We start from the raw sequence: 57,002 nt of genomic DNA on the forward strand, positions 1-57,002 counted from the left end.
CGAATTTGCGCCGTCGGGCAAAACAGCGGCATGATGCGATCTTCGAAAAGCCGCTGTCGAGGGCGCTAACCCAGGAAGGGCCGCCCTAGGGTGGGCAAAGGCGCGAAGCGCGGTGCCCACGATCTTTCCGATCCGGCGAAAGACACGTGGGCACGCTTTGCTTTGCCCACCCTGCAGCAGCCCCCGTGTGCGCCTCTGCTCTTCGCTCCGCCCCCCCGTAATCGGCCCGGGGGCGACGGGCGCGGGCGCTAACGTGGAATTAATCCAAAATGCTCACAATTTTAGGCAGTTGTGTAAGGGTGCTGCGTACAAGGACTCGTCGCGAGGACGTTCCAGGGGCGGCTGCCTGTTGCTCGCTCATTGGGGTTCATGCACGTGACCACGACATTGGAAACGGCAAACTTCGCCGAAGAACTCGACGCAGTCGCACTGGCCGACGCCGCGTCAGCGCATGAATCCGACACGCTCGAGGCTCCGGAGCCGGTCAAGCGGTCCAGCCGCAAATCGATCCTGGCCTTTTCGGTTTGTGCTCTCGCCATTAACGGCGCGGCGGCCATCTATACGTCGCCAACCGATTTTTCGTCGCTGAACGTTAGCCGATTGGCCGAGATGCTTCCGCGTCTGGAGGCGTCCGAGCCAAAGCCGGATCCCGTCGTCGCTGCGTTGAAGGACATTCAGGCAGCCCAGCAGCAACACACCGCGATGCTGCAGCAGAACAATCAGGCGTCGGATCAGAACTCGGTCTTGCTGCAGCAGGATTCAATGCTGCTGCTGTCGCTGCGGCAGAGCATCACCGACGAGCGGGTCGACGTGAAGAAGATCTCATCGCAACTGTCGACGCTGATGGCCAAGATCGATGCGCTGCAAAGCACGATGACGATGTCGGATGTCACGTCCTCAGTTCGAAAAGCGCATGCGCGCTACGGGCTATCCGTCGCGATGCGCAAGCGAATGGTCCGGGAGTCCAAACCTCTGGGACCGGTGGGACCGCTGGGGCCTGTTTCGGTCGGCGGCGCTCCGCTGAGCGTGCCGGCTGCGACGTCCGCTCCTGAGAGCTGAGGCGTGAGCCCGACTGCCTCTCGACAGTGAGGCAGGTCATCACATTTGAACGTCACCTGAGATCGTGATGTTCGGGCTCGTCCCGCTCGCGCGGCCGAAGCCGCTTCGGCGCGGCGAAGGCCCGGGCATTCACGTTGCCTGTGCCGCATGCACGCGCATCTTCGTCAGCGACGAACGGCTTAATCGCACGCTGCGATGACCTGCGATCAATCCATTCGCGATCGCCAATCGGCGTCGGATCGTGTGACCTCCGCGGGTCCCCGCGGCTGCGGACTGCGCCGCTTTTTGTACATCAATCGCCGTTGATCGTTGCCGGCGATGTCCCTGTATTGCGGCAAATAGGAATGGCGTAAGGGAACTGGCGAAGGATCTCGCTCAGTCTCCAGAGGCATGGCCGCGATCGGACACGATCTGCCGCATGGTTCTGCCTGTACGAGCCCTTCACGTTTAGCACGTTGCACGCGCATTCACGCGCTGCGACGGGCGCCATCTATTGCCGGTCGCCAGGCAGGAGGGGTCCCCCCACTCCTGCCTGGTAACCCCCGGGATATTTTCGATCACGCAGTGATGGAACGTTGAACAGTGCCTCGCCAAATTAGGAATGACTTTCGATGGTGAAGAAGATTAGCCGGCACGATGCCCCGCGCTGGCGCACCGCATTGCCCGCCGCCGCATTGACGCTTTTCCCCGCCGTGGCGACGACGCCCGCCGCCGCGCAATCGGCGGCGTCATTTCAGACGCCGGAATATTTCGCCTCGGGTGCTCTCAGCCAGATCAACGCGGCTGCGGCCTATGCCGCGGGCTTTACCGGCAAGGGCGTGACGGTGGGGGTCGTCGATTCCGGCATCGATCTCCGGAACGCCGAATTTACGACGGCGGGTAAGTTCGCGGGCGGCGTGCGCTTCACCACCGCATTCAATCCGTCCGCGACCGACGCGAGTGCATATACGATGATGCCAGCGGGCCAGAACAGCGATTCCGACACGACCGGCAGCCACGGCAGCATCGTTTCCAGCCTGATCGCCGGCGCGCGCAACGGCTCCGGCATGCATGGCTCGGCCTTCGACGCGAGCCTCTATGTCGCGGCGATCAACACCAACGGCGGCCCTCCCGGCACCTTCGATGAGCAGCTCGGCATAGCGGTGACCGGTCTCGTCGACGAGGGCGTCAAGATCATCAATCTCAGCCTCGGCAACAACAATTGCGCGACGGGCACCAACTCGGCGCAGAACGGCGGCGCCAAGTGCAACGTCGACGACTACACGCCGGCGGCTGCCGTGGCCGAGCTTCCGAAGTTTGCAGCCGCGGCACAAACGGCTGTGGCCAACGGCGCGCTCCTGATTTTCGCCACGGGCAATGAAAAGCAGCCGTCGCCGGATATCCTCGCCGGCATGCCGAAAGTCGTCAGCGGGATCCAGAACGGCTGGCTCGCCGTCGGCGCGGTCGATGCCAACAACGTCACGACGTCGTACAGCAACAATTGCGGATCGGCGGCGGCCTGGTGTCTCGTTGCTCCCGGCGATCTCACCGGCGCGACGACGGTCGGCACCGGCAATCTCGCCGGAAGCACGCTCGCCAGCGCCAATGGCGCGAACTACAGCTCGGGTTCCGGCACGTCCTATGCCGCACCGACGGTTGCCGGCGTTGCCGCGCTGGTCAAGCAGGCCTATTCCTGGTTCACCAATTACGACCTGCAGCAAACACTGCTGACGACGGCGACGCCGCTCGGCACCCGCACCGCCGGCAGCATCACGCCGGACACGACCTATGGCTGGGGTCTCGTCAACGCGGGCGCGGCGGTGAAGGGCTACGGCGCCTTCGTCACCACCGCGACGCTCGATACGCGCGGCTACAGCTCGACCTTTGGCAACGACATCTTCGGGCCGGGCGGTCTCACCAAGACCGGCGCCGGCACGCTGACCCTGTCGGGCAACAGTACCTACACCGGTGCGACGACGGTTCTGGGCGGTGCGCTTGCCGTCACCGGCTCGATCGTCTCCCAGGTCACGGTGGAGCAGGGCGGCATCTTCGGCGGTTCGGGCCAGGTCGGCACGACGATCGTCAACGGCAGGCTCGGTCTCGGCACGCCGCAGACGCTGACCATCAACGGCGATCTCACCTTCGGCGCCACCGGCATGTACCTTGCCAGCGTTCATGGCGCGACCTCGGATCTCGTCAGGGTCACCGGCACGGCCGATCTCGCCGGTACGTTGAAGGCGCAGACGCTCGGCGGCTCCTATTCGTTCAGCACGCCCTATACGCTGCTGTCCGCGACCGGCGGCGTCAACGGCACCTTCGGCACCTTCGACCGCGCGCTGGTCGGTGCGGGCCTCGTGACCACCGTCACCTATACGGGCTCGCAAGTGCAGATGACGCTGACGCCGGGCCGGCTCGCCACGCTGTCGGAGAATCCGACCAAGGCGGTGACGCCAACCTCAACCACGACGACGTCGGGCGGCACGACGACGGTGACGACGGCCGTCACCACGACGACACCGGCCAACTCGGTGGCACGGACCGACAGGGACAAGGTGGCGGTGGCGATCGACAACGCAGCCGCCGCGGGCGCCAACATGAATCCGCTGTTCGCGCTCTATAACTCGACCGACGAGATGCTGGATTCCGAGCTCAACCAGCTGACCGGCGAAGTGCATTCGTCCGTCCAGAGGATGGGCGTTCAGGTCTCCGGCCAGTTCCTCGGCGCGATGACGGACATTCACGGCGAGGGACGCGATCCCTCCGCCAATCCGCAGCTCGCCTATGCCTCGATGTCGCGGCCGGCCGGCGTCGGCGCCATCGACAAGGCGATGGGTCCGGCGCGCGGCTTTGGCCCGACCTACAGCGTCTGGGGCGGCCCGGTCACCTCCTACCGGACGACCAGCGGCGATGCCGAAGTCGGCTCGGCCCGCTCCTCGACGCGCGCCACGCAATTCGTCAGCGGTGTCGACATCCGCTTCAGCCCGGCGACGATGATCGGCATTGCCGCGGCCGGCGGTTCGGCTTCGACCTCGCTCGGCAGCGGTCTCGGCTCGTCTTCCGCTAACGTGGCGCAGTTCGGCACCTATGGCACGACGCGGAGCGGCGCCCTGACGCTGACGGCGGCGACCGCCTTCTCCTGGATGGACGTGACGACGCATCGCGCGATCCCCGTTCTCGGGCTCACCGACGTGACCGGCCGCTACCGGCCGACGGTGTGGAGCGGACGCATCGAGGCGGCCTTCGAGGTGGCCCGTCTGGCCCGCGTCGCCTTCTCGCCCTATGCCGCCTTCGACGCGCACAGCATGCGCACGCCAGGCTTCAGTGAACAGGACGCCATCGCTGGCGGTGCTGCGGTCGGGGGCCTCACGGTCCAGGGCCAGACCGGCACGACCACGCGCTCGACCCTCGGCCTCGACGCCCGCGGCACCACGGAGTTCGGCGGGCTCGCTATGCAGGGTTTCGCGAGAGCGGGCTGGGCGCATTACTACACGCAGGCGACCCAGACCACGGCCTTCCTGACCGGCATCCCCGGTTCGGACTTCACCACCACGGGCGCCAAGTCCAAGCCCAACGCGGCCGCCGTCTCGCTCGGCCTCACGACCTGGTTCACTCCGAGCCTGACCTTGACGACGACCTTCGACGGCGAGTTCGCCGCAAACAGCCAGGCCTATACCGGCGCGGCGCGGGTGAAGCTGACGTTCTGACCGCAACCGTCACAGCGGCGCAGGATCGCGCCCGGGCCGCCTCTGCGGGGCTGTCCGGGCGTTGCCGCGTTGAGCAGGTTGGCTGAAGGGTGGCGGAGCTAGGCCGCTTGCTCCTCGAACGAGGTGTAGACGCGGCCTGCGGGGTCCACGACCTGCACGTCCCAGCAGCCGTCCTCGACCAGTTCCCTGGCCTTCTTGAGGGCTGCCGCCAGTGAAGGCCGCTTGAGGCTGACGACGCCAGCCGTGTCGAAACCGTTGATTTCAAACATGCCGCTCCTCCGATTTGGGGGAATCCTACACGTTTCAGGCGGGTTGTCAGCCGGGATTTTGGGGTGGGGCGGGGCGAGGGGGCTAGCCAGAACGCCTCGCTTATCGACAGGTACGCCCCGGCAGGTGCGATGGAATTAACCGGCCGCCGCGCGACGGAGGTGCGGGGGAACGGGGATCGGACGATCATCTTCCTCGGCCGCTTCGATCCAACATGCGATTGCATCCTGCACATTCTGCACCGCTTCGAACTCGGTCGCTCCGTCGGACATGCAGCCGGGAAGGTCGGGCACGGTCGCAACGAAGCCGCCGCCGTCTTCCTCCGACAACGGTTCGATGATGATCTTGTAGTGCGGACGCTCGCCCATACGGTCTCAATCTCGCAGGAAGGCTACCAGCTTCTTGATATATATCGGCTTAATCGGCCGTTTAAAAGGCACGGTCAGGATTTCAACCTTTCCGGGCTTCGAAATCTTGTAGTGCGAGCCTCCACCGCGTGGCGGGACGCATTTGGCGCCGTGAAGGGCGCAGATCGTCTCCACATCTTGGATGCGCCATCCAGACGGGTTGCGCTCCATATCGTCTAGAGTGGTACGGCCCACCGCATACCTCAGACCTTGAAAGAAGCGAGGCGGCCTGACTGCCCTTTCGCGAGTGAGGATCATCGCCGAGCTTTGCCGGGGTAGCAAGGCCGACGCTTGATCCCAGCTCACATCGCAGGCTGTGTGAGGGCGCTCCGACGATCAAGCGATTGAGCGCGCGATCACGGCCGATCCAGCCTCACCCCAGCGGGATGGTGTCCACCCGCAGACAGGGACGGCACTGGTAGGCATGCGCGCCGGGCAGCGTGAAGATGGCCGGCAGCGTGGCCAGGAAAGTCATCGGTCGTCTGCACGCGGTGCAGATCAAAACGGGCGGACTGTCCTTCGATACGCAAACCATCGCCAAAATGCCCAGGAGAGGTCAGGCACAATAGGAGCGCGCTGCGGGGAGTTCATCTCGGGGCGACTACTGGAGTCTATCGGAATCTGGCGGGCTCACTTGCGAGGAAGGGGCCGTTGCATGCGCGTTGACGAAGTCGGCGTCGCATGAACGGCACTTCGGATTTATTGAGCTCTAAATCCATGGCGCGCAAACGCACCGCCGAATAATACCAAGTCTGCGTAACGCGATTTGTTAGCGCTGCCCGGAAAAGCCGTTCAAGTCCTCAGCCGACGGCGGCTTGGAGTGAGCTTCCAGCTCCGGGAACGGCTCATGGAAGCGCATCCAGCATTGGCTGGACTAGACGCCTGCCATCTCGGGGAAGACCGCCTCGATCTTGGTTTTCAGCGTGGCGGCGTTGAACGGCTTGACGATATAGTTGTTCACGCCCGCCTTCTTGGCGGCAATGACGTTCTCGGTCTTCGATTCCGCCGTGATCATGATGAACGGCGTGGTGGCGAGATTGGTGTCGGCGCGGACCTCCCGCAGCAGGTCATAGCCGGTCATCGGCTCCATGTTCCAGTCCGAGATGACGAGGCCGTATTTCTTGGCGCGCATCTTGTTGAGTGCGGCCGATCCATCGCTGGCGTCGTCGACATTCTCGAAACCGAGCTGCTTGAGGAGATTTCGGATGATTCGGATCATGGTGCTGTAGTCGTCTACCACCAAGACAGGCATCGACAGATCAACTGCCATCTTGCTCTCCTACGCAACGAAAACGCACATTCGGGACAGATTGTTCAGGCCCCGGTCAGGCCGCTCCGAGGACTAGCATCGGCCCTTAAACAGGGCGTTAACTGCTGTATCGGGTCGCAATGCCAAGGGGTTAGGGCGCACCAGGCGCGCGGCGCTCCGCCGTGACCGTTTTGCCGCGATCGACAACGGTCTCGATTTCCAGCTCGCTCCTGGCCCCTCGTGCTCGAAAGGCGCATTGATCCGGAAACGGCTCTCTTTCGCAGAGGGGGGCGGCTTTACCGCTTATTTAACGCTCGCTTGCTTTGGTGGTCCACGAAAGTTGAACGCGCGAAAATGCGTCCACTCATTCGAAGCTTCCTTTCGAAGCCGCCATAGATTGCTGTGGCACACGAAGGGCAAGTCGCCACCGCCGGGGGATTTCTGATGATTACGTCGCAAGAAGAGACGGTGCTGAAAACGCATTTGGTCGAGATGTTCGGCCACATCAGCAGCATGCGGCGGGAATTCGCCGCTCTTCAAGGCAACAGCAAAGGCAGTTTCGCGACGATGGCAGACACCCTCGACGCGATCGTCGAGAATACGGAGGCAGCCGGGAACGCGATCCTCGAAAGCATGGAGGCGATCAGCGCCAGCGTGGCGAAGTTGCAGGGCGTCGACGAGCCGACTGTCGCAGCGGTATGCGGCGAGATCGTCGATAGCACGAACAACGTGTTCGAGGCCTGCGCGTTTCAGGATCTCACAGGTCAGCGGATCACGCGAGTCGTCAAGTCGCTGCAGTTCATTGAAGAGCACATCAACAGGCTGGTCCGGATGTGGGGAAAAGAGGAGCTGGCGCGGATGGCCGCGGAGCTTGCTGTTCCGAGCGCACCGAACTTGATGGAGGGTCCGAAGCGGCCGGGCGTGGCGATTTCCCAGGACGACATCGACAAGCTGTTCGCGTGAGCTGCAGCATCCTTCGAGCTGCGGCACTTTAACCCGGGCTACGCGAGCTCGTACGTCCTTTTTGTTCGTCTTCGCTCTTCGTACGGAAGCTCAACCCCGAAGATACTGTCAGTATTTGGTGAGCGCGCTGGGGCTCGAACCCAGGACCCCGTGATTAAAAGTCACGTGCTCTACCGGCTGAGCTACGCGCTCCCATGGCCGCTGATGGCTTCGAAGAGATCGCCATCGTGTTCGGACATTCGAGAAGCATGTCTTGCCGCTGCGCTTAGACTTGCGTCGCGGGGAAAACCGGCTGTTTCCGGATCATGCTTTCGGCTCGGGCTGTGTAGGGGGATGGGGCGCTGAGGTCAATAGCGGGCATAGCTGCCGAAAGTCGTGGCACGGGCGGGGATTTGCTCGCGTAATCCGCGGCTTAAACCGGGATTTTCAATTCGATTGGCGGGACGTCATCCACCTCGAAGACCGCGTGACTTCTGGTCACGAGGTCCGCAAGGTTCGATTACTTCGTCTCGCGCCGCACCTCGTTCGGCACGGGCTGCGGTGCGCCCACCGGCGGCAGGGCCACCGGGCGCAGGCCGATCAGCTCGGCGGTGCGGATCGCGCTGTCGTGCCAGAACTGGAACGAGTTGATCCGGCTCAGCTCGAGGATGGCGATCGCGACGGCAGCGAGGAACGGCAGGCTCTGCAGCACCAGCACGCCGGCGAAGATGTAGATCTCGGTGATCTGGCGGAAGCTGTTGGAGGCGATCAGGACGCCGGCGCCGACCAGGAGGAGGGTGCCGATCACGGCCTCCCAGAACGCCTGGAACTCGATCGACATGCGGCTGAGGCCGCCCTTGGAGGTACGGGCGAAGGCGATGTGCTCGGTGATGAGACCCTGCGCCACCGCGCGCGATACCGTCCACTGCACGCTCATCGCCGCGATCATGGCGCCCAGCATCTGGCCGGGCTTGATGGCGACACGGGCACGGTACATCGACAGGAAGTGCGCGAGCGAGACGACGAAGGCGCCGATGATCGGCAGCGTCAGGATCTTGTCGGGAATGGCGATGTCGGCGAAGGCGACGATCGGCACCCAGACGAGGTTGAGCAGCGCCACCACCACGCCGAGGCTTTCGGCACCCAGCCAGTTCAGCCAGCCGAGACCATATTCGCGCTTCTGGTCGGAGGTCAGCCGGCTCGCGCCGGGCAGGAAGCGGCGCCAGTGCTTCTTGACGATCTGCAGGCCGCCATAGGCCCAGCGGTGCCGCTGCTTCTTGAAGGCCTCGTAGGTGTCGGGCAGCAGGCCCGCGCCGTAGCGGGTGTTGGTGTAGTGGGTGGTCCAGCCGAGCTCCTGGATCGCGAGGCCGAGATCGGAATCCTCGCAAATCGTGTCGCTTGACCAGCCGCCGGCCATGTCCATCGCCGCGCGGCGGATCAGGCACATCGTGCCGTGCACGATGACGGCGTTGAGCTCGTTGCGCTGGACCATGCCGATGTCGAAGAAGCCGGCATATTCGCCGTTCATGATGTAGTGCATGATCGACAGATCGCCGTCGCGGTGCTCCTGCGGCGCCTGCACGAGGCCGACACGCGGATCGGCGAAAGCGGGCACGAGGTCCTTCAGCCAGTCGGGCTCGACGACATAGTCGGCATCGAGGATGCCGATGATCTCGGCATCGACAGCGGTGCGGTCCATCGCGATGCGCAGCGCGCCGGCCTTGAAGCCCTGCACCTTCTCGGCGTTGATGAACTTGAAGCGTTCACCGAGCGCGCGGCAATGGTCCTGGATCGGCTGCCAGAATGCGGGATCCGGCGTGTTGTTGATGATGACCACGCATTCGTAGTTCGGATAGTTCAGCCGCGACAGCGCATCCAGCGTCTGCTTGAGCATGTCGACCGGCTCGAAATAAGCGGGGATGTGGATCGATACCTTGGGGCAGTAAGCCTCGGGCACGTTCTCGACCGGCTTGTCCTTGGTGATCAGCCGCTGCGGCGGCCGGCCGAAGGCAACCGCCGCGATCTCGTCGATGCGCGCCATCGCGATGAGCACGAGGGGAACGAGCAGGATCATGCCGAGCGTCAACGCAAAGGCCGAGCCGAATATGAAATAGTGGCTGTTCCAGAACGCGAACACGGTCGCGGCCCAGGCGCCGACGCCGTTGGCGGTCGCCGACAACAGGAACGCCTGCTTCGCGGTGGCCTTTTCAATCCGCAGGATCGGCAACGACAGCAGCACGCCGACCAGGAGCGCGATGGCCATCAGCTTCCAATATTCGGGATTCTCGACCGGACCGGTCCAGGCGAATTTCGGCTCGCGGCTGGCGTTGAGGATGCCCCAATATGGACCGACGCCGCCTTCGAAGAACTTCCAGGGCTGATCGATGGCTTCGACGATGTTGTATTCCATGCCGATGGCTTCGGCGCGGCTGACGAAGTTGCGCAGGATCAGCGCCTGCTGGAACGGGCCCGGATCGGCGTTCCGCAAATTGTAGCCCTGGCTCGGCCAGCCGAACTCGGCGATCACGATGCGCTTGCCGGGGAACAGGTTGCGCAAGAGGTTGTAGCGGTCCACGGCCTGGTCCACGGCCTGGTCCGAGCGGAAGTTTTCCCAATAGGGCAGCACGTGGGCGGCGATGAAATCGACGCTGGAGCCGAGGTCGGGATTGTCGCGCCAGATGTTCCAGATCTCGCCGGTCGTGACGGGCACGCGGACGGAGCCCTTCACCTTCTTGATCATGTCGATGAGGTCTTCGACCTTCTGCTCGCCGCGGTAGATCACCTCGTTGCCGACGACGACGCCGACGACGTTGCTGTTCTTGCGGGCCAGCTCGATGGCGGCCTTGATCTCGCGCTCGTTGCGATCCTTGTCCTTGTCGATCCAGGCGCCGACCGTGACCTTGAGGCCGAACTCGGCTGCGATCGGCGGCACCAGTTCCACACCGCCCGTTGACGAATAGAGGCGGATGGCGCGCGTCATGGTCGACAGCGTCTTCAGGTCGGCGCGGATTTTCTCGACCGTGGGGATGTTGTCGATGTCGGGGTGAGCCGAGCCCTCGAACGGCGCGTAGGAAACGCTGGGCAGCAGACCTTTGAAGTCGGGCGCGGGTTCCTTGTCGCGCAAGACTCCCCACAGTCCTGCGTGGAGCGCGGACACGAGCAACAGAACGGCGGCGACAACGCGCATCGCGGCTAAACCAAAAGGGGCTGAGGTGGCAGGGAAGCGGATCCGACCCCGAGATCCGACCAAGTCCGCGGCAAAGGGAGCATATCTCTGCCGCGCGGTTTCTCAACTGTCATGGCCTCATGTCCTTATCAGGGCATGGGCCTTTTCTGCAGGACGCGCGGCAGTGCCAACCGCGTCTATGGCCGATCGTTCCTGAACGACAGCTGAAACGATCTGGGCTGTTCGACCCCGCCTATTTCTGGGGGGCCGGCGTCGGGCTGGCCGCCGGCGAGGGGCTGGCGGCGGGCTGCGGCTGGCCATTGTTGGCCGCCGGGGCGGCGGGCTGAGACGCCGCGGCGGCCGCCTGCTGCGGCTGTGCGGCCGGGTTGATCCAGCAGGCGTGCACGCGGCTGTCCAGGGTCTCGGCGACCTTGGGGTCGATCTGGCCGCCGAACCGGGTCAGGCAGCGGAACGCCGCCTGGATATGGCCGCCGGGGCAACCGAAGCGGTCATAGAGGTCGAGATGGCGGAACGCGGTATCGAGGTCATCCCGCCACATCAGCCGGACCACGCGCCGGCCGAGCCAGACGCATTCCGGGTTGCCGGCCGGGCCGTTGATGACCTGGGCGGCTTCGGCGAACTCGTCGGTGCGGCGCTGGTTCTGGGCGGCGTCCTTGGCGGCATCGGCGGGCTGGGCGGCGGCCTTGCCCTGGTCCGGGGCCGGCGTGCCGCTCTGGGCGGAGGCGCCACTGAAGCCGGCGAAAACGAGAAGGCAGGAAACCGCCAAGGTGGCGGCGAACTGCCGCAGGACCGCATTTCGTGACTCGAACACCCGTTGCCGCATGAATTCCCCAATGTATCCGCTGCCCGTCCGCGTCAGGATCCCGCGGACGCGCCGGTGATGGCGTCCAAATGGGTCTCCATTGCGGCGGAAAAGTCTTTCGGAGTCCATGGCCTGTATTTGGAATTTTGTCCAGCAAAGTCACGATGCTACGTCCCGGTCGAACCGCCGCAGCCCGATTCCTTTGGGGGAGGAGCGTCTCCTCACCAGAGCACCCCCTTGGCAGATGGCGTGCAAGCAGGTAATCGACGGACCCTTCGCGGAGGACGGAACCGATTTCTCTTCGTACGCCACTGGCGCTCTTGCTCGTTTCACTGGGTGCGATTGCTGCCGTGTGGTGGTGGTTGGCGACGCCGATCACGCTCGCGCGCGCCCCGATCGATCCCGCCGACAAGGTCCAATGCGTCTCCTACGCGCCGTTCCGCGGCGAGCAGACGCCGCTGGAGGCGTGGACCCATATCGAGGCCGAGCAGATCGAGCAGGACCTGCGCCAGCTCAAGGAGATCACCGACTGCGTCCGGACCTATTCGATGGAGAACGGGCTCGACCAAGTGCCGGCGATCGCCGCCAAGGTCGGCGGGCTGAAGGTGCTGCAGGGCATCTGGCTCTCCAGCAACCGCACCAAGAACTACGAGCAGGCCGGGCTTGCCATCCGCCTCGCCAAGCAATTTCCCGGAATCATCACCACGCTCATCGTCGGCAACGAGGTGCTGCTGCGCGGCGAGATGACGACGGCGGACCTCGTCTCCATCATCCGCCTGGTGAAGACCCAGGTCAGCGTGCCCGTCACCTATGCCGATGTCTGGGAGTACTGGCTCAAGAACCGCGAGGTCGCCGACGCCGTCGACTTCGTCACCATCCACATCCTGCCCTATTGGGAGGATTTTCCGGTCAAGGCGAAATTCGCGTCCTCTCATGTCGAGACGATCCGCGAGCGCATGGTGGTGGCGTTTCCCGGCAAGGAAATCCTGATCGGCGAGACCGGCTGGCCGAGCGAGGGGCGGATGCGCGACGGCGCGCTGCCGTCACGCACCAACCAGGCGCGGGTGGTCTCGGAAATCCTGGGCCTCGCCAAGTCGCAGAAGTTCCGCGTCAATCTGATCGAGTCCTACGACCAGCCCTGGAAGCGCAAGCTGGAGGGCACCGTCGGCGGCTATTGGGGCCTCTATGACTCGGTGCGCCGGAGCCTGAAATATCCGCCCGGCGAGCCGATCAGCAATTTTCCGTACTGGAAATGGTACATGGGCGCCGGCATGGCCCTGTCCGTGCTGGTGTTCGCGGTTGCCATCATCACGCTGCGCCGCCGGCCGTGGACGCCGCGCTTCTCGGCCTGGCTCGGTGTCGGAATCTCGGCGACGACGGCGGGGAGCCTGCTCGGGATCGGCGCCGACAAGATGTATTACGAGAGCTACGGCGTCGCCGGCTGGCTGCTCTGGGGCGCGCTGCTCCTGGCCGGCATCCTGTCGCCGATCTTCTGCGCGCAGGCCATGGTGATCGGCCGCAGCCTTCCGACCTTCCTCGATCTGCTCGGCCCGCGCGAGGGCCGCAAATGGTCGAAGCTCACCGCCGTGCTCGGCCTGACGCTGGCGGTGGCGGCGGTGATCGCGGCCGCGACCGCGCTCGGCTTCGTGTTCGACCCGCGCTACAAGGATTTCCCCTACGCCTCGCTGACGATGGCGGTGGTGCCGTTCGCAGCTCTGATGCTGAACCGGCCGCAGATCGGCCAGCGTCCGATCGCCGAATCCGTGTTCGCGGGCGTGCTGGCCCTGTCGGCGGTCTTTGTGCTGTTCAACGAAGGCCGCGACAATTGGCAGTCGCTGTGGACCTGCACGATCTATCTCTTGTTCGCGCTCACGCTGTGGCGGGCGCGGGCCGAGCAAACCCAAGAATGAACAGGCCGATCGCAAGGCCCGACAGCACGACGTTGTAGAGCACGATGCCGAGACCGGCGGCGACGATGCCGACGGTGAGCAGCACGATCGACGGCCGCATCAGGTTCAGCGTCGCCACCACGAGCGCGACGATCCCGAACACCGAATTCTTGAACAGCACGGTCGAGACCGCGCGGCCCTTGCAGAGCAGCGTCTGAAGCCCGGCGTCGCAGGCGAGCGCGGTCTGCGACAACTCGATCGCGAGGTAGCGCAGATAGAGCGCATATCCGACGGATGCGAAGCCGACGACGATCAGGAACTGCACCTGGTAGGGCGAGAGGCGGAAGGGCTTTTTTGTCATGGCGGCAATATGGTCGGGATGGCGGAACGGGGCAACAGGCGCGGGGCAAGTTTTTGTGCGGCCCGTGAGCGATTAACCCCGGGGGTGTGATGGCGCCTGCCGGTTCTGTTCTGCCAGCCGGCGCTCGTATCGTTCGGCGAGGCCCAGCAGCCGCTTCCTGATATGGGGATCCGCCTGGTCTGCCAATTCGCGGATCAACGCGAGTTGCTCCCGCAGAAAATTCGCGTCCGTCATCGCCGCTCCGAATCAAATCCGTCGCGGATACTGCCTGCTCGAGCGGACCTCTTCCGTATCATTTGGTACGGCAGGCGGACACGCCTAAGGCCGGCGCGGCTATTTCAATCCCAGACGACGTTCGACCCAGCCGAGAACGAACAGCACGAGCAGGGTGACGGCGATCGCAGCGCCGACGAGCAGCCAGGCGCCGAGCGCACACGCAATTCCAAGGCCCGCCGCGATCCAGACGGTCGCTGCCGTCGTGAGGCCATGCACCGTCTTCGCCTTGCTGTCATGCAGGATCACGCCGGCGCCGATGAAGCCGACGCCCGTCAGCACGCCGGCCACGACGCCCTGGATGACCCGCGAGATCGCATCCGGATGATCGCGCAGATTCTGGAACTCGATCACGGAGATCGACACCAACGCGGAGCCGAGCGCGACCAGGGCGAGGGTCCGCATGCCCACCGGCTTGTTGTTCATGTCGCGATCGATACCGATCAGCAGGCCTGTGCCCGCCGCGACGAGCAGCCTCAAGACATCATCAAGTTCGTGCATCGGATTCCGCGGGGTTCGGAGAGGCGCGCTGCCTGGAGCGCGCCGTCTGAGAACGCAGACCCGCTGCAAAAGTGCAGCGCAGGTCGCAGCGTCCGATCGCCGCATGCAAGCGGCTTTCGTCGGGGATGGCGGCGTCCTATCGCCTGAAGAAGGACGTCAGGGTCGATGCCGCCGAGGCGGTCTCCGGCTTGGCGGGTGCCGGCTGTGCCGCGGGCGCCGGCGCAGGCTCCTCGCGCCTCGACGAGCGCTTCGAGGAATAACCGCGGCGGCGCTTGTCCGGCTTCTCGGGCTTTGCGACGGGCGCGGTCTCGGCTTGCGGAGCCGCCTCCTGGTTCTTCTCGGAGTTCTTGTCCTGAATTCGGTCTTGGGACTTCTCCTGTCCCTTTTCCTGCCCGCTGCGCATCGACAGGCGCTGGCCGTCGAACACCGTGGTCTCGCAGTGACGATCGTTCTCGGCGAGGGTCGCGCAGAATTTTGCGGCAGCGGCGGCATTGACCAGCGGGCCGGCGCCGAGGCGAAGCTGCATGCCGAGCCCGGTGGTGCCTTCCTTGATCATGATGATCGGTCGCAGCGCCGCGACTTCCGGATTGGATTTGGTGACGCCGCGCCAGAGCGCGCGCAGGCCGTCGACCGAATTGGCGCCGCCGAGGTCGATCGCAAAGCGCGTCTGCTGAACCGCGATCGCAGGGGTTTCACTCTCGGTTGCTTCCGCCGGCTTGGTGGCTGCCATGACGGCTTCGGCCGGAGCGGGCGCAGGCTCCGCCTTCTTGTCGGCGGCCTTCTCGTTCGCCTCGGGCTGTACCAATTTCGATGCGGCCGGATCGGGCGGCGCCATGATCGACTTGGACGGCACCAGCGGAATGGTCGGCAACGACGAATTCATCGCCGTCGACTGTTGCACGAGGGAGGCGGCGGCAGCGGTCTGCGACGGCTGGCTCGCCGGCTCCTTCGCGGCTTCCTTCGGCACGTCCCTGGATGCTTCCTTTGACGTATCCTTGGACGTTTCTTTGGACGTTTCCTTTGACGCTTCCTTGGGCGCGTCCTTCGCAGCCTCGGTGCGCGGCTTGTCGGCGGTGGGCGTCGAGGCGACCGGCGCAACGGTGGGGACTGCGGGCGCGGCGTCCTGCGGCTTGCCGGCCTGCGGCGGCGAGGCGGTCTGCTTGGCGATGGTGCCGGTGACGGAATCGAGCCCTTGCTCCAGCACTGTGACGCGCGAATAGAGCCGGTCGCGATCGCCGTTCAGCGTCTCGATGGCGGCGGCGAGCCGGCGTGCCTCGTTCTGGCTGTCCTTGGTCAGCAGTTGAAGACGGTCTGCCTGGCGCGCGAGATCGGCGGAGGCGACCTGGTCACGCCGCCAGCCGAGCTGGGCCTGGTTGGCCATTACCGCGATCGTCACGGCGCCGACGGCCGCCACGCCCCACGAGCCCAGCCGCCACATCAAGCGGCGGTCGAGCGCGCTTTCCTCGGCCAAAAGTCCGGAGAACAGCCCGCCGGTCTCCTTGGTGCCGAAGGCATCCGCCAGTGGGTCGGAATCCTTTGCCATGAACGTTTAGTGCCCAGCCCCGAAGCTTCCCCGAATCAATCAAGGAACATTAACAGGAAAACCCCGTCGCACTTGAATTCCGGGCGTTTGCGGGGGTAGCAAGGCGAGAGCTTTTGAGGGCGGCCCGCCGCCTGCTGCGCCATTTGATTCGGCCGTATCTGACAGGATTTCGATGACCGCCCGTTCCAGCCTCACCATCGTGCTCGCCGCCGGCGAAGGCACGCGCATGCGATCGAGCCTGCCGAAAGTGCTGCACCCGGTGGCTCAGCAGACGCTGCTCGCCCATGTGCTCGCCGCGGCCCCAAAGGGAACCGGCACCTCGCTCGCGGTGGTGGTCGGTCCCGACCATCAGGCGGTCGCGGACGAGGCCAGGCGCATCCGCCCCGATGCTCTCACCTTCGTGCAGGCCGAGCGGCTCGGTACCGCACATGCGGTGCTGGCGGCGCGCGAGGCGATCGCGCGGGGCGTCGATGATCTTCTCGTCGCCTTCGGCGACACGCCGTTGATCTCGGCTGAGACCTTTGCACGGCTGCGCGCGCCGCTAGCAAAAGGCGCCGCCATCGCCGCGCTCGGTTTTCGCGCCGCCGATCCCACCGGCTATGGCCGCTTCATCGTCGAGGGCGAACGCCTGGTCGCGATCCGCGAGCAGGCCGATGCCAGCCCGGAAGAGCGCAAGATCGACCTCTGCAATGCCGGCGTGATGGCGATCGACGGGCACCGGGCGCTCGAAATCCTCGGGCAGATCGGCAATGGCAATTCCAAGCACGAATATTATCTGACGGACGCGGTCGAGATCGTCCGCAAGCAGGGATGGGAGTCCGTGGTGATCGAGACCAGCGAGGACGAGGTGCGCGGCATCAACACCAAGGCGCAGCTCGCTGAAGCCGAGGCCGTGATGCAGGCGCGCCTGCGCAAGGCGGCGATGGAAGCCGGCGTCACGCTGATCGCGCCCGAGACCGTTTTTCTGTCCGCCGACACCGTGTTCGGCAAGGACGTCACCATCGAGCCGTTTGTGGTAATCGGCCCGGGCGTGTCGATCGCCGACGGCGCCGTGATCCATTCCTTCTCGCATATCGTCGAGACCACGCTTGGCAAGAAGGTGTCGATCGGCCCCTATGCGCGGCTTCGGCCCGGCACCTCGCTCGGCGATGGTGCGCGCATCGGCAATTTCGTGGAGACCAAGGCCGCGACGCTGGAGGCCGGCGTCAAGGTCAATCATCTCTCCTACATCGGCGATGCCACGGTCGGCGCCAATTCCAACATCGGCGCCGGCACCATCACCTGCAACTACGACGGCTTCAAGAAGCACAAGACGGTGATCGGGCAGGGCGCCTTCGTCGGCACCAATTCCTCGCTGGTCGCCCCGGTGAAGATCGGCAATGGGGCCTATATCGGCTCGGGCTCGGTGATCACGCGTGACGTGCCCGATGATGCCATGGCGCTGGAGCGCAACCAGCAGACCATTCGGGAAGGCGGCGCGGCGCGCTATCGCGAGATGAAGACGGGCGGCAAGAATCTGGAAAAGAAGCCGGGGAAGTAAGCGGCTGTTCGCCGCTCCCTGATCGATGTTGCTGGGGCGTCGCGCGGATGGACGACGATATCGACGATGCGATCTCGTTCCTCGTCAAGCGCGTCGTCATGCCGCCGGGACGATGGGTGCTGGAACAGGTCGGTGACCCCCGCCCAAGCGAAATCGCCTCGCTGGTCACCGGACTTGCGTTCTGGGCGTTTGTCGTTTTCCTCGCGTTCGCGCTGGTTCTGGGGTGGTAGGGCTCAGCTATTCGTCGTCGGCGAATTCGGAGAAGATCGCGCGGGTCAGACGCCAGCCGCGCGGCTTGGCGCGCTTGACCGGCTCGCCTTCCGGATGCTTGACGAAGACCGGCTTGTTTTCCTTGCCGCGCTGGGGCGGCGGCCAATGCGCAAGGTGCGTGCCCGAGGTCTCGTTGGCGCGCACGTACATGGATGACAGACCTTTGCGGTCGGACGAGCCTTTCATGGCTTTGCTCTCCTGTAGGGGAATCGTTGGCCAAACATATTGACAACGAGTTAACGCGCGCGGTCTAAGGCCGGCCAATTCGACGCAGGGCAGATCTGGTGCGACGGGCGCTGTCTCAATCAGCAATAATTATTGAGTTTCTGGTTCCTTAGTAACTTCGCTAAAAACCGGGCGCGTCGTTTAGGCGATTTTTCGACGATTTGGGGGATAGTGATCCGCATGTGCGGGATTGTCGGCATTCTCGGGCGCGAACCGGTTGCAGAGCAGCTGGTGGATTCGCTCAAACGTCTTGAATATCGCGGTTACGACTCGGCGGGCGTCGCCACGCTCGAAGGCAAGCATCTCGAGCGCCGCCGCGCCGAGGGCAAGCTGAAGAACCTGGAAAGGCGGCTGGAAGCCGAGCCGCTGAAGGGCACGACCGGCATCGGTCACACCCGCTGGGCCACGCACGGCAAGCCGACCGTCAACAACGCCCATCCGCACGCCACCGAACGCGTCGCCGTGGTCCACAACGGCATCATCGAAAATTTCCGCGAGCTGCGCGAGGAGCTCGAGAAGAAGGGCACGGTGTTCCACACCGAGACCGACACCGAGATCGTGCTGCACCTCGTCGACGATCTCCTGACGCGCGGCAACAAGCCGGTCGAAGCCGTCAAGCTGGCGCTGACGCGCCTGCGCGGCGCTTTCGCGCTCGGCTTCATCTTCGCCGGCGAAGACGATCTCATGATCGGCGCCCGCAACGGCCCGCCGCTGGCGATCGGCTATGGCGACGGCGAGATGTATCTCGGCTCCGACGCCATTGCGCTCGGCCCGTTCACCGACACGATCAGCTATCTCGAGGACGGCGACTGGGTCGTGCTGACCCGCAAGAGCGCGGACATCTTCGACAAGGACGGCAACGCCGTCCATCGCGACAAGGTCAAGCACGCCGCCTCGACCTCCCTAGTCGACAAGGCGAACTATCGCCACTTCATGGCGAAGGAGATCCACGAGCAGCCGGAAGTGGTCGGCCACACCCTGGCGCGCTATGTCGACATGGCGACCGAGCGGGTCTCGTTGCCGGTCAAGCTTCCGTTCGATTTCAAGACCATCCAGCGCATCAACATCACGGCCTGCGGTACCGCGAGCTACGCGGGCTTCGTCGCCAAATACTGGTTCGAGCGCTTTGCGCGTCTGCCGGTCGAGGTCGATGTCGCCTCCGAATTCCGTTATCGGGAAGCGCCGCTGCGCAAGGGCGATCTCGCCATCTTCATCTCGCAGTCGGGCGAGACCGCCGATACTTTGGCGGCGCTGCGCTATGCCAAGGCCGAGGGCGTCCACACGGTCGCCGTCGTCAACGTGCCGACCTCGACCATCGCGCGCGAGAGCGAGACCGTCTTGCAGACGCTCGCCGGACCCGAGATCGGCGTCGCCTCGACCAAGGCCTTCACCTGCCAGCTCATGGTGCTGGCCAACCTTGCGATTGCGGCCGGCAAGGCACGCGGCGTACTGTCCGACGAGGACGAGACCAAGCTGGTCCACGGCCTAGTCGAGGTGCCGCGCCTGATGGCGGATGCCCTCACCACCGAGTTGCAGATCGAGAAGCTCGCGCACCGCATCGCCAAGTCGAGCGACGTGCTCTATCTCGGCCGCGGCACCAGCTTTCCGCTCGCGCTCGAAGGCGCGCTGAAGCTGAAGGAAATCTCCTACATCCACGCCGAGGGCTATGCCGCCGGTGAGCTCAAGCATGGGCCGATCGCGCTGATCGACGAGACCATGCCGGTCGTCGTGATCGCGCCTTACGACCGCGTGTTCGAGAAGACCGTCTCGAACATGCAGGAGGTCGCCGCGCGCGGCGGCAACATCATCCTGATGACCGACGCCAAGGGCGCGGCGGAGGCGACGGTGGATTCGCTCGTCACCATCGTCATGCCCGACATGGCCGCGGCCTTCACACCGATGGTCTACGCCGTTCCGGTGCAACTGCTCGCCTATCACACGGCGGTGGTGATGGGCACCGACGTCGACCAGCCGCGCAATCTCGCGAAATCGGTGACCGTGGAATAGGCAAGAGGGATATCGGTCGGTCGCGGTCTTCCAAAACCTGCTAGAAGACCCTAGCTTGTGTGCTGCGACCGACTTGGAACCCGAATGACCCCCCGCGACGACGCGCCTCTGCCTCTCGATCCCGTCCCGGAACCGCATACCGGCGTGATGGGCCGCTTCCGCAATTATTTCCTGACCGGCCTCGTTGTCACGGGGCCGATCGCAATCACGCTGTATCTGGTCTGGTGGTTCGTCACCTGGGTCGACGGCGTGGTGCGCCCGTTCGTGCCGCTGGCCTACCGGCCGGAAACCTACCTGCCGTACGTCATTCCCGGCTGGGGACTGGTGGTCGCGTTCTTCACGCTGACGCTGGTCGGCTTCCTCGCGGCCAACCTGATCGGTCGCACGCTGGTCGATGTCGGCGAGACCTTCCTCGGCCGGATCCCGGCGGTGCGCGCCATTTATCGCGGCCTCAAGCAGGTGTTCGAGACGTTGTTCTCGGGCAAGGGCTCGAGCTTTCGCAAAGTCGGCCTGGTCGAGTTTCCCTCGCCCGGCATGTGGTCGATCGTGCTGATCTCGCAATCGCCGAACGAGGACATCTCGCGCAGCCTGCCGGGACAGGAGGAGCACGTGTCGGTGTTTCTGCCGTGCTCGCCGAACCCGACCACCGGCTTCTTCTTTTATGTCCCGAAGAGCAAGATCATCGAGGTCGATCTCACGGCCGAGGATGCGGCGACGCTGATCATGTCGGCCGGCGTCGTGCAGCCCGGCTCGGCGCCCGATCCGAAGAAGGCCGCGGCGCTCGCGGGAATGGCGAATGCCGCGCGCATCGCCAATGCCTCGACGCTTCAGCCTGAGCCTGCGAAGGTGGAGTAGGGCCATTCCCTCGCGGGATGGCGCTGGTGGCGCGCGCGCCTGCATCCTCTGCTAGTCTCCGGTGATCCGAGCCTCTTGCTGGGATTTCGACCTGGAGTGCACGATGTCCAAGACCATTGCGATCCTCGCGCCCGGCGCCATGGGCAGCGCCGTCGCCCGCCGCCTCAGCGAACACGGCGCGCGCGTGCTGACGTCCCTGACGGGGCGGAGCGAAGCAACGCGCAAGCGCGCCGCGGACGCCGGCATGATCGGCGCCGACGACGATGCGATCGCAGCCGCCGACATCATCCTTTCGATCGTGCCGCCGGGCGAGGCCGTCGCACTGGCCGAACGGCTGGCCGCGCTGATCGTCAGGCGCGAGAAGAAGCCGATCGTGGTCGATTGCAACGCCGTCAATGTCGATACGGTGCAGAGAATCGAGGAGATCATCGGCTCGGCGCAGGCCCCGTTCGTCGATGGCGGCATCATCGGCTTCCCGCCGCAGCCGGGAGCCAAGAGCCCGGCCTTCTACATGTCGGGCGAGCACGCCAGGGATCTCGTGGTGCTGAAAGAGTTCGGTCTCGACGTGCGCATCGTCGAAGGTCCGGTCGGCGCGGCCTCCGCTCTGAAGATGTCCTACGCCGGCATCGTCAAGGGTCTCGCCGGCATCGGTTCGGCCATGGTGATTGCGGCGACGAAAGCGGGCGCGGCGGATGCGCTGCGCGACGAGCTCGCGCTGAGCCAGCCCGCGGTGCTGGCGCGGCTCGAGGTCGCACTGCCGGACATGATCCCGAAGGCCTATCGCTGGGTCGCGGAGATGCGGGAGATTTCCGGATTCCTCGGCTCCGATCATCCCGCCAGCCAGATCTACGAGGGCTTTGCCCGCTGGTTCGAGCATCTCGCCGAGGATGCGAACGGCGAGGCGGTGGACGCCGACCTTATGAAGGCCTTCGCCGCGGGGATCGCGCGGACCAAATCCTGATCGCCTGGCCTCACTCGCCGTTCACCGAAACCTGCTCCAGAAAGCCCTGAATGTCCCGGTCACGTCGCAGCCGCACGACCGGGACATCGGGGCCGTATTGAAAGCGCTCTGCCTCGATGACGGGCACGCGCTCGGTGTCGTAGCGCCAGGCTTCCTTCATCAGTTTCCAGTCGAACTGTTCCGGACATCCCTCGGGCAGATCGGGCCGGCGCGTGTCGCGATCGAAGGCCGAGCGCCAGAGGATGCGCCACTGGCAGACCCAGCGCGGACGATCGATGACGACGAGGATGTCGGCGCGCGCGATCGTGAGATCGAAGGCGAGCCCCGAGAAGCTGCCGTCGACGACCCATGCCTCGCCCGCGATCGCCTCAGCGACGCGCGCGCGAAAGCTGGGCTTATCGGACGGCGTCCAGCCCGGCCGCCAATAGAGCACGTCGAGGTGCACCACCGGCAGACCGAGCTTCTGCCCGAGATTGAGGGCGAGGCTCGTCTTTCCGCTTCCCTGGGAGCCAACGACGATGATCCGGCGCATGGCGGGAAGGTTTCACGAAAGCGGCCGCGGCGGAAGGGGCCGTTGCTGCAACTGCTCCATCTACGTCATTGCGAGCGTAGCGAAGCAATCCAGACTGCCGCTGTGGAAAGATTCTGGATTGCTTCGCTGCGCTCGCAATGACGGGGAGGAGACCTCGCGGAGCTCGTCTGCTATTGTCTGAGCGAAAGCAGTTCGTCTGCAACGGGAGTTCGAATGAGAGTGCTGGTGATCGGCGCGGGCGCGCTTGGCGGCTATTACGGAGCTTGCCTGGTCCGAGCGGGCCGAGACGTGACCTTTCTGGTGCGCGAGAAGCGGGCGGAGCAATTGCGTCGAAACGGACTGCAGGTCGTCAGTCCGCATGGCGATTTTGCGGTGCAGCCCAGGCTGCTTGCCGCCGGTGATCTCAGAGAGCCGTTCGACGTTGTGCTCGTCGGCGTCAAGGCCTACTCGCTCGATGACGCGATGAACCAGTTTGCGCCCGCTGTCGGCTCCGGCACGATGGTGCTTCCCATCCTGAACGGGCTGAAGCATGTCGACGCCCTGACCGCAAAATTTGGCGCGAGCCGTATCCTCGGCGGCCTCGCCAATGTCAGTGCCGGGCTCGACGCGGAGGGTCGGGTCGCCCACTTCATGGCCAACCAGACCATCGTGTTCGGCGAGATCGAGGGCGCGCTCAGCGAACGTGTGCTCGCACTGGAGGCGCTGCTTCAGGTCCCCGGGATCGACGTGCGTGCCAGCGAAGCGATCATGCAGGACATGTGGGAGAAGTTCGTCCAGCTCTCGACGCTCGCAGGCATCACCTGCCTGATGCGCGCGAGCATCGGCGACATCCTGGCCGTGCCCAACGGCGAGCAATCGATCTTCCGCCTGTTCGCCGAATGCTGCGCTGTGGCGACGGCATCAGGCTTCGAGCCGCGCGCGCCGTTCATCGAGTTCGACCGAAAGCTGTTCACTACGCTGGACTCGCCGCTCAAGGCCTCGATGCTGCGCGACATCGAGCGCGGCTCGATCACCGAGGCCGAGCATATTCTGGGCGACATGGCCAACCGCGCCCGTGCGCTCGGCATCGAGACGCCGCTGCTGGATCTCGCCCGCGCGCATGTGGCGGCCTATGAGGTTGGGCGACGGCGGGCAGGGGGCTGAGTCCGCCCATCGGCGGGGCATGACGATGTGTTGCTGGACACAGCCTAGCTTGCTTCCATCAGCGTCACATCGCCGTCGACCTGGTCACGTGACCAGAACTGCATCACGCAGCGAAGCCCGCCGGGATTGAAGTCCAAATTGACGGACCAGCCGGCCTCGCCGGCAAACATGCCGGTGATCATCTTGGTTCCGAAGCCGCGGCGCGTCGGCTTGTGGACCAGCGGACCGTCGCGTTCTGTCCAGGACAAGCGAATGAGGCCGGTCTCGTCCACCGTCCAGGAAATCTGCAATTTGCCCGACGGGACCGAAAACGCGCCGTATTTGGCGGCGTTGGTGCTGAGCTCCTGCAGCGCGGCGGAGATCGCCAGCGTGAGCTTGGGCGGCAGCAGGAGGTCGGGGCCCTCGATGTCGAAACGTTCGGGACCGGCGTAGGGCGCCAGTGTCTGCCGGACGATGGATGCCAGGCTGACCCCGACCCAATTGTTTTCGGTAAGGAGATTGTAGGCCTGCGACAGCGCCAGCAACCGGCCCTCGAAGGCGGATGCATACTGGTTCAGGTCACTCGAACTCGCGCGCGACAGGCGCGCGATCGACTGCACGGTGCCGAGCGTGTTCTTGACCCGGTGATTGATCTCGTCGAGCAGCGCTTTCTGTTGCTTCAGCGCGCCCGCGAGCTCGCTTCCGACCTGATAGAGCACCTTCTTCATCCGGTTGACTTCGCTGATCGCGCCGAGCTTCGGCTCGATCGCGCCGGATCGGAGGCCCGCGACATATCGTTCGAGATCCGAGAATTCGGCCAGGAAGCGCCGGGAGATCAGGCGGGCCAGCGCCAATCCGAGCACGAGCGTGAAAGCCGTCAGGGCAACGATCCATTCGACCGTCCGGTGCAGCGGACCGTCGATGACCTCACGGGGAACGGCAAGGTTGATCGACCAGCTGCTCTGGTTGGATCGCAGCAGCGAGGTGTAGGTGGGAACGCCTGTCCGCGACACCGCCTCGATCCACCACGCGGATGACTGCCCGAGATGAGCCCTGACCGCGGGAATGGTCGGCTGTCCCACCAGATCGTCGCCATCGAGCAGCGGGCGTCTTGCCAGAAGCAGTCCGTTCGGATCGACGATGCTGCCCACCATTCCGGCGGAGACGTATTCGTCCATCATCGATGACAGGTACCGGGTCGACAGTCCGATGTTGAGCGCGTAACGGATTTCGCCGCGGATGCGCACCGGCACGGCGATCGTGACGATCGGCTGACCGTCGACAACGGCGTGCTGCAGGCCCGACACCTGCGGGCGGCCGGTCTCGATCGCCCGGCGCTCGACGTCGAATTCGGTGCGCTTGGGCAAGGGGGCATCGAGCTCGAGGCGTGTGTTCGCGATCTGCTGACCATCAGGGGCATAGAGCACGATCGCCACGCCGCCGATCAGCTTGACCGCCTGCAACGCGTGCTCCCTGAATTCCGCGAACCGTTCCTGCGACAACGAGGGCGAGAGCGCGAGAACCTGCAGATCGTCGATGATATTTGCAACGCGCAGATCGGCCGCATTGCGCATGAGGCGCAAACGGTCTTCGTACTCCGCCCGGGTGAGCTGCGAGGATTCCGCCACGAAATGATAGGCGAGGAAGGCCGCGCACGCGGTGACCGGAACGGCGGTGGCAAGTGCGAGCAGCAGCAGATAAGCGGACACCGGCCAGGTCCGTAGCGACGGCCTGAACCAAACGCCCCATCGACGTCCCGGAGCACGCACCTCTAATCCACCCCCTCGGCGACACTCATCCCGCAATGCCGATTCCTGCAAGGTATCGGTCCCGCCGGGGCGAGCAACATCCAACTTGCGGGAACCGGCTCAGGAAACTTTTGTTCCAAAGTTATCGGGTTAGCCCGCGCCGATCAGCGGGATCGCCTCGTCCCGTTCGTAGAGATACAGCAGGCACCGCAGCGCCTCGCCGCGCTCACCTTTCAGCTTGGGATCCTCCTTGAGGATGCGCAGCGCTTGGTCTCTGGCTTGGGTGATGAGCTGGCCGTGCACCTCCGAGCGCGCGATACGGTAGCCGGGCAGGCCGCTCTGGCGCACGCCCAGCACGTCGCCTTCGCCGCGCAGCTTCAGATCCTCCTCTGCAATGCGAAAACCGTCGGTGGTCTCGCGGATCACCTTCAGCCGCGCCTTCGACATTTCGCCGAGCGGCTCCGAGTAGAGCAGGATGCAGGTCGAGGCTTCCGAGCCGCGCCCGATGCGGCCGCGCAGCTGGTGCAGCTGGGCAAGGCCGAAGCGTTCGGCATTCTCGATCACCATGATGGTGGCGGCCGGCACGTCGACGCCGACCTCGACCACGGTGGTCGCGACCAGAAGGCCGATCTCGTGCGCGGCGAACTGGCCCATCACGCGGTCCTTCTCCGTGCCCTTCATCTGGCCGTGGACCAGGCCGACGCGCTCGCCGAAGCGCTTCTGCAGGCTTTCGAAACGCTTGGTCGCGTTGGTGAGATGCTCGGTGCCCTCGGCTTCGGATTCCTCGACCAGCGGGCAGATCCAGTAAACCAGCTTGCCGGCGTCGAGCGCGCGGCCGACGCCGTCCATGACCTCACTGAGCCGGCTCATGGCGACGGCGCGGGTGTCGATCGGCTGGCGGCCGGCCGGCTTCTCGCGCAGCTCGGAGATGTCCATGTCGCCGAAATAGGTCAGCACCAGCGTGCGCGGAATTGGCGTGGCGCTGAGCACCAGCACGTCCACGGCCTCGCCCTTCGACGTCAGCGCCAGCCGCTCCCGCACGCCGAAGCGGTGCTGCTCGTCGACGATGGCGAGCGCGAGGTCGTGGAAGATCACATCGTCCTGGATCAGTGCGTGGGTGCCGACGAGCAGGTCAATCTCGCCCGCGGCGAGCTGCGTGATGATCTCGCGGCGCTCCTTGCCCTTTTCACGGCCGGTGAGGATCGCGACGCGCAGGCCGGCGCGCTCGGCGAGCGGCGCGATGGTCTTGATGTGCTGGCGCGCCAGGATTTCGGTCGGGGCCATCAGGGCAGCCTGCTTGCCGACTTCGGCGACGGCAGCGGCCGCAAGCAAGGCGACCACGGTCTTGCCGGAGCCGACGTCGCCCTGGAGCAGGCGGAGCATGCGGACCGGCTGTTGCAGGTCATTCGCGATCGCTGCGGTCGCGTCGCGCTGGGACACCGTCAACGCATAGGGCAGGGCGTCGATGATCTTGCTGCGCAGATGACCGTCGCCGGCATTGCGCACGCCGGCGGGGCGACGAAGCTGGGCCCGGATCAGGCCGAGCGCGAGCTGCCCGGCCAGAAGCTCGTCGAAGGCGAGGCGGGACCAGAATGGCCGGTCGGGCAGAATGTCCGTTAGCTCGACCGGCTGGTGCACGCGGGTGAGCGCTTCGGCGATCGGCGGAAAATTGCAGCGGCGCATCACCTCGGGGCTGATCCATTCCGGCAGCGCCGGCAGCTTCTGCAGCGCCTGCGCGATGGCACGGCGGAGCGAGCCGAGCGCGAGGCCTTCGGTGAGCGGATAGACCGGGTCGATGCCGGAGAGTTTCGAGATCGCCTCCTCGTCGAGGACGCGGTCGGGATGCACGATCTGCGGGATGCCGTCATACATCTGCAGCGTGCCGGAGACGAAACGCTTCTCGCCGACCGGCAAGAGCTTTTCGACATAGCCGGGCTTGGCGCGGAAGAAGGTCAGCACGACGTCGCCGGTGTCGTCGCTGGCGTAGACGAGGTACGGCGCGCGGGCGTTGCGCGGCGGGGGCGGGCGGTGGCGGTCGACGGTGACCTCCAGCGTCACCATGGTTCCCTGGGCCGCGTCGCGAATCTTCGGCCGGGCCCGGCGGTCGATGACCTGGCTCGGCAGATGCAGCAGCAGGTCGACCAAGCGCGGTGTCTCGTTCCGGCTGAGCAGATATTGCAGCAGCTTGTCCTGCTTCGGACCGACGCCGGGCAGGCTGGTGACGGGAGCAAACAACGGGTTGAGCAGGCTGGGGCGCATCTATGGAATCTAAGATTGTTTCTCGCCGTCATGCCCGGCTTTGTGCCGGGCATCCACGTCTTTCTTCACCGCGCTCCGTCATGGCCGGGACGGGCCCGGCCATGACGGATCAGAGGGACGACCAGCCGTAACAAAGGGCTGACATCGCCGGTCCCAATGGCTATATCACGGCGGCCCGGCACGTCCGGGCTTTCTGCGTTTGACTGGATTTGAGACATGACGGGAACGACACGATCGAGCGAGGGGCTGGACACGCGCCGCAAGCGGCTTTTGTTCCGGTGCTGGCACCGCGGCACCCGCGAGATGGATCTGATCCTCGGGCGCTTCGCGGACGCCGAGATCGGCAATTTGTCGGACGACGAGCTGACTGAGCTCGAGACGCTGCTCGAGGTCAACGATCCCGATCTCTATGCCGCCATTACCGGCGACAGGGTGCTGCCGGCCGAGGTCGCCGGCGCGCTCTTCGCGCGCATCAAGGCATTCCCGATTACGGACGGCGATCTATGAAACCGGGTTTGAAGTCGCCGGCCGAGCTGCTTACGCCCGGCCGCGCGGTGACGCTTGCCAATGTCGCGGAAGGCGCCGAGGGCCTCGTCGTCTCGGATCTGGCGCGCGCCATCGCGGCGCGGCCGAAGAAGCCGGCCGTCAGCCTCGCCGTGGTCTGCCGCGACGGCGCGCGGATGCAGCAGCTCGAACGCGCGCTGCAGTTCTTTGCGCCCGATCTGCCGGTGCTGACGTTCCCGGCCTGGGACTGCCAGCCCTATGACCGCGTCTCGCCGCATGGCGGCATCCTGGCGCAGCGGCTGACCACGCTGGCGCGGCTGGCGTCCCTGACCGGCAGCGACAAGCCGCTGATCGTGCTGACCACGGTGAATGCCGTCGTGCAGCGCGTGCCCGCGCGCGAGCTCGTCGCGGCGCAGGCGCTCTCGGTTGCGCCCGGCAACGTCGTGCCGATGGACAGTGTCGTCGCCTGGCTCGAGCACAATGGCTACAACCGCTCCTCGACCGTGCGCGAGCCCGGCGAATATGCCGTGCGCGGCGGCATCCTCGATCTGTTTCCGGCGGGCCTCGACCAGCCGGTCCGCTTCGACTTCTTCGGCGACAGCCTGGAATCGATCCGCACCTTCGATGCCGAGACCCAGCGCACGCTGCTCGACATGCGCGCGCTCAACCTTGTGCCGGTGTCCGAATTCCAGCTCGTCACCGACACCATCCGTCGTTTCCGCATGGGCTATGTCGCCGAGTTCGGCGCGCCCGAGCGCGACGATGCGCTGTACGAGGCCGTCAGCGAGGGCCGACGCCATCCCGGCATGGAGCACTGGCTGCCGCTGTTCCAGGACCGGATGGATACGCTGTTCGACTATCTGCAAGGCGCCCCGATCGCGATCGAGCCGCAGGGCGAGGATGCGATTGGCGAGCGCTTCAAGCAGATCCAGGACTATTACGAGGCCCGCCGCGAGGCGATGGAGCATCCCGGCGGCGGCGCGATCTACAAGCCGCTGCCGCCTGACCGGCTCTATTTGACCAGCGAGGAATGGAGCAAGCGCGAGAGCGGCATGCCGCTGGTGCGGTTGACGCAATTCTCGGTGCCGGCCGACGGCACCAGCGTCGTGGACGCCGGCGCGCGCAAGGGGCGCGACTTCGCACCGGAGCGTAACGACAGCACGGTCAACGTGTTCGAATCCGTGGTCAGCCACGTCATGGCGCTGCACGCTCAGCGCAAGAAGGTCGTCATCGCGCTCTGGAGCGAAGGCTCGCGCGACCGCATGACTTCGATGCTGCGGGACCACAAGCTGGCCCACACCACCAGCGTCAATTCCTGGCGGACCGTGCAGGCGACCCCGCGCAACGAGACCATGCTTGCGGTGCTCGGCCTCGAGAGCGGGTTCGAGACCGACGAGATCGCGCTCATCAGCGAGCAGGACATCCTCGGCGACCGCCTGGTGCGGCCGCGCAAGGCCAGCCGCAAGCTCGACAATTTCATTTCGGAGGTGACGAGCCTCACCGCCGGCGACATCGTTGTCCACGCCGACCACGGCATCGGCCGCTTCGTCGGCTTGCAGACGCTGGACGTCGCCGGCGCGCCGCATGACTGCCTCGAGCTGCATTATGCCGCGGATGCAAAACTCTTCCTCCCGGTCGAGAACATCGAGCTTCTGTCCCGCTACGGCGCCGACCAGACCACGGTCGAGCTGGACAAGCTCGGCGGCTCGGGCTGGCAGACCCGCAAGGCCAAGCTGAAGAACCGTATTCGCGAGATCGCGGGCGAGTTGATCAAGATCGCCGCCGCGCGCCATCTGCACGAGGCGCCCAAATTGCCGGTGCAGCAGGGCGTCTATGACGAGTTCTGCGCACGCTTCCCCTATGACGAGACCGAGGACCAATTAGGGGCCATCGAATCCACGCTGAAGGACCTCGAGCTCGGTCGCCCCATGGACCGGCTGATCTGCGGCGACGTCGGCTTCGGCAAGACCGAGGTGGCGTTGCGCGCGGCGTTTGCCGTGGCGCTCGAGGGCAAGCAGGTCGCGGTCGTGGTGCCGACCACGCTGCTCGCGCGCCAGCACGCGAAAACCTTCACCGAACGCTTCAAGGGCTTTCCGGTGAACGTGGCCCAGGCCTCACGCCTGATCGCGACCAAGGAGCTGAACCTGGTCAAGAAGGGCATCGCCGACGGTTCGGTCGACATCGTCGTCGGCACCCATGCGCTGCTCGGCAAGGCCATCAAGTTCCGCGACCTCGGCCTCGTCATCGTCGACGAGGAGCAGCATTTCGGCGTCACCCACAAGGAACGGCTGAAGGCGCTGCGGGCCGAGGTGCACGTGCTGACGCTGTCGGCGACGCCGATCCCGCGGACGCTGCAACTCGCACTCACCGGCGTTCGCGAACTCTCGATCATCGCATCGCCCCCGGTCGACCGCCTCGCGGTGCGCACCTTCGTCGCCCCGCACGATCCCTTGATGATCCGCGAGGCGCTCTTGCGCGAGCGCTACCGCGGGGGCCAGGCCTTCTACGTGGTGCCGCGCATCGACGACCTTGCCGAGGTCAAGGACTTCCTCGACAAGAACGTGCCGGAGATGAAGGTCGCGGTCGCGCACGGCCAGATGCCGCCCGCCGTGATCGAGGACATAATGACCGCGTTCTACGACGGCAAGTTCGACATCCTGCTGTCGACCACCATCGTCGAATCCGGCCTCGACATTCCCAACGCCAACACGCTGATCGTGCACCGCGCCGACATGTTCGGCCTGGCCCAGCTCTACCAGCTCCGCGGCCGCGTCGGCCGGTCCAAGCTGCGCGCCTATGCGCTGTTCACGCTGCCGGCGCAACAGAAGATCACCGCACAGGCCGAGCGCCGGCTGACCGTGCTGCAATCGCTGGAGACGCTGGGCGCCGGCTTCCAGCTCGCCTCGCACGACCTCGACATCCGCGGCGCCGGCAATCTGCTCGGCGAGGAGCAGTCGGGCCACATCAAGGAGGTCGGCTTCGAGCTGTACCAATCGATGCTGGAGGAGGCGATCGTCAACCTCAAGGCCGGCGTGTCCGAGCCCGCCGCCGACCGCTGGTCGCCCCAGATCACCATCGGCATGCCCGTGCTCATTCCGGAGGATTATGTCGGCGATCTCTCGGTGCGGCTGTCGCTGTACCGGCGTCTCGCCGATCTCGACACCGAGGAGGAGATCGAAAACTTCGGCGCCGAGATGCGCGATCGCTTCGGCGTGCTGCCGGACGAGGTGCGCTATCTGTTCAAGGTCGCCGCGATCAAGGCGTTCTGCCGCAGGGCCAATGTCGGGAAGATCGATGCCGGCCCGAAGGGCGCGGTCATCGTCTTCCGCGACAATTCCTTCGCCCATCCCGATCGCCTGGTCACCTTCATCCGCAGCTACGGCCAGGCCGCCAAGGTGCGGCCCGACATGAAGGTGGTGTTCCTGCAGGATTGGGAGACGCCGGAGGAGCGCCTCGCCGGCACCACGGAGATCATGCGCCAGCTGGCACAACTCGCGGAGAGCAAGAAGGCGGCGTAGGGATTATCGTGTCCCGGACAAGCGCAGCGAAGCGGAGCGCAGAGCCGGGACCCAGTTCTTTCTTGGACTAGCCGCGAGGATGGGCCCCGGTTCTGCAGCGCACCGCGAAGGGCGCTGCGCCGCGCCCGGGGCACAAGACCTCAAGACGCCGCGCGCGTCCCGTCCGACGACAGCCGGGCCAGCAGCGACCTTGCCGTATCCGATGGCGACAGCGAGTCCACGCTGACCACGGGCTCGCTGCGCATCTCGTGCTTGCCGTTGGAGGTGTGGCGCATCACCGCCGAGAGGCGGCGGGCGATCATGTGGGCGGTGCGGAAGTCGGTCTCCGCGAACACGATGATGACCGAGCCGTCCTTTTGCGCCGCGCCAAAATCCATCTGCCGCATCAGGCGGCTGAGGATGCGGGCGGCATCGAGCTGGGCGCGGAAATTGCCGGGCTCGAAGGCGAAGCGCGCGACCGACAGACCGCCACCGCGGGTCAGTGCGTGCTCCACCGCCTTGGCAAAATCGCGGGCGAATGCTTCGACCGTGAGCAGGCCGCTGCGCGGATCGAGCCAGCCGCCGGCATCGATCGAACGCAGCGTGCGGCTCATTTGAGCCTCCATCGCATGCTGGCGGATCAGCGGTAGCGCGTTGGCCGCTACTCTGGCCGGCTCGCCCGGGATCAGCTCGAGATTGGGCAGGTCGTAGGTCTGTGTCAGCTGATGCGCGGCGACGACGACCGGCAGGCTGCGGAAGCGGGCGTCCTCGGCCAGCACCGTGAGAAAGGCGTCGGTGACGCGCGCGGTAAAACCTTCGGCGAGCACGACGCCGTCGAGGTCGCGGGTGTTGAGATGCTTCGCGGCGGCCTCGATCGAAAGCGCCCCGACCACGCCGACCCGTTCGCCGAGCGCGACGGAGAGCGCGGGATAGGCCGCGCCGCGGCCGATCAGGAGCACGGTGGCATCGCGGGCGGGATCGCCCTGCGGCAGAGCGACCTGCACTTCAGGCAGCCGGCGCAGCACGGTGGCATGGAGCGTCCGCACGCGCAGCGCGGCGCGAAGCCGCGCGATCAGGCGGTCGGGATTGCCGCCGCGCGACGAGAAGGGCAGGGCATTGTGTGGCAGCGTGCCGGCCGCATCCACGGCCACGAAGGGAAGGTACGGCGATTGGTCGGCGATCTTCTTTGCGAGCGGCGCCACGTGCGGCTCGTGCCCGCCATGCATCACCGCGAGGATTGCGGCTGGCTGCACCTCTTCGACCGCGCGTGCTGCGCCGGCCCAGTCGATATCGACCACGGGAAACAGCCGGGCCTCGTCCAGCGCCGCAACGAAGGGCGGCCGCTCGACGTTGGACACAAACAGGATCGGGCCCGCCTGGGACATTCGGCAACTCTGATCACGCAACAGGTAGCGCAATCTAGGTGGGCCGCCTTAATGCAGCGTCAACGGAGGTGGCAAAACTGCGCCTAGACCGGGCCGGAGCGGTCGCGAAAAGCTTCGACCATCAGGGGGTTAAGCCCGAGCTCGCTGAGCGCCTCGCGGGCGCGGGCGTTGTCCTGGGCCCGGCCTGCCAGCCTGTGGCCGGACAGCCGATCGGGCAGTGCCGTGAGCAGGGCGCCCTGGCCGAGCCGGCGGGCCCATTCCTGGAGGTCGTTGGAGAGGAAGCGATAGCCGCCGACGGCCATGATGCCGGAGGGCGGCGCGGTGATGCAGATGGCGCCGCTCGGGCGGTCGAGCCGTGCGGCATAGCCGGTGTCGACATAGTCGCGCGGCGGCTGGGCCGTCAGGGTGTCGCCGACCGGTTGCGGCGGGGCATAGGCCGCGATCGGCACCATCGCGCCGCGCAGGCCGAGCGTGCCCTTCGGCGTCAGCAGGATCTCGCCGGCGATGGACGATCCGGCCTGCTCGCGGGGAGCGCCGTGCGGCCCGGGCATGACAGGCACCGGCATGCCGTCCTCGCCGCGGCGGGCACCGAACAGGCCGGCCTCGCCGAACAGGTAGACGTCGGTCAGCGGCGCATGCGGCGCATCCCAGGCATCACTCGCCGCCACCTGCTCGGGCGCGCGCCACAGGCCGACGACATTGCGCAAGGACGGCATCCGCGCCGCCAGGTCGGAAGCGCCGAGCCGCAGGGCCAGCTGCGCCGGCGCGATCAGCACCTCGCATTCATGCTCGTTGATCTGCCGCTCCAGCACCTCGTTCTCGAACGGATGATGCAGCGCCAGCGCGCCGCCGGAGAGCAGCCATACGGCCAGCGAGGAGGCAAGGCCGGCGAACGACATCGGCGCAAGCGCCGCCATCACGGTCGCGCCCTGCCTGATGTCGGCTTCCAGCGACATCGCAAGGCCGCCGGCGATCAGGCTGAAATGCGGCCGCGGCACCGGCCGGAAGCCTTCCGCCGTGACGTCGAACGAGATCATCCCCGCCTTGCGGCCGTCCTGGATCACGGCGCGCGTGGTGCCCGGCGGGCGGGCCAGCACCTCGTCGAGCGAGGCCATGCCTTCGGGCAGATTGTCGCCGAAGCCGCAGACGTGACGGATCGAGAAGGCTTCGGCCGCCGCATGCATCGCGAGGTCGGCATAGCTGACGCCGTCGACCGTGCTCATGGTGACGATGGCGCGCGCCGCGGTGCGATTGAGCGCGGCCGTCAGCTCCGCATGCCGCCACAGCAGCGGCAGCACGGCGACGACGAGGCCGGCGCGATGGGCGGCGAGCACGGTGAGCACGAACTCGACCGTGGCCGGCAATTGGATGGCGATGACGGAATTGGTCGGCAGGCCGGATTCGACGAAATAGGCCGATAGCGCCTCGATGGCCGTGTCGGCCTCCGCATAGGTCATCCGGCGCGGCTGATGCCCGGTCACGCGGGCCTTGTTGAGCGGGTCGAGCAGGGCGGTCGCGTGCGGCTGCCGCATCAGCGTGCGCTGAAACAACGTGTCGAGCGTCGGCGATACGGCTGGCTGGTTCACGGCGTCACTTCGCTTGATGAGCTGTCGGCTGCCCCTTGGACCACCAGGTCTCCGGCAAATAGCCCGAGAGCGAGGTGGCCTTGGGCCGTTCTATCCGATTCCAGCGCGCGATCCATTGCTCCGATACGTTAAACAGGGGGATTGTGTAGAAGCCCGCGATCAAAGCGCGGTCGAGCGCCCGCACCGACGAGACGAAATCCGTATGTTCACGGGCTTCGAGCAGTGCTGCGATCATGGCATCGACCGCCGGATCCCTGGCGCCCATGTAGTTGCGGGTTCCGGGATTATCCGCGGCGGCGCTGCCCCAATAGAAAGACTGCTCGTTGCCGGGCGACAGCGACTGGTCCCAGCGGTTCTGGATCATGTCGAATTCGAACGCGAGCCGGCGCTGGTCGAACTGCACGGGATCGACCGACCGCACGCTCGGCTCGATGCCGGCGCGCTTGAGGTCGCGCTGGAACGCCAGCGCGATGCGCTCCTGGTCGCGGGTCGTGACCAGGATCTCGAACGCGAAGGGCGCCTTGGTCGCGCGGTTGCGCAGCACGGTGCCGTCCAGATCGTAGCCGGCCTCGGACAGCAGCTTCAGCGCCGCGCGCAGCGTGGTGCGGTCACGCCCCGATCCGTCGGTCACGGGCAGGCGGTAGCTGCCGTCCATGACGTCTGCCGGAATCCGGGCTGAGAACGGTTTCAGGAGCTCGCGTTCGCGCGCGTCCGCAGGCTGGCCATAGGCCGACAGGTCGGAGCCGGCGAAATAGCCGGCGACGCGCGAATAGAGCCCGAAAAAGTAGTTGCGGTTGACCAGCTCGAAATCGAACAGCAGCGTCAGCGCCTGGCGCACGCGGATGTCCGCGAAGATCGGTCGGCGCGTGTTGAACACCAGGAATTCGGACGGCTGCGGCACGCCGGGCTTGACGGTGTCGCGGATCACCTCGCCGCTTTTCGCGGCCGGGAAATCATAGCCGTCGTGCCAGCGCAGCGGCTCGTGCTCGATCCGGAAATCGTAGAGGCCGCGCTTGAAGGCCTCGAACTGGCCGTTGGCCTCGCGAAAATAGTCGAGACGGATCTCGTCGAAATTGTAGAGCCCGCGGTTGATGGCGAGGTCGCGGCCCCAATAATCGGGATTGCGGGTCAGGGTGACGCTGGCGCCGGCCTTCACCGCCGTGACGCGATAGGGGCCCGAGCCGACCGGGCTCGTCAGTGTCGTTTCCTCGAAGGTCGCGACGTCGACGGCGTGCTTCGGCAGGATCGGCATCAGGCCGAGGATCAGCGGCAGCTCGCGGTCGTTGGCGCCGGCAAGATCGAAGCGGACGGTGAGGGGATCCTGTGCCTCGGCCTTGGCGACCTTGGCGTAGTATTGCCGGTGGTTCGGGCGGCCTTGGTCGCGCAGCAGCTCCCAGGAGAACAGCACGTCCTCGGCGAGCACCGGCTTGCCGTCGGAGAAACGAGCGCGCGGATCGAGACGGAACGTGACGAAGCTCCGCTCGTCGTCGGTCTCGACGCTCCTGGCGAGCAGGCCATAGAGCGTGAACGGCTCGTCATTGCCGCGCGCCAGCAGGCTCTCGACCACGTAGCCGCGCATCTGCTGCACGGCCAGTCCCCTGACGATGAAGGGGTTGAGGCTGTCGAAGGTGCCGAGCACGCCCCAGGTCAGGCGGCCGCCCTTGGGGGCGTCGGGGTTGGCGTAGGGCATGTGGGTGAAATCGGCCGGCAGCGCCGGCTTGCCATGCATGGCGATGGCATGAGCCTCCTCGGCCCGCGCGGCCCCTGGCGACAGGCCGCAGTCAAAGCCCAGGACAAGGACCGAAGCCAGCACGAGGGCCACAAGGCAAAGGCGGACGCATAGGCGGACACCGGGGCCCTCGAAGTGGCGTTGGAACATGAACATCAGCACACTTTGATTCGAAGGCCGCCTCAGCTTGAATCCTATCACAGGGAATTCACTGGGCTGAGCGGCAGGCGCGCCCAAAGGCGCTTGTCGGCATTGATCTTTTCGTCGGCCACGTTAAGAAGGCACCCAATCGCGCAAGAGCGTCGAGCCCGTCACTTATCCGCCTCAATTGACGGGGAGAGAGCCGCGCCCAACGCGGCCAGGTTCGACGCATCGGAGCGGTTCGGGCACTTCCCGTTCAGAAAGGGTTTTCCGCAATGAATTTCCGTTATTTGGCCGCGTCCGTCCGGCCGCGCGGGCGACTTCTCGCCTTGTTGACGGCGACGGCATTGGCCGTTCCGTTTGCTGCCGAGGCCCAGACCCCGGCACCGGCCCCCGGCGCTCCGAAGGCGGCTCCGGCCCCGAAGGCGGCTCCCAAGGCCGCCCCGAAGGCTCCGGCGCCGGCCGCTCAGGCCCCCGCCCAGCAGCCCCCCGCTGCCGGCGCTCCGGCGCAGCAGGGCGCGGCCCAGCCGGCCGATCAGCAGATCCAGCTGATCTACGCCCCCTGGACCAAGTTCTGCCTCAAGGGCCAGGACGCCAACGCCAAGCAGGTCTGCTTCACCGGCAAGGACGGCCGCATCGAATCGGGCCAGCCGGTCATCGCCGCCGTCATCATCGAGCCGGAAGGCGAGCCCAAGAAGATCCTGCGCGTGACGCTGCCGCTCGGCATGCAGCTCGTGCACGGCACCCGCATCATCGTCGACAGCAACGCACCGCTGCAGCAGCCCTATGTGATCTGCTTCCAGAACGGCTGCATGTCGGACTACGAGGCGACGCCCGAGCTCATCAACAGCATGAAGAAGGGCCAGAACCTCGTTGTGCAGGCGATCAATGCCAACGGTGCGCCGCTGACCCTGCCGCTGCCGCTCGCCGGCGAATTCCAGAAGGCCTATGACGGTCCGCCGACCGACCCGAAGGTGTTCGAGGAAACCCAGAAGAAGCTGCAGGAAGAACTGCAGAAGAAGGCCGACGAGCAGCGCAAGAAGCTCGAGCAGAGCGGTGCGGCTCCGGGCGCGGCTCCAGCCGCCCAGAAGTAATCGGGACCCGATCCCGGACATGAAAAAGGCGCTCGTTTCGAGCGCCTTTTTTGCTGGCTGCGTCCGGGCCGGAAAATTCAGTTGAGCGAGGGATTGCGCGGGCGGTAGCCGCCATCCTTGTTCTTGATGAAGATCTCGGCGACCTGGGAATGCCGGACCGGCTCACCGGACTCGTCCGGCAGCAGGTTCTGCTCGGAGACGTAAGCGACGTATTCGGATTCCGCGTTTTCCGCGAGCAGGTGGTAGAACGGCTGGTCCTTGTGGGGCCGCACCTCTTCGGGGATCGACAGCCACCACTCCTCGGTGTTGTTGAATTCCGGATCGATGTCGAAGATCACGCCCCGGAACGAGAAGATCCGGTGGCGCACGACCTGTCCGATCTGGAATTTGGCGGTCCGCGCTTTAATCATCCCCCGTCGATAGACCAGGATTGTGGCCGATGCTAGTGCCCTGATTTGGAATTAAACTCCGCCTCCGGGGCGGATAGCCCCCGAGTCTTCAGAAGACACTTCATCAATGGTCGATATCCTCAATCTGGCGCTACCTTATTTCGGCTTGATCTTCGTCGGATTCGCGTGCGGCAAGGTCAAATCCCTGCCGGAATCAGGCCTCGCCTGGATGAACTTCTTCCTGCTCTACGTGTCGCTGCCGGCGCTGCTGTTTGCGATCATGTCCAAGACGCCGTTCTCGGAATTGAACAACCCGCCGTTCCTGATCGCGACGACCCTTTCCACCGTCGCCGCGTTCACCCTGGCACTGGTCGTCGGCAAGGTGTTCGGCCGCCTGACCTTGCGCGAGGCGACGCTGGCGGGGCTCTCCGGCGGCTACGGCAATATCGGCTATATGGGCCCGGGGCTGGCGCTCGCCGTGCTCGGCAGCAAGGCGGCGGCGCCGACCGCGCTGATCTTCTGCTGCGACAGCATCTTCCTGTTCACCATCGTGCCGCTCCTGATCGAGCTCTCCGACCGCGACCATCCCTCGATCGTGCACGCCTTCGGCGTCGTGCTGAAGCAGATCGTGCTCAATCCGCTGATCATGTCGGCTTGCTTTGGCGCGGCCTTCGCATCGCTGCATATCGAGATGCCCGTCGCACTCGATCGCACCATCACCTTCCTGCAGAACGCGGCGGCTCCAACTGCGCTGTTCGTGCTCGGCGTGACCGTGGCGCTGCGGCCGTTCGACCGCGTGCCCTGGGAGGTGCCCGGAGTAATCGCGGTGAAGCTGCTGTTCCATCCGCTCGCGGCATTCGGCCTGATGCTGGCGTTCGGACCGTTCGCGCAGCCCTGGGCCGCGACCGCCGTGCTGATGGCCTCGCTGCCTCCGGCGCTGAACGTGTTCGTCATCGCGCGGCAGAACGATGCCTGGATCGAATCCGCTTCCGTCGCGGTGCTGCTCGGGACCTTCGCGTCCGTGGTCACGCTGACCACCGTGATGTGGCTGCTCCAGACCGGACGGCTGGCGTTTCCTTGACCGGGTTTACCGGCGCCAGGTCGGAGTCAGGCCCTCGCGCATGGCAAGACGCCGGAGTGGGCCGATGGCGCCGAGCAGGTGCATGCCGACGGCACGGACCGGCTGCAGCGGCAGGAAATCGTTCAGCAGTGAGCGGTTGGCCATGTCGATCGCGAAGGTCCGGGTCAGGATGTCCGGGCGCCGGGCGCGGTCGTAGCGCTTGAGCACGGCATCCGCGCCGGGATCCTCGCCGGCGGCGACGGCTTCGCCCGCGAGGCGGGCGATATCGGCGGCATCGCGCAGGCCGAGGTTGAGACCCTGGGCGCCGATAGGGGGAACCACATGGGCGGCTTCGCCGACCAGCGCGATGCGGTCACGGCCGAAGGATTTGGGCCGTTCGATCGCCAGCGGGAACAGGTTACGTCCCGGCTCCACACTCATGCGCCCCAGGATCGAATGCGACTGCTTCTCGATCGCCGCGGACAGCTCCGCATCATCGAGGCTCCGCAACCGCTCGGCCTCGGCCGGGGCCGACACCCAGACGACGCTGGAACGGTTGCCGGGCAGGGGCACGAACACGCAAGGCCCGTGCGGCGTGTGGAACTCGGTCGAGACGTTGCGATGCGGCCTGGTGTGAGCGACGTTGAAGGTCAGCGCCGTCTGCGTCAGCTCGCGCCGCGTCACCTCGATGCCGGCGGCTTCCCGGGATAGCGAATGCCGGCCGTCGGCGCCGACCACGAGACGGGCGATGAGAAACTGCGCGGAAGCCGTGCGGATCGCGACGTCGCCGGCTTCGATGACGACGCTTTCGGCCTCGTCGTCGCAACGGACGAGATTGGGCAGCTCGGCCGCGCGCTCTTCCAGCGCCTGCATCAGCGAGCGGTTGTCGATGTTGTAGCCGAACGCGTCGAGCGCGATTTCGTGACAGGAGAAGCGGACCTCCGGTGCACGGAAGAGCCGGCCGGTGTCGTCCACAAGGCGCATCACCTCGAGCGCGGCCGCCTTGTCCCTGCAGCGGGACCAGACGTCGAGCGTCTCCAGCAGGTCGACCGAGGATCCCAGCAAGGCGGTGGTGCGATTGTCGGCATAGGGAGCGCGCCGCGCCACCAGCGCGGTCCGCGCGCCCGCCTGCGCCAGCGCGATCGCTGCAGCAAGTCCCGCCGGTCCGCCGCCGATCACGGCAGTGTCATAAAGTGTCGATGCGTCTGTCATGGAACGACAAATGACACGCCCCGCGGCAAATTCAAGCCTGCTGATCGCGCCTCAAATCACGGCCGGTCGTGCGACGGCGCGCCGCAATGGCGAATGTGCAAACCGGCCCCATTCTGATAGCAGAAGCCATGGATAGCCAAGAGGATTCCCTCAAGCCCACGCCCGTGATCCGCGCTGCGGCATTCTCGGTGCACATCTTCACCGCGTTCGGCGCGGCGATCGCGCTTCTGGCGATGCTGGAGGCCGTGCGCGAGCACTGGTCCGCGATGTTTCAATGGCTGGGCGTCGCGCTGATCATCGACGCGATCGACGGGCCGATCGCACGCCGGCTCAACGTCAAGGACGTGCAGCCGAACTGGTCGGGCGACGTGCTCGATCTCGTGGTCGACTTCGTCACCTATGTGTTCGTGCCGGCCTACGCGATCGTCGCCAGCGGCTTGCTGCTTCCGGTGGCGGCGCCCTTGCTCGGCGTCGCCATCATCGTCACCAGCGCATTATACTTCGCGGACCTGCGCATGAAGGCGGACGACAATCACTTCCGCGGCTTCCCGGCGCTGTGGAATGCGGCGGCGTTCTACCTGTTCCTGCTGCACTGGCCGCCGCTGTGGTCGACGCTGCTGGTGGCGACGCTCGTCGTGCTGACCTTCGTGCCGTTCCACGTGCTGCATCCCGTCCGCGTCGTGCGGCTGCGCTGGCTGACGATGTCGCTGATCGCGATCTGGGCCGTGCTCGGCCTCTACGTGCTGGAGATGGATTTCCGCGTCGGCACCGCTGTCACCATCGTGCTCTGCGCCATCGCGCTCTGGATCAGTTTCAGCGACGCCTTGATCCGCCTGGCGAGATCCCTGGCAAGATCCCTGGCATGATGCATCTCGTCACCAGCCCCGAGGCCTGGGCGGCGCTGCTGACATTGACCGCGCTCGAGATCGTGCTCGGCATCGACAACGTCATCTTCCTGTCGGTGATCGTCTCGCGCATTCCGGAGCCGCAGGCGCACCGCGCCCGGCAGATCGGCCTCGCGCTTGCGCTGATCTTTCGCATCATCCTGCTCAGCCTGCTGGTCTGGCTGATCGGCCTGACCGCGCCGGTGTTCTCGTTGGCCGGCTACGACTTCTCCTGGCGCGATCTGATCCTGATCGGGGGCGGCCTGTTCCTGATCGCGAAGGCGACGCACGAAATCCACGCCGAGGTCGAAGCCGACGATGGCGAGGGGAAGCAGGGCTCGGCACGCAACGCGTTCTTCTGGGTGATCGTCCAGATCATCGTCATCGACATCGTGTTCTCGCTTGACTCGATCATCACGGCGATCGGCATGGCTCAGGACCTCGAGATCATGGTCGCGGCCGTCGTGATCGCCTGCCTGATCATGTACATTTCGTCCGGACCGGTGTCGCGATTCGTCGCGGAACACCCGACCACGAAAATGCTGGCGCTGGCTTTCCTGGTGCTGATCGGCGTCGCGCTGGTCGCGGACGGATTCAAATTCCACATTCCGCGCGGCTACATCTATTTCGCAATTGCGTTCTCGGCGGCGGTGGAGTTTTTCAACGTGCTGGCCAAGCGCAATCGCAGGAAGTCCGGCAAGTCGTCGGTCTAGGGTTTCAGTCGCCGTCGAGTTGACAAGGCGGGCGCGATGTCTTTCGCTCAGCCTTGGAGAAGAGGAGGTCAGGTGATGACCAAAGCGGTCCGTGTGCACAAGGTCGGAGGCCCCGAGGCCCTGGTCTATGAGAGCGTCGATGTTCCGGCGCCCGGCCCCGGCGAGGTGCGCATCCGTCAGCATGCGGTCGGCCTGAACTTCATCGACGTCTATTACCGCACCGGCCTCTACAAGGCGCCCGGGCTGCCCTTCATCGCCGGCAACGAGGCCTCGGGCGAGGTCGTTGCCGTCGGGCCCGGCGTGACGCATTTCCATCCCGGTGATCGCGTTGCCTATTACCACAATCTCGGCGCGTATACCGGCGAGCGCAACATCCCCTGGGAGAAGCTGGTCAAGCTGCCCGACCACATCACGCACGAGCAGGGCGCGGTGCTGATGCTGAAGGGGCTGACCGTCTGGTACCTGCTGCACAAGACCTTCAAGGTCGAGCCGCATCACCGCGTGCTGATCCACGCCGCTGCCGGCGGCATCGGCCTCTTGGCTTGCCAATGGGCGAGGGCGCTCGGGGCGCACGTCATCGGCACGGTCGGCTCGCGCGAGAAGGCCGAGCTGGCCGAAGCCAACGGCTGCGACCACGTCATCCTCTACAACGAGGAGGACTTCGTCGCGCGCGTGAAGCAGATCAGCCGCAACGAAGGCTGCGACGTCGTCTATGACGGCGTCGGCAAGGCGACCTTTCCAGGCTCGCTGTCCTGCCTGAAGCCGCGCGGCATGTTCGTCTCGTTCGGCAACGCCTCGGGCCCCGTGCCGCCGTTCTCGATCGCAGAGCTCAACAATCACGGCTCGCTGTTCGCGACGCGCCCGAAGCTCAACGACTATGTCGGCACGCGCAAGGAGCTCCTGGAAGGCGCCGACACGCTGTTCGCCGCCGTCATCAACGGCAAGCTGCACGTGCCGATCAACCACGCCTACGCCCTAAAGGACGCAGCGAAGGCCCATATAGATCTCGAAAGCCGCAAGACCACGGGCGCGTCGATCTTGAAGCCGTAGTTCCGTCGTCATCCACTCTCGTGTCCCGGACGCGCTGCAGCGTTCTTACGCTGCTGCGCAGAGCCGGGACCCAGAAGGTGGCAACCGACCCTGCGGAGAGATGGGCCCCGGCTCTGCAGCGCACCGCCGAAGAGGCGCTGCGTCCGGGGCACGAGACCGGCTCTACGCGACGCGTCTTGCCGCGCCGGCCTTGGTCAGAATCCCGTCGAGACAATCGATCATCTCGGCGATCTCGGCCCGCGCGACGTTCAGTGCGGGCATGAAGCGCAGCGTGTCGAGCTGCGGGGCGTTTAGCAGCACGCCGGCCTCGAACGCCTGCGCGACGATGCCGGGCGCGATCGGCAGCTTGAGGTCGAGCGCGAGCAGCAAGCCACACCCCCGCACGCCGCCGAGCCCGTGCCGCGCCGAGACCTTCTGCAACTCGCTTTCGAGCAACAGGCCGGTCTCGGCGACCTGTTTCAGGAAGTCCGGCTTGCTGACCTCCTCGAGCACCGCAAGTCCCGCCGCGCACATGATCGGGTTGCCGTTGAACGTGCCGCCCTGGTCGCCATGCTCGAAGCAGGAGGCGCGTTCGGTTGCGAGCAGGGCTGCGAGCGGGACGCCGCCGCCGATGCCCTTGCCGAGCGTCATGATGTCGGGCGCGATCCCCGTGTGCTCATAGTGGAAGAGCTTCCCGGTCCGGCCCATGCCAGTCTGGATCTCGTCGAAGATGAGCAGCAGGCCGTGCGCCTCGGTGAGGGCGCGCAATTGCTGCAGGAACGCATCGGTCGCGGGCCACACGCCGGACTCGCCCTGGATCGGCTCGAGCATCACAGCGACGGTGTTGTCGTTGATCAGCGCTTCGACCGAGGCGATGTCGTTGAGCTTCGCCTTCTTGAAACCCGCGACCTTCGGCTCGAACAGCGGCTCGAACGCCTTCTTGCCCGAGGCCGACATCGTCGCCAGCGTCCGTCCGTGGAAGCCGCCTTCGAAGCTGATGATCTCGAACGCGCCGCCCTTGTGAAGGCTGCCATATTTGCGCGCGAGCTTGATCGCGCCCTCATTGGCCTCCGCGCCGGAGTTGGCGAAAAACACTTGGTCGAACGCGCTTGCGTCGACCAGCGCTTGCGCCAGCTTCAGGCTCGGCTCGTTGTAGAAGGCCGGGCTCGGCGTCAGCAGCCGCCTGGCCTGCGCGCTCAGCGCGTCGGCCACCACCGCCGGGGAATGGCCGAGACAATTGACGGCCCAACCTTGCACAAAGTCGAGATAACGCTTGCGGCCGTCGTCCCAGAGGTAGGAGCCCGCGCCGCGGACGAACACGGCCTTCGGCCGTGCGGTGATGTCCATCAGCGCGTCGTACGGATGCGTCGTCATGTCGAACTCCTCTGGAGGCGGGTGGAAAAAGGGGCGCAAAAAGCAGAAAGGCCGCACCTTACGGGTGCGGCCTTCTCGAAAACCTCGGCTGAATTTTAATGGTTCAGCGGCGTCCTCGGACATGGCGCACCCTCTCGTCGTCGCGGGAGCGACGGCGGAGCATTTCGGTGCGCTGGTTGGTCCGGGCGTTGATCATGGGGCGCGTCCGTACAGCCGAATGGCGGGGTTTGTCAAGCGGCCATTTTGCAGGACACAGCCCTGGCGTGCACCGCTCAGGTCGGGTGCGGCGCTTCCTCGGCGTCGTCGTGGCCCCAATCGGCGCCCGCGATCGCCGTGTCGATCAGCTCGCCGCGCATCAGCTTGAATGGCGATTTCCAGTACAGCGCGATGTTGTGGAAGGGGTCGGTCAGCACCTTGAACACCCAGACGAGGCCAGTGGTGACGTCGCGCGTAGCGAACAGCTGCAGCATGCGGGCAAGACCGGCGGCGATGCCAATCGCAAGCCAGAGCGCACAGACATGGCGAATGAAGCCGATGCGGTCGCCGGCAGCATCGAACAGGCCGAGCAGCGTCGGATCGACGTACAGCGCGATCGGCGCGCTGCCCCACACCAGGAGCAGGATGATCTTGCGGGTCTGGTTATAGCCGACCTTGACGGTTTCCTTGTAATCGTTGCTGACGTCGTTGACGACGTCATAGCCGTTCGGCTCGAAGAAGAAATGACCGGTCTGTCGTGTCAGCATCGCGAGCCAGCCGACCAGGCCGGCGAGGGCGGGGTCGCTGAACAGCAATGCGTAGCAGCCGAGGAAGATGACGGCGCTGACGAGATGCAGCGTCTGATTGATCGTGCTCTGGTGATAGAAGCGGTAATCGTCGAAGCGCTGCGTGCGCAGCATGTTCGAGAGGCGGCTCATCCTCATCCCTCGCTCGCGTTGAAAACGTGTGGGAGAGTTAGGTCGAGTCCGTGACCCCTGCGTGAATGCACTATAGTGTCAAATGGTGTACGCAGTCCGTCCCGATACCGGCCCGGTTTAGTCCCTTTTCATCGCTCGCCCCGCAGAACCATCGTGCGGCTGGCGCGTTTGTGATCGAGGTACGCGAATTGGTTCGAACCGGACGCAACTCCGCTCAGACTAAGATGGGCGGGACCAACCAGATTGTCTTCAACCTTGTCCGATACGTCTTACCCGATCGACCTCGACAGCATTCGCGGCGCATTCCCGCCGGGTATCGAAGCGCCACCGCTGCTGGTCGACTTTGCCGCCTGGCTCGACGGGCGCCCCTGGGGCAGCGTCGGCTGCTTTTCGCTGCAGGGCCAGTTCTCTGATTCAGCGCCCATCGTCGACGGCAGCCCTCTGCGCGACCGGTTCTCGCTGTTCATGCGGTTGCCTGATGGCTCGGCGGTGGGCGGCTGGTATGGCGCGGGTCTTGACCGCGACAATCCGCCGATCGTCGGATTGGGCTCGGAAGGCGATTACGAGCTGCTGGCGCCGAGCCTCGATGCCATGCTGGCCAGGCTGACGTCGCAAGCCTTCGACCGCGCCTGGAGCGATCTGTGCCCGCGCGAGGATGTCGAGGCCCAGACGGTCGAGCTTGCGAAATGGCTGGCCGGACAGCCCGCCGGCGACAAGGCTGCGTGCGACGACAGCGCATCCGATCTGCCTGACTTCCGCGGCTTCGTCGAGAAGTGGAGCCGGGACCGCGAAGACTTTTGGGCCAATCATCGCCTCATGGCCGAGCTCGGCTGGCGGCTTGCCGCCCATCTGCCGAAGGGCAAGAACCCCTGGGACAAGACCCATTTCGAAGTCGCGATCGTCGGCAAGCAGTATCAGGCGCGCGTGCTGTCACGCGGCCCGCAGCCATTCGAGGAATCCGGTTCGATCGAATCCCTGTTGCGCGATCTGCGCGAGGAGATGCGTCGCGCCCAGCCTGAGCTGGGGCTGTGGTACGCGATGAAGTTCGGCCTCTATGCCGACGGCCGCGTCATGCCGAGCTTCGAATACGATGTTCGCCCGACCATCGACGGCGAGCCGGCAAAGCTGTCCGAGGCGAACGCAGATCTCGCGCGCGCCCCGCGCCCGGAGCGCTGGGTGCCGAAATGGCTGGCGGAAGGGTGAGCGTCAGAACCCAGCGACGCTGCCGTGCAGATCGTATTGGTCCGCGCGCTCGATCTTGGCAGTGACGATCTCGCCGACGCGCAAGGGGCGGCGGCTCGTCAGGTACACCGCGCCGTCGATCTCCGGCGCATCGGCCTTTGAGCGGCCCTTGGCCACGGTCGGGCCGACCTCGTCGATGATGACCGGCTGGCGGGTGCCGACCTTGCGCTTCAGCCTGCGCGCCGAGATCTTCTGCTGGCGGGCCATCAGCGCGTTGTAGCGCTCCTGCTTGATCTCTTCCGGCACCGGGTTCTCGATCGCGTTGGACGTCGCGCCGGCAACCGGTTCGTATTTGAAGCAGCCTAGCCGATCGATCTCGGCCTCATCGAGCCAGTCGAGCAGATAGGCGAAGTCGGCATCGGTCTCGCCGGGGAAGCCGACGATGAAGGTCGAGCGCAGCGCCAGATCGGGACATTCCTCGCGCCAGCGCTTGATGCGCGCCAGCGTCTTGTCCTGGGCCGCGGGGCGCTTCATCGCCTTCAGCACCTCGGGGCTCGCATGCTGGAACGGGATGTCGAGATAGGGCAGCACCTTGCCCTCGTTCATCAGCGCGATGACTTCGTCGACATGCGGGTAGGGGTAGACATATTGCAGCCGGACCCAGGCTCCGAGTTCGCCCAGCTCGCGCGCGAGGTCCAAAAATTTGGCGCGGACCTGGCGATCCTTCCACGGGCTCTCGGCATATTTCAGATCGACGCCATAGGCCGAGGTGTCCTGCGAAATCACCAGCAGCTCTTTCACGCCTGCGCCGACGAGCTTTTCAGCCTCGCGCAAGACGTCGTTGGCCGGACGCGAGACGAGGTCGCCGCGCAGCTTCGGAATGATGCAGAAGGTGCAGCGGTTGTTGCAACCCTCGGAGATCTTCAAATAGGCGTAGTGGCGCGGCGTCAGCTTGATGCCCTGCGGCGGCACCAGGTCGACATGCGGATTGTGGGCGGGCGGCAGCGCACGATGCACGGCGTCGAGCACACTCTCATATTGCTGCGGGCCGGTGATGGAGAGGACGCCGGGATAGGCCTGCTCGATCTGTTCGGGTTCGGCGCCCATGCAGCCGGTCACGATCACCTTGCCGTTCTCGGCCATGGCCTCGCCGATCGCCGAAAGCGACTCCTGCTTGGCGCTGTCGAGGAAGCCGCAGGTGTTGACGATGACGATGTCGGCCCCGTCATGCTTGCGGGCGAGCTCATAGCCCTCCGCGCGCAGGCGCGTAATGATACGCTCGGAATCCACCAATGCCTTGGGACACCCGAGCGACACGAAGCTGACCTTGGGCGCAGCCGTCTGATCCATATCCAAATCTGCCTGATTGACAGGCCTCAGCTAGTCCCAATTGCCCACAATTACAACCCTTTGCAGAGCGTTCCGGCGTGCTATGGATGAATCACCTGCCGTGAGTGAGCCATGAGCGCCGAACAGTCACCCAAAATCGTGATCGTCGACGAAAGCCCGATCCGGGCTGCGATCCTGGAGGAGGGATTGCGCGAGGCCGGATTCACGCAGGTCGTCCATATCAGCGAGATGCAGAGCCTGCTTGCCCGTATTTATGCGGTGGACCCCGACATCATCGTGATCGATCTGGAGAACCCCAGCCGCGACGTGCTGGAGGCGATGTTTCAGGTCAGCCGCGCCGTGAAGCGACCGATCGCGATGTTCGTCGACCAGAGCGACTCCGCGTCGATCCAGGCCTCGGTGGAGGCGGGGGTATCCGCCTACATCGTCGACGGGCTGAAGAAGGAGCGCATCAAGCCGATCCTCGACCTCTGCGTGTCCCGCTTCAACGCCTTCGCCAAGCTTCAGGAAGAGCTCGAGCGCACCAAGTCGCAGCTCGAGGACCGCAAGATCATCGAGCGCGCCAAGGGCATCCTGATGAAGGTGAAGGGCCTCACCGAGGACGAGGCCTACGTGCTGCTGCGCTCGACCGCCATGCGCGAGAAGAAGAAAATCGGCGAGATCGCCCAGTCGATCATCACCGCGTCGGAGATGCTGAAATGACCGCCCCATTGCGCATCGGGTTCATTCCGCTGGTCGATGCCGCCGCGCTGATCGTCGCCGTCGACAAGGGCTTTGCCGCCGCCGAAGGTCTCGACGTCGAGCTGGTGCGCGAGGTGTCCTGGTCCAACGTTCGCGACAAGCTCAATATCGGCCTGTTCGACGCCGCTCATCTGCTTGCGCCGGTGGCGATCGCGTCCTCGCTCGGGCTCGGCCACGTCAAGGTGCCGATCGCCGCGCCCTTCAATCTCGGCATCAACGGCAACGCCATCACGGTCTCGCCCGCGCTCCACGCCGCGCTGATGGAAGAGCTCGACGGCGATCGCTTCGATCCGATGGCGACGGCGAAGGCGTTGGCGAAGGTGGTGGCCAAGCGGCGCAAGGCGGGGGCCGAGCCGCTGACCTTCGGCATGACCTTCCCGTTCTCGACCCACAATTACCAGCTGCGGTTCTGGATGGCCGCGGCCGGCGTCGATCCGGACGAGGACGTGCGGCTCGTCGTGCTGCCGCCGCCCTACATGGTCGACAGCCTCGCCAATGGCCATGTCGATGCGTTCTGCGTCGGCGCGCCCTGGAATTCGGTCGCGGTCGATCTCGGCATCGGTCACATCCTGCACTTCGTCTCCGACATCCTGGTCCGCGCCGCCGAAAAGGTGCTGGCTGTCCGCCAGGTCTGGGCGGACAAGAATCCGGACGTCGTCGCCAGCCTGGTGCGCGCGGCGCTGAAGGGAGCCGAGTTCATCGAGCAGCCCGCGAACCTCATCGAGGCGGCGCGGATTCTGGCGCAGCCGGAGCGGATCGGCGTCGATGCCGAAGTCATCCAGCGCACCCTGACCGGGCGCCTGAAGATTTCGCCTGATGGCACTTTCCGCGAAAGCGGCCGCTACCTCCTTGTGGGACGGGAAGAGGCAGGGCGCCCGGATCCGGTCCAGGCCGCCTGGCTCTACGCGCAGATGGTGCGGTGGGGACAGACCAAGCTCAGCCCGGAGGGCGTCAAGACGGCGATGGCCGTGTTCAGGCCGGATCTCTATGACGCGGCCCTCGGAAAGGAGGCGCCTGCCAAAGCGCCCGGGGCATTCGGTGCGTTCGCCGGCCCCACCTTTGATCCCGGCAACATCCAGGGACATCTCGAGGCCTTCGAGGTCGGGCGCTGGAAGGTATGATTCGGATTGCCTAATTTTTGATCATTTGTTTGCATCGGCTATATTTTGAGCTTCGTGCTCGAATTTCGTGAGCCGGGCCAGCCCCGCAATCGTCCGGGCTCGCGCCTAATCGACTGAAATCACTGTAATTCCTGTTTGGCAAAAGCTGGCACGCAACTTGAATGTTGCAGTGCGGCCAGCTTGTCACAGACGCCAGCTGAGCCGAGTCCCGCAGCAACGAAGCTGATCGGACCGTCGGGTGGCGAAGCCGGCTCAAGGAGCCAGCCAGTCCCCGCGGGTCGCGCCAATGTCCGTCGATGCCACTTCCGGTGGCCGCAGGAGCTTCGTTACCGACCATGAAAATCGATACGCTCGCAGTCGACTTCACCGACGAGCAGAAACGTTACCTCGAAGGTTTTACGACCGGTCTGCAGATCAGCCGGGTCGGTCGCGGTCTTGGCGGCGGCGGCGCCGGCAAGGCGAATGCCGAGCCTGTCGGGCCCGATGCCGTGCACATCAAGGCGCAGGACAAGGTGATCGCGTCGGGCAAGAAGCTCAACGACCAGGAGAAGATCAAGCGCGACGAGCATCCCTTCGATGCCTATCCGCGGCTGCGCCAGCAGGCAGCCGACAACACCCCGCCGAGCCCGGCGGATAATTTCCGCTGGCGCTATTACGGCATCTTCTACGTCGCGCCGACGCAGGACTCCTATATGAGCCGCCTGCGCATTCCCAACGGCATCATGAAGCATTGGCAACTGTCGGGCCTCGCCGATCTCGCCGACGAACTGTGCGGTCCCTACAGCCACGTCACCACGCGCGCCAACCTGCAGCTGCGCGAGATCCCGCCGAAGCACGCGATCAAGCTGCTCGAAGGCGTTCAGGAACTCGGCCTGTGCTCGCGCGGCTCCGGCGCCGACAACATCCGCAACGTCACGGGCACGCCGACCGCAGGCATCGACCCGCAGGAAATCCTCGACACGCGGCCCTATGCGCGCGAGTGGCACTACCACATTCTCAACGACCGCTCGCTCTACAGTCTGCCGCGCAAGTTCAACGTCGCCTTCGACGGCGCCGGCAGGATCGCCGTGCTGGAAGAGACCAACGACATCGCCTTCACCGCCTATGAGGTGAAGGATGGCTTTGGCGTCGAGCCCGGTGTCTGGTTCCGCCTCGGTCTCGGCGGCATCACCGGCCACAAGGACTTTGCAAAATACGCAGACATCATCGTCAAGCCGGAGCAGGCGACTGCCGTTGCCGACGCCATCGTGCGCGTCTTCATCGACCATGGCGACCGCACCAACCGCAACAAGGCGCGGCTGAAATACGTGCTCGATGCGATGGGCCATGACGGCTTCCTCAAATTGGTCGAGGAGCGGCTGAAGACGCCATTCACGCGCGTGCCGGAAGAAGCGTTCGCGCCGCGGCCTGCCGCGGACCGCATGGCGCATGTCGGTGTGCACAAGCAAAAGCAAGACGGCCTCAACTGGATCGGCGTGTCGCTGACGCTCGGCAAGCTCAGCTGCGACCAGATGCGCGGCCTCGCCAAGCTCTCGCGCGATCTCGGCGACGGCGAGATCCGGCTGACCGTCTGGCAGAACTTGCTGATCTCAGGGGTGCGCGACGAGAATGTCGAGCTTGCCATTGCCGCGATCAAGCAGATCGGGCTCGCCGTCGAGGCGTCGCACATCCGCGCCGGCCTGATCGCCTGCACCGGCAATGCCGGCTGTCGCTTCGCCGCCGCCAACACCAAGCGCAATGCCGAGGAGATTGGCGACTGGTGCGAGCCGCGCGTCGCCATGGACAAGCCGGTCAACATCCACGTCACCGGCTGCCACCATTCCTGTGCGCAGCACTACATCAGCGACATCGGCCTGATCGGCGCGCGCGTGCCCGTGAACGAGGAGGACACGGTGGAGGGCTATCACCTCTTCACCGGCGGCGGCTTCGGCCCTGACGCCGATGTCGGGCAGGAGGTCTATCACGACCTAAAAGCCGAGGACGCGCCGAAGACGGTCGAGGGGCTGCTCAAGGCCTATCTCGCCCATCGCGCGTCCGCCGACGAAACCTTCCTTGCCTTTGCGCGCCGCCATGACGGCGAGACGTTGCGCAAGCTTGCCGATGCACAGGTGTCCGCATGAACCAGATCACTCCTCCGCCCAGGCTCGATATCATTCCCGCCAGCGCACCGTTCTCGGATGCGCAGCGTTCCTGGCTGAACGGCTTCTTCGCCGGGCTGCTCTCGCCCGATGCTGCCGCGCCACTTTCGGCCGAGCAGGGCGCCGCCGTCATGCAAGGTGCGGCCGGTGACGGCGACGACGGCGAAGCGCCCTGGCACGACCAGACCATGCCGATTGCCGATCGCATGAAGCTCGCGGAGGGCCGTCCCGTCCGTCGCAAGATGATGGCGGCGATGGCGCAGCAGGACTGCGGCCAGTGCGGCTACAATTGCCACGATTATTCCGAGGCGATCGCGAGCCGCAGCGAGGCGCGGCTCAATCTCTGCGTCCCCGGCGGCAAGGAAACCGCGCGGATGCTGAAGTCGCTCCATGAGGAGCTCGACAAGTCTCCCGCGGGGAAGGCACCCGAGAAGGCGGATTCGGTGGCCGCGCCCGCCGTCACCGTGGTGATCGCCGAGCCCGGCCGCTCGCGCGACAATCCGACCGAGGCGACCTTTCTGTCGCGCCGTCTGCTCAACAAGGGCAAATCGGAGAAGGAGACCTATCACGTCGAGTTCGACCTCGCGGAGAGCCGCCTCGACTACGTCGTCGGCGACAGCTTCGGCGTGTTCGCGCGCAACGATGTCGGCCTCGTCGACCAGATCATCGCACTGCTCGGCGCCTCCCACACCACCAAGGTGAACGGCAAGACGCTGCGCGAGGTTCTGATCGACGACGTCTCATTGTCGCCGGCACCGGACTCGCTGTTCGAGCTGATTTCGTTCATCACCGGCGGCGCCCAGCGCGAGAAGGCGCGGGCGCTGGCGCAGGGCGAGGATCCCGATGGCGATTCCGCAACGCTCGACGTGATGGCGGCACTGCAGAAATTCTCCGGCACGCGGCCGCATCCGGAGGCCTTTGTCGAAGCGCTCGAGCCGCTGCAGCCGCGGCTCTATTCGATCTCCTCGTCGCACAATGCAACGCCCGGAAAGCTGTCGCTGACCGTCGATTCCGTGCGCTATTTGATCGGCAAGCGCAAGCGTGTCGGCGTCGCCTCGACCTTCCTCGGCGAGCGCATCAACGAGGGCGACAAGCTCAAGGTCTATGTGCAGAAGGCGCACGGCTTCGGCCTGCCGCAGGACCCGAAGACGCCCGTGATCATGATCGGTCCCGGCACCGGCATCGCGCCGTTCCGTGCCTTCCTGCTCGACCGCAAGGCCACCGGCGCGCCCGGCAAGAACTGGCTGTTCTTCGGCCATCAGCGCAGCGACTGCGACTTCTTCTACCAGGAGGAGCTCAATGCGATGAAGACCTCGGGGCTTCTCACGCGCATGTCGCTGGCCTGGTCGCGCGACGGCGAGAAGAAGTTCTACGTGCAGGACCGCATGCGCGAGGTCGGCCGCGAGGTGTGGACGTGGCTCGCCGAGGGCGCCCATCTCTACATCTGCGGCGATGCCAAGCGCATGGCGAAGGACGTCGAGCGCGCGCTGGTCGACATCGTCGCGCAGTTCGGCGCCCGCTCGACGGATGAAGCGGTCAGCTTCGTCGCCGAGCTCAAGAAGACCGGTCGCTTCCAGGCGGACGTGTACTGAGGCTGTCACTCCAGCGTCATCCGGGCCGGTTCCAACTGGCTCGGATTTGAACGAATAAGATTCTCGGAACCTGCGCCTGGAGAGAATTTGCCTCTGCGCGACAGCCTCTTCAGAGAAGGCGCATCGCTATTTCCGGCGACGTCTTGCCTCCCGCCCTGGTTGATCCTTCATACTCCCGCAAATGGGGCGTTGGAGATCGACCATGCGCGAACTATCGGCGGAAGCCAGACTGCATCTTTACGCGCGTTCGCTCTCGCAGCGGACCCGGGCGAACGTCCATCATTTCGCGCTCTATAGCGCGTTTGCGGTGATCGCCGCGATCGTGTTCGGCACGCTGTCGGTGCATCCGTTTTAAACCGTCGTTCCGGGGCGGCGAAGCCGAACCCCGGTGCGCAATTGCGCACCTGAGAACCTCGAGATTCCGGGTCTGATGCTTCGCATCATCCCGGAATGACTGCGAAACTCACGCCCCGCGCTTGAACGGCGCGACCTCGATCCCCGCGCTCTTCAACGCCTGACGCAAGCTCCGCGCGATCTCGACGGCGCCGTGAGTGTCGCCGTGGATGCATACCGTATCCGTGCGCATCTTGATGACCTTGCCCGTGACCGACACCACCGCGCCGTCCTGCACCATGCGCACCACGCGGTCGGCGATCGCCTTGGCGTCGTGCAGCACCGCGCCGGGCTTCTTGCGCGAGACGAGGTTGCCGTCGTCCTCATAGGCGCGGTCGGCGAACACCTCGTGCACCATCGGCAGGTTGGCGTCCTCGCCGGCCTTCACCAGCTTCGAATTGGCGAGCACGACGAAGATCAGGCTGGGGTCGACCGCCTTGATGCCGGCGGCGATGGCCTTCGCCGTCATGTCGTCTTCGCAGGCGACGTTGGAGAGCGCGCCATGCGCCTTCACATGCGTGACTTTGTGGCCGGCGGCGGTCGCGATCGCCTGCAGCGCGCCGATCTGGTAGGCGACGAGGTTCTCGATCTCGGAGGCCTTCAGGCCCGCGATCGGATGCCGGCCGAAGCCGTGCAGGTCGCGGTAGCCGGGGTGGGCGCCGACCGAGACGCCGCGCGCCTTCGCGAGCTCCACCGTCCGGCGCATGATGTCGGGATCGCCGGCATGGAAGCCGCAGGCGACGTTGACCGAGCTGGCGAGCTCGATCATCGCGGCGTCGTTGCCCATCTCCCACGCGCCAAAACCTTCGCCGAGGTCGCAATTCAGATCGATCGTCTTCATGGCTGCTCTCCGCCTCTGGTCTTCTTGTCGTGTTACGGCTCTGCCGTGACCTGCCACGTTCCGGCGTCGACCGCGCTCACCGCATAGCCGGCGACGTTGGCATCACTGAGCGCTTCGATGTTGAGTTCGACGGTGTCGGAGGCGCGCAGGCGATCGGACAGGGTCCTGATCGTTTGCGCGAACTTGCGTGCCTCGTCCTGTGCTTCGGCCATGCCGACGGCCTTGAAGCGGAACGCCGTTCCCGCCGAGGTCTGCGCGAGGCGGCCGACATCGGCGGTGATGATGGTTGCGATCTTCGGATAGCCGCCGGAGGTGCCGCGGTCCATCATCAGCGCGATCGGCGCGCCGTTGCCGGGCACCTGGATGCTGCCGTTGACCGTGCCGTCGGAGACGATGTTGTGGCCGTGCAGGTGCTTGATCGCGGGTCCTTCGAGCCGGTAGCCCATGCGGTCGGAGGTCGCCGAGATCTTCCACTCGCTCTCCAGGAACAGCGCCTTGTTGGCGTCGTCGAACTCGTCGTCCTGCGGCCCCAGTACCACACGGATCGGACCGCTGACGGGTTTCGGCAGTTCGATGCGCAGCTCAGGCGCGCCGCTCGCGGCATCGACCGTGAATTCGTCCCCGGTCTGGAGCGGGCGCGGGTAGGGACTGCCCAGACCGGCGCGGGCATTCACGGCGAGGCTGCCGAACACCATCTCGCCCTTGATGGCGCCCTCGATGGCGAGATAGGTGAACGCACCGCCGCGGGCAAAGCCCAGCGTCAGCGTCTCGCCGTCCTTGAGCGTGACCGACGTATCCATGGCCACCGGCTTGCCCGCGACGTCGGCGTTGCGCGGTGCGCCCGCGACGGCAACACGCACAGCGCCATCCTTCGCGGTGAAGGCAGCGCCGAACGGGCCGATCTCGACGACGGCCGCGAACGGCTCGTTGCCGACCAGCGTGTTCGCGGCGGCCAGCGACAGGCGGTCCATGGCGCCGCCGACCGTCAGGCCGTAGCGCTGTGCACCGTGGCGTCCGCCGTCCTGAACGGAGCTTGCCGGTCCGATGCTGGCGACGACGAGCCGGCTCATGCGTCCACCTGCTCGGCGACGATCTCGCCGGCTTCCGCGGCGCGGTCCAGCTCCTCGAATGTCTTGTGATCGATGGCGAAGAACGTCACGCGATCACCGGGCTCGGTGAGGAAGGTCGGGTTGCGGTGGAGCTGATAGGTTCGGACCGGCGTCCGCCCGAGCAGATGCCAGCCGCTGGGGGCGGCCAGACACTGGATCCCGGCCTGGACACCGCCGATCGAGATCGTGCCGGCGGGCGTCAGCAGCCGCGGCGATTGCCGGCGCGACATGTGCAGCGATTTGTCGAGGCCGCTGAGATAGGACCAACCCGGCGTGAAGCCGATCATGGCAACCTTGTAGTCGCCGCCCGCGTGCCGGGCGACGATGTCGTCCGGCGTGGTGCTCAGCGCCTTGGCGACATCCTCGAGGTCGATGCCGTGCTCGCCGCCATAGGCGACGGGAATCCGCCAGCGGCGCGCCCGGGTGACCGGCGGCGGCGGCTGGATCGCGATCGGAAGCAGCTTCTCGCCGAGCGCATCGAAGCCGATCTTGCCGGGATCGTAGTGCACCAGCAGCGAGCGATAGGTCGGCACGGTCTCGGTGATGCCGTCGATCGGGCTTGCAGCCAATGCCTTGTCCAGCGCCAGCACGCGCTGGTTGGCGTCATCGTCGATGGTGCGGCTGAACTCGACCGTGACGGCACTGTCGCCACTGGGCAGAAGGCGGGGCGGAGGAAGCGTCGCGGTCATTGAGCTGTCGAAGAGCTGTTCTAATCGGGCTTCGGAAGAGATGCGGGCTCGACCTTGAGTTCCGCGTTACCCCTGCTTCGCGTAAATGCGCCCGCAAGTCCAATAAATTAATGCAGGGGGAGACGATAAAGCCTTGTTATCGCGTCGCATAACGGCCCGGCGGCTCTGCATTTCTGCAGGTCTTTTGGCCCTTGACGCAAAGCCCGCGGCTCGCAAGATGCGCGCGTTCTTTCCCGCACCCCGGAGCTCGTTCTCGTCCATGTCGCTGTCCCCCGAAGCCCGCAAGATCCTCGCCGGCATCACCACTGCCACCATCACCACGGTCCTGCTGAAGAAGGGCCTGCGCAATGTGTGGATGCGGGGGGCGCGGCCGCTGCGTCCGGGCTTGCCGCGCCTGGTGGGACCGGCCTTCACGCTCCGCTTCGTGCCGGCACGCGAGGATCTGGCGACGCCGGAATCCTGGTCGTCGCCGATCTCGACCCGCACCGCGATCGAGGCGATGCCGGAGGGCTGCATTGCCGTGGTCGACGCCATGGGCATCACCGATGCCGGCATCTTCGGCGACATCCTCTGCGCGCGCATGATGAAGCGCGGCGTCACCGCGCTGGTCACCGATGGCGTCGTGCGCGACGTCGAAGGCGTGCTCGGCACCA

49 protein-coding genes and 1 tRNA gene (1 of these 50 running past the window's edge) are annotated in these 57,002 nt (G+C 65.6%); 25 read left to right on the forward strand and 25 right to left on the reverse strand.

Annotated features, from left to right (window positions below):
* Positions 1-369 precede the first annotated feature (369 nt).
* The 3 genes from QRQ56_RS06100 (at position 370) to QRQ56_RS06110 (ending at position 4,742) form a co-directional block, all read left to right on the forward strand.
* Positions 370-1,059, forward strand: coding sequence for a hypothetical protein (locus tag QRQ56_RS06100; RefSeq protein ID WP_438738353.1), 690 nt, complete (start codon positions 370-372; stop codon positions 1,057-1,059).
* Between the two features lie 67 nt (positions 1,060-1,126).
* A complete protein-coding gene (locus tag QRQ56_RS06105) occupies positions 1,127-1,258 on the forward strand; it encodes a hypothetical protein (protein ID WP_438738354.1) in 132 nt (43 codons plus the stop codon).
* Positions 1,259-1,670: 412 nt separating this feature from the next.
* Positions 1,671-4,742: a S8 family serine peptidase gene (locus QRQ56_RS06110; RefSeq protein ID WP_438738356.1), complete on the forward strand. Its 3,072-nt coding sequence runs from the start codon at positions 1,671-1,673 to the stop codon at positions 4,740-4,742.
* Between the two features lie 98 nt (positions 4,743-4,840).
* On the opposite strand, the gene QRQ56_RS06115 is transcribed toward QRQ56_RS06110, so the two are convergent.
* From QRQ56_RS06115 to QRQ56_RS06125, 3 genes are all read right to left on the reverse strand, one after another.
* A complete protein-coding gene (locus QRQ56_RS06115; RefSeq protein WP_198964218.1) occupies positions 4,841-5,011 on the reverse strand; it encodes a hypothetical protein in 171 nt (56 codons plus the stop codon).
* A gap of 135 nt (positions 5,012-5,146) precedes the next feature.
* A complete protein-coding gene (locus tag QRQ56_RS06120) occupies positions 5,147-5,377 on the reverse strand; it encodes a type II toxin-antitoxin system HicB family antitoxin (RefSeq protein ID WP_438738358.1) in 231 nt (76 codons plus the stop codon).
* A gap of 913 nt (positions 5,378-6,290) precedes the next feature.
* On the reverse strand, positions 6,291-6,686 hold the full coding sequence (locus tag QRQ56_RS06125) for a response regulator (protein ID WP_097662292.1): 396 nt from the start codon (positions 6,684-6,686) through the stop codon (positions 6,291-6,293).
* Positions 6,687-7,109: 423 nt separating this feature from the next.
* Between QRQ56_RS06125 and QRQ56_RS06130 the strand changes: the two genes are divergently transcribed.
* Positions 7,110-7,628, forward strand: a complete 519-nt coding sequence (locus QRQ56_RS06130) for a protein phosphatase CheZ (protein ID WP_438738360.1) — start codon at positions 7,110-7,112, stop codon at positions 7,626-7,628.
* A gap of 116 nt (positions 7,629-7,744) precedes the next feature.
* Here the strand turns inward: QRQ56_RS06130 and QRQ56_RS06135 are convergent.
* The 3 genes from QRQ56_RS06135 to QRQ56_RS06145 all read right to left on the reverse strand — a co-directional run bounded on the left by QRQ56_RS06135 (position 7,745) and on the right by QRQ56_RS06145 (position 11,617).
* Positions 7,745-7,820, reverse strand: a tRNA-Lys gene (locus QRQ56_RS06135).
* A 307-nt stretch (positions 7,821-8,127) separates the two neighbouring features.
* Entirely contained in the window at positions 8,128-10,794 is a 2,667-nt protein-coding gene (locus QRQ56_RS06140; protein WP_438738361.1) for a glycosyltransferase, read from the reverse strand.
* A gap of 232 nt (positions 10,795-11,026) precedes the next feature.
* On the reverse strand, positions 11,027-11,617 hold the full coding sequence (locus tag QRQ56_RS06145) for a beta-1-3, beta-1-6-glucan biosynthesis protein (RefSeq protein WP_438738363.1): 591 nt from the start codon (positions 11,615-11,617) through the stop codon (positions 11,027-11,029).
* A 329-nt stretch (positions 11,618-11,946) separates the two neighbouring features.
* On the opposite strand from QRQ56_RS06145, the gene QRQ56_RS06150 reads away from it, so the two are divergent.
* Entirely contained in the window at positions 11,947-13,506 is a 1,560-nt protein-coding gene (locus QRQ56_RS06150) for a beta-(1-6) glucans synthase (RefSeq protein ID WP_438738365.1), read from the forward strand.
* Here the strand turns inward: QRQ56_RS06150 and QRQ56_RS06155 are convergent.
* From QRQ56_RS06155 to QRQ56_RS06170, 4 genes are all read right to left on the reverse strand, one after another.
* Positions 13,466-13,846 (reverse strand): hypothetical protein, encoded by a 381-nt coding sequence (locus tag QRQ56_RS06155; protein ID WP_438738366.1) that lies wholly within the window; start codon positions 13,844-13,846, stop codon positions 13,466-13,468. The two genes, QRQ56_RS06150 and QRQ56_RS06155, sit on opposite strands and share 41 nt — an antisense overlap.
* Positions 13,847-13,918: 72 nt before the next feature.
* Positions 13,919-14,080, reverse strand: coding sequence for a hypothetical protein (locus QRQ56_RS06160; protein ID WP_438738368.1), 162 nt, complete (start codon positions 14,078-14,080; stop codon positions 13,919-13,921).
* A 99-nt stretch (positions 14,081-14,179) separates the two neighbouring features.
* Positions 14,180-14,620: an MgtC/SapB family protein gene (locus QRQ56_RS06165; protein ID WP_438738370.1), complete on the reverse strand. Its 441-nt coding sequence runs from the start codon at positions 14,618-14,620 to the stop codon at positions 14,180-14,182.
* A 136-nt stretch (positions 14,621-14,756) separates the two neighbouring features.
* Positions 14,757-16,163, reverse strand: coding sequence for a hypothetical protein (locus QRQ56_RS06170; RefSeq protein WP_438738372.1), 1,407 nt, complete (start codon positions 16,161-16,163; stop codon positions 14,757-14,759).
* 172 nt (positions 16,164-16,335) lie between these two features.
* Here QRQ56_RS06170 and glmU point away from each other — a divergent pair, with 172 nt between their 5' ends.
* Together glmU and QRQ56_RS06180 are read left to right on the forward strand one after the other, a co-directional pair.
* The gene (gene glmU / locus QRQ56_RS06175; protein ID WP_438738374.1) at positions 16,336-17,703 is read left to right on the forward strand and encodes a bifunctional UDP-N-acetylglucosamine diphosphorylase/glucosamine-1-phosphate N-acetyltransferase GlmU; all 1,368 of its coding nucleotides are present in this window, start codon (positions 16,336-16,338) and stop codon (positions 17,701-17,703) included.
* Positions 17,704-17,750: 47 nt separating this feature from the next.
* Entirely contained in the window at positions 17,751-17,933 is a 183-nt protein-coding gene (locus tag QRQ56_RS06180; RefSeq protein WP_438738375.1) for a hypothetical protein, read from the forward strand.
* A 7-nt stretch (positions 17,934-17,940) separates the two neighbouring features.
* Here QRQ56_RS06180 and QRQ56_RS06185 read toward each other — a convergent pair whose 3' ends face one another.
* A complete protein-coding gene (locus QRQ56_RS06185) occupies positions 17,941-18,159 on the reverse strand; it encodes a hypothetical protein (RefSeq protein WP_438738376.1) in 219 nt (72 codons plus the stop codon).
* 219 nt (positions 18,160-18,378) lie between these two features.
* Between QRQ56_RS06185 and glmS the strand changes: the two genes are divergently transcribed.
* From glmS to QRQ56_RS06200, 3 genes are all read left to right on the forward strand, one after another.
* The gene (gene glmS, locus QRQ56_RS06190; protein ID WP_438738378.1) at positions 18,379-20,205 is read left to right on the forward strand and encodes a glutamine--fructose-6-phosphate transaminase (isomerizing); all 1,827 of its coding nucleotides are present in this window, start codon (positions 18,379-18,381) and stop codon (positions 20,203-20,205) included.
* A gap of 84 nt (positions 20,206-20,289) precedes the next feature.
* A complete protein-coding gene (locus QRQ56_RS06195) occupies positions 20,290-21,060 on the forward strand; it encodes a DUF502 domain-containing protein (RefSeq protein WP_438738380.1) in 771 nt (256 codons plus the stop codon).
* 103 nt (positions 21,061-21,163) lie between these two features.
* Entirely contained in the window at positions 21,164-22,021 is an 858-nt protein-coding gene (locus tag QRQ56_RS06200; RefSeq protein WP_438738382.1) for a DUF1932 domain-containing protein, read from the forward strand.
* A 10-nt stretch (positions 22,022-22,031) separates the two neighbouring features.
* On the opposite strand, the gene QRQ56_RS06205 is transcribed toward QRQ56_RS06200, so the two are convergent.
* A complete protein-coding gene (locus tag QRQ56_RS06205) occupies positions 22,032-22,553 on the reverse strand; it encodes an AAA family ATPase (protein ID WP_438738384.1) in 522 nt (173 codons plus the stop codon).
* Between the two features lie 213 nt (positions 22,554-22,766).
* Here QRQ56_RS06205 and panE point away from each other — a divergent pair, with 213 nt between their 5' ends.
* Positions 22,767-23,696, forward strand: a complete 930-nt coding sequence (panE, locus tag QRQ56_RS06210) for a 2-dehydropantoate 2-reductase (RefSeq protein ID WP_438738386.1) — start codon at positions 22,767-22,769, stop codon at positions 23,694-23,696.
* Between the two features lie 44 nt (positions 23,697-23,740).
* Here panE and QRQ56_RS06215 read toward each other — a convergent pair whose 3' ends face one another.
* Together QRQ56_RS06215 and recG are read right to left on the reverse strand one after the other, a co-directional pair.
* Positions 23,741-25,384, reverse strand: a complete 1,644-nt coding sequence (locus QRQ56_RS06215; protein WP_438738388.1) for a sensor histidine kinase — start codon at positions 25,382-25,384, stop codon at positions 23,741-23,743.
* Positions 25,385-25,573: 189 nt separating this feature from the next.
* Positions 25,574-27,682 carry an ATP-dependent DNA helicase RecG gene (recG, locus tag QRQ56_RS06220; RefSeq protein WP_438738390.1) on the reverse strand — a complete coding sequence of 703 codons (2,109 nt, stop codon included), beginning with the start codon at positions 27,680-27,682 and terminating at the stop codon, positions 25,574-25,576.
* A 216-nt stretch (positions 27,683-27,898) separates the two neighbouring features.
* On the opposite strand from recG, the gene QRQ56_RS06225 reads away from it, so the two are divergent.
* Positions 27,899-28,189: a succinate dehydrogenase assembly factor 2 gene (locus tag QRQ56_RS06225; protein WP_438738392.1), complete on the forward strand. Its 291-nt coding sequence runs from the start codon at positions 27,899-27,901 to the stop codon at positions 28,187-28,189.
* The gene (mfd, locus tag QRQ56_RS06230) at positions 28,186-31,704 is read left to right on the forward strand and encodes a transcription-repair coupling factor (RefSeq protein ID WP_438738394.1); all 3,519 of its coding nucleotides are present in this window, start codon (positions 28,186-28,188) and stop codon (positions 31,702-31,704) included. The genes QRQ56_RS06225 and mfd overlap by 4 nt, the downstream gene beginning before the upstream one ends.
* Positions 31,705-31,844: 140 nt before the next feature.
* On the opposite strand, the gene QRQ56_RS06235 is transcribed toward mfd, so the two are convergent.
* From QRQ56_RS06235 to QRQ56_RS06245, 3 genes are all read right to left on the reverse strand, one after another.
* Positions 31,845-33,068, reverse strand: a complete 1,224-nt coding sequence (locus QRQ56_RS06235; protein WP_438738396.1) for a GGDEF domain-containing protein — start codon at positions 33,066-33,068, stop codon at positions 31,845-31,847.
* A gap of 83 nt (positions 33,069-33,151) precedes the next feature.
* Positions 33,152-34,654 (reverse strand): AMP-binding protein, encoded by a 1,503-nt coding sequence (locus QRQ56_RS06240; RefSeq protein WP_438738398.1) that lies wholly within the window; start codon positions 34,652-34,654, stop codon positions 33,152-33,154.
* Between the two features lie 4 nt (positions 34,655-34,658).
* Entirely contained in the window at positions 34,659-36,539 is a 1,881-nt protein-coding gene (locus QRQ56_RS06245) for an extracellular solute-binding protein (protein ID WP_438738400.1), read from the reverse strand.
* Between the two features lie 260 nt (positions 36,540-36,799).
* Here QRQ56_RS06245 and QRQ56_RS06250 point away from each other — a divergent pair, with 260 nt between their 5' ends.
* On the forward strand, positions 36,800-37,618 hold the full coding sequence (locus QRQ56_RS06250; RefSeq protein WP_438738402.1) for an invasion associated locus B family protein: 819 nt from the start codon (positions 36,800-36,802) through the stop codon (positions 37,616-37,618).
* Between the two features lie 77 nt (positions 37,619-37,695).
* On the opposite strand, the gene hspQ is transcribed toward QRQ56_RS06250, so the two are convergent.
* Entirely contained in the window at positions 37,696-38,028 is a 333-nt protein-coding gene (gene hspQ / locus QRQ56_RS06255; protein WP_028136346.1) for a heat shock protein HspQ, read from the reverse strand.
* A 106-nt stretch (positions 38,029-38,134) separates the two neighbouring features.
* On the opposite strand from hspQ, the gene QRQ56_RS06260 reads away from it, so the two are divergent.
* On the forward strand, positions 38,135-39,088 hold the full coding sequence (locus QRQ56_RS06260) for an AEC family transporter (protein WP_438738404.1): 954 nt from the start codon (positions 38,135-38,137) through the stop codon (positions 39,086-39,088).
* A gap of 6 nt (positions 39,089-39,094) precedes the next feature.
* On the opposite strand, the gene QRQ56_RS06265 is transcribed toward QRQ56_RS06260, so the two are convergent.
* Positions 39,095-40,279 (reverse strand): UbiH/UbiF family hydroxylase, encoded by a 1,185-nt coding sequence (locus tag QRQ56_RS06265; RefSeq protein WP_438738406.1) that lies wholly within the window; start codon positions 40,277-40,279, stop codon positions 39,095-39,097.
* A gap of 86 nt (positions 40,280-40,365) precedes the next feature.
* Between QRQ56_RS06265 and pcsA the strand changes: the two genes are divergently transcribed.
* The 3 genes from pcsA (at position 40,366) to QRQ56_RS06280 (ending at position 42,926) form a co-directional block, all read left to right on the forward strand.
* The gene (gene pcsA, locus QRQ56_RS06270) at positions 40,366-41,145 is read left to right on the forward strand and encodes a phosphatidylcholine synthase (RefSeq protein WP_438738408.1); all 780 of its coding nucleotides are present in this window, start codon (positions 40,366-40,368) and stop codon (positions 41,143-41,145) included.
* A complete protein-coding gene (locus QRQ56_RS06275; RefSeq protein WP_438738410.1) occupies positions 41,142-41,876 on the forward strand; it encodes a TerC family protein in 735 nt (244 codons plus the stop codon). Before pcsA ends, QRQ56_RS06275 begins: the two co-directional genes overlap by 4 nt.
* A 75-nt stretch (positions 41,877-41,951) precedes the next feature.
* On the forward strand, positions 41,952-42,926 hold the full coding sequence (locus QRQ56_RS06280) for a quinone oxidoreductase family protein (RefSeq protein WP_194408079.1): 975 nt from the start codon (positions 41,952-41,954) through the stop codon (positions 42,924-42,926).
* A 162-nt stretch (positions 42,927-43,088) separates the two neighbouring features.
* On the opposite strand, the gene QRQ56_RS06285 is transcribed toward QRQ56_RS06280, so the two are convergent.
* On the reverse strand, positions 43,089-44,279 hold the full coding sequence (locus QRQ56_RS06285) for an acetylornithine transaminase (protein WP_438738412.1): 1,191 nt from the start codon (positions 44,277-44,279) through the stop codon (positions 43,089-43,091).
* 272 nt (positions 44,280-44,551) lie between these two features.
* Positions 44,552-45,193 (reverse strand): hypothetical protein, encoded by a 642-nt coding sequence (locus QRQ56_RS06290; protein WP_438738414.1) that lies wholly within the window; start codon positions 45,191-45,193, stop codon positions 44,552-44,554.
* 255 nt (positions 45,194-45,448) lie between these two features.
* On the opposite strand from QRQ56_RS06290, the gene QRQ56_RS06295 reads away from it, so the two are divergent.
* Positions 45,449-46,396: a hypothetical protein gene (locus QRQ56_RS06295; protein WP_438738415.1), complete on the forward strand. Its 948-nt coding sequence runs from the start codon at positions 45,449-45,451 to the stop codon at positions 46,394-46,396.
* A 3-nt stretch (positions 46,397-46,399) separates the two neighbouring features.
* Here the strand turns inward: QRQ56_RS06295 and rimO are convergent, their stop codons facing one another.
* The gene (gene rimO, locus QRQ56_RS06300; RefSeq protein ID WP_438738417.1) at positions 46,400-47,725 is read right to left on the reverse strand and encodes a 30S ribosomal protein S12 methylthiotransferase RimO; all 1,326 of its coding nucleotides are present in this window, start codon (positions 47,723-47,725) and stop codon (positions 46,400-46,402) included.
* Between the two features lie 111 nt (positions 47,726-47,836).
* Here rimO and QRQ56_RS06305 point away from each other — a divergent pair, with 111 nt between their 5' ends.
* The 5 genes from QRQ56_RS06305 to QRQ56_RS06325 all read left to right on the forward strand — a co-directional run bounded on the left by QRQ56_RS06305 (position 47,837) and on the right by QRQ56_RS06325 (position 53,672).
* Positions 47,837-48,427, forward strand: coding sequence for an ANTAR domain-containing response regulator (locus QRQ56_RS06305; protein WP_438738419.1), 591 nt, complete (start codon positions 47,837-47,839; stop codon positions 48,425-48,427).
* A complete protein-coding gene (locus QRQ56_RS06310) occupies positions 48,424-49,587 on the forward strand; it encodes a CmpA/NrtA family ABC transporter substrate-binding protein (protein ID WP_438738421.1) in 1,164 nt (387 codons plus the stop codon). The genes QRQ56_RS06305 and QRQ56_RS06310 overlap by 4 nt, the downstream gene beginning before the upstream one ends.
* Before the next feature lie 335 nt (positions 49,588-49,922).
* Entirely contained in the window at positions 49,923-51,707 is a 1,785-nt protein-coding gene (locus QRQ56_RS06315) for a NirA family protein (protein ID WP_438738423.1), read from the forward strand.
* Positions 51,704-53,317, forward strand: coding sequence for a sulfite reductase subunit alpha (locus tag QRQ56_RS06320; protein ID WP_438738426.1), 1,614 nt, complete (start codon positions 51,704-51,706; stop codon positions 53,315-53,317). The genes QRQ56_RS06315 and QRQ56_RS06320 overlap by 4 nt, the downstream gene beginning before the upstream one ends.
* Before the next feature lie 202 nt (positions 53,318-53,519).
* Positions 53,520-53,672 (forward strand): hypothetical protein, encoded by a 153-nt coding sequence (locus tag QRQ56_RS06325; RefSeq protein WP_438738427.1) that lies wholly within the window; start codon positions 53,520-53,522, stop codon positions 53,670-53,672.
* Between the two features lie 108 nt (positions 53,673-53,780).
* Here QRQ56_RS06325 and QRQ56_RS06330 read toward each other — a convergent pair whose 3' ends face one another.
* The 3 genes from QRQ56_RS06330 to pxpB are packed head-to-tail and all read right to left on the reverse strand — an operon-like array spanning position 53,781 to position 56,349.
* The gene (locus QRQ56_RS06330; protein WP_438738428.1) at positions 53,781-54,551 is read right to left on the reverse strand and encodes a LamB/YcsF family protein; all 771 of its coding nucleotides are present in this window, start codon (positions 54,549-54,551) and stop codon (positions 53,781-53,783) included.
* A gap of 32 nt (positions 54,552-54,583) precedes the next feature.
* Complete coding sequence (locus QRQ56_RS06335; protein ID WP_438738430.1) at positions 54,584-55,621, reverse strand: biotin-dependent carboxyltransferase family protein; 1,038 nt, start codon at positions 55,619-55,621, stop codon at positions 54,584-54,586.
* Positions 55,618-56,349 carry a 5-oxoprolinase subunit PxpB gene (pxpB, locus tag QRQ56_RS06340; RefSeq protein ID WP_438738432.1) on the reverse strand — a complete coding sequence of 244 codons (732 nt, stop codon included), beginning with the start codon at positions 56,347-56,349 and terminating at the stop codon, positions 55,618-55,620. The genes QRQ56_RS06335 and pxpB overlap by 4 nt, the downstream gene beginning before the upstream one ends.
* Before the next feature lie 259 nt (positions 56,350-56,608).
* Between pxpB and QRQ56_RS06345 the strand changes: the two genes are divergently transcribed.
* Positions 56,609-57,002, forward strand: the 5' portion of a protein-coding gene (locus tag QRQ56_RS06345; RefSeq protein ID WP_438738433.1) for a ribonuclease activity regulator RraA. Its footprint extends 305 nt past the window's final position; only the first 394 of its 699 coding nucleotides appear in the window; its start codon is at positions 56,609-56,611; the stop codon falls past the right edge of the window.

It is taken from the genome of Bradyrhizobium sp. U531 (genome assembly GCF_051710265.1).
Classification (GTDB): domain Bacteria; phylum Pseudomonadota; class Alphaproteobacteria; order Rhizobiales; family Xanthobacteraceae; genus Bradyrhizobium.

Bases quoted from the DNA above. Each gene is read 5' to 3' on its own strand.
- QRQ56_RS06100 (WP_438738353.1), top strand. From the start codon at position 370: ATGCACGTGACCACGACATTGGAAACGGCAAACTTCGCCGAAGAACTC.
- QRQ56_RS06105 (WP_438738354.1), top strand. From the start codon at position 1,127: ATGTTCGGGCTCGTCCCGCTCGCGCGGCCGAAGCCGCTTCGGCGCGGC.
- QRQ56_RS06110 (WP_438738356.1), top strand. From the start codon at position 1,671: ATGGTGAAGAAGATTAGCCGGCACGATGCCCCGCGCTGGCGCACCGCA.
- QRQ56_RS06115 (WP_198964218.1), bottom strand. From the start codon at position 5,011: ATGTTTGAAATCAACGGTTTCGACACGGCTGGCGTCGTCAGCCTCAAG.
- QRQ56_RS06120 (WP_438738358.1), bottom strand. From the start codon at position 5,377: ATGGGCGAGCGTCCGCACTACAAGATCATCATCGAACCGTTGTCGGAG.
- QRQ56_RS06125 (WP_097662292.1), bottom strand. From the start codon at position 6,686: ATGGCAGTTGATCTGTCGATGCCTGTCTTGGTGGTAGACGACTACAGC.
- QRQ56_RS06130 (WP_438738360.1), top strand. From the start codon at position 7,110: ATGATTACGTCGCAAGAAGAGACGGTGCTGAAAACGCATTTGGTCGAG.
- QRQ56_RS06140 (WP_438738361.1), bottom strand. From the start codon at position 10,794: ATGCGCGTTGTCGCCGCCGTTCTGTTGCTCGTGTCCGCGCTCCACGCA.
- QRQ56_RS06145 (WP_438738363.1), bottom strand. From the start codon at position 11,617: ATGCGGCAACGGGTGTTCGAGTCACGAAATGCGGTCCTGCGGCAGTTC.
- QRQ56_RS06155 (WP_438738366.1), bottom strand. From the start codon at position 13,846: ATGACAAAAAAGCCCTTCCGCCTCTCGCCCTACCAGGTGCAGTTCCTG.
- QRQ56_RS06160 (WP_438738368.1), bottom strand. From the start codon at position 14,080: ATGACGGACGCGAATTTTCTGCGGGAGCAACTCGCGTTGATCCGCGAA.
- QRQ56_RS06165 (WP_438738370.1), bottom strand. From the start codon at position 14,620: ATGCACGAACTTGATGATGTCTTGAGGCTGCTCGTCGCGGCGGGCACA.
- QRQ56_RS06170 (WP_438738372.1), bottom strand. From the start codon at position 16,163: ATGGCAAAGGATTCCGACCCACTGGCGGATGCCTTCGGCACCAAGGAG.
- glmU (WP_438738374.1), top strand. From the start codon at position 16,336: ATGACCGCCCGTTCCAGCCTCACCATCGTGCTCGCCGCCGGCGAAGGC.
- QRQ56_RS06180 (WP_438738375.1), top strand. From the start codon at position 17,751: ATGGACGACGATATCGACGATGCGATCTCGTTCCTCGTCAAGCGCGTC.
- QRQ56_RS06185 (WP_438738376.1), bottom strand. From the start codon at position 18,159: ATGAAAGGCTCGTCCGACCGCAAAGGTCTGTCATCCATGTACGTGCGC.
- glmS (WP_438738378.1), top strand. From the start codon at position 18,379: ATGTGCGGGATTGTCGGCATTCTCGGGCGCGAACCGGTTGCAGAGCAG.
- QRQ56_RS06195 (WP_438738380.1), top strand. From the start codon at position 20,290: ATGACCCCCCGCGACGACGCGCCTCTGCCTCTCGATCCCGTCCCGGAA.
- QRQ56_RS06200 (WP_438738382.1), top strand. From the start codon at position 21,164: ATGTCCAAGACCATTGCGATCCTCGCGCCCGGCGCCATGGGCAGCGCC.
- QRQ56_RS06205 (WP_438738384.1), bottom strand. From the start codon at position 22,553: ATGCGCCGGATCATCGTCGTTGGCTCCCAGGGAAGCGGAAAGACGAGC.
- panE (WP_438738386.1), top strand. From the start codon at position 22,767: ATGAGAGTGCTGGTGATCGGCGCGGGCGCGCTTGGCGGCTATTACGGA.
- recG (WP_438738390.1), bottom strand. From the start codon at position 27,682: ATGCGCCCCAGCCTGCTCAACCCGTTGTTTGCTCCCGTCACCAGCCTG.
- QRQ56_RS06225 (WP_438738392.1), top strand. From the start codon at position 27,899: ATGACGGGAACGACACGATCGAGCGAGGGGCTGGACACGCGCCGCAAG.
- mfd (WP_438738394.1), top strand. From the start codon at position 28,186: ATGAAACCGGGTTTGAAGTCGCCGGCCGAGCTGCTTACGCCCGGCCGC.
- QRQ56_RS06235 (WP_438738396.1), bottom strand. From the start codon at position 33,068: ATGTCCCAGGCGGGCCCGATCCTGTTTGTGTCCAACGTCGAGCGGCCG.
- QRQ56_RS06245 (WP_438738400.1), bottom strand. From the start codon at position 36,539: ATGTTCATGTTCCAACGCCACTTCGAGGGCCCCGGTGTCCGCCTATGC.
- QRQ56_RS06250 (WP_438738402.1), top strand. From the start codon at position 36,800: ATGAATTTCCGTTATTTGGCCGCGTCCGTCCGGCCGCGCGGGCGACTT.
- hspQ (WP_028136346.1), bottom strand. From the start codon at position 38,028: ATGATTAAAGCGCGGACCGCCAAATTCCAGATCGGACAGGTCGTGCGC.
- QRQ56_RS06260 (WP_438738404.1), top strand. From the start codon at position 38,135: ATGGTCGATATCCTCAATCTGGCGCTACCTTATTTCGGCTTGATCTTC.
- QRQ56_RS06265 (WP_438738406.1), bottom strand. From the start codon at position 40,279: ATGACAGACGCATCGACACTTTATGACACTGCCGTGATCGGCGGCGGA.
- pcsA (WP_438738408.1), top strand. From the start codon at position 40,366: ATGGCGAATGTGCAAACCGGCCCCATTCTGATAGCAGAAGCCATGGAT.
- QRQ56_RS06275 (WP_438738410.1), top strand. From the start codon at position 41,142: ATGATGCATCTCGTCACCAGCCCCGAGGCCTGGGCGGCGCTGCTGACA.
- QRQ56_RS06280 (WP_194408079.1), top strand. From the start codon at position 41,952: ATGACCAAAGCGGTCCGTGTGCACAAGGTCGGAGGCCCCGAGGCCCTG.
- QRQ56_RS06285 (WP_438738412.1), bottom strand. From the start codon at position 44,279: ATGACGACGCATCCGTACGACGCGCTGATGGACATCACCGCACGGCCG.
- QRQ56_RS06290 (WP_438738414.1), bottom strand. From the start codon at position 45,193: ATGAGCCGCCTCTCGAACATGCTGCGCACGCAGCGCTTCGACGATTAC.
- rimO (WP_438738417.1), bottom strand. From the start codon at position 47,725: ATGGATCAGACGGCTGCGCCCAAGGTCAGCTTCGTGTCGCTCGGGTGT.
- QRQ56_RS06305 (WP_438738419.1), top strand. From the start codon at position 47,837: ATGAGCGCCGAACAGTCACCCAAAATCGTGATCGTCGACGAAAGCCCG.
- QRQ56_RS06310 (WP_438738421.1), top strand. From the start codon at position 48,424: ATGACCGCCCCATTGCGCATCGGGTTCATTCCGCTGGTCGATGCCGCC.
- QRQ56_RS06315 (WP_438738423.1), top strand. From the start codon at position 49,923: ATGAAAATCGATACGCTCGCAGTCGACTTCACCGACGAGCAGAAACGT.
- QRQ56_RS06320 (WP_438738426.1), top strand. From the start codon at position 51,704: ATGAACCAGATCACTCCTCCGCCCAGGCTCGATATCATTCCCGCCAGC.
- QRQ56_RS06325 (WP_438738427.1), top strand. From the start codon at position 53,520: ATGCGCGAACTATCGGCGGAAGCCAGACTGCATCTTTACGCGCGTTCG.
- QRQ56_RS06330 (WP_438738428.1), bottom strand. From the start codon at position 54,551: ATGAAGACGATCGATCTGAATTGCGACCTCGGCGAAGGTTTTGGCGCG.
- QRQ56_RS06335 (WP_438738430.1), bottom strand. From the start codon at position 55,621: ATGAGCCGGCTCGTCGTCGCCAGCATCGGACCGGCAAGCTCCGTTCAG.
- pxpB (WP_438738432.1), bottom strand. From the start codon at position 56,349: ATGACCGCGACGCTTCCTCCGCCCCGCCTTCTGCCCAGTGGCGACAGT.